Origin of the sequence: Bradyrhizobium sp. UFLA03-84, assembly GCF_002289535.1 — a bacterium.
In the GTDB taxonomy this organism is placed as follows: Bacteria; Pseudomonadota; Alphaproteobacteria; order Rhizobiales; family Xanthobacteraceae; genus Bradyrhizobium; species Bradyrhizobium viridifuturi.
Map to the genome: position 1 here is coordinate 850,152 of NZ_NSJY01000013.1, position 54,987 is coordinate 905,138.

Genomic DNA, 54,987 nt, shown 5'->3' on the forward strand with positions numbered 1-54,987 from the left:
CGAAGCGGCTCGAGGCAATCAAGCGGCTCACCGAGGCCGGCATCCCGACCACGGTGATGGTCGCGCCCGTGATCCCGGCGCTGAACGATTCCGAGATCGAGCGCATCCTCGATGCGGCAGCCCATGCCGGCGCCAAGGAGGCGAGCTACGTGCTGCTGCGGCTGCCGCTCGAGGTTCGCGATCTCTTTCGCGAATGGCTGATGGCGAACTATCCGGACCGTTATCGCCACGTCTTCACGCTGATCCGCGACATGCGCGGCGGCCGCGATTACGACTCGCAATGGGGCACGCGGATGAAGGGCACCGGCCCGATGGCCTGGATGATCGGCCGCCGCTTCGAGATCGCCTGCGAAAAGCTCGGCCTCAACAAGCGGCGCACCAAGCTGACCACCGATCATTTCGCCAAGCCGAAGCGAAGCGGCCAGCAGCTCAGCTTGTTCTGACGCGACAGGCGTCACTGCGAGGAGCGAAGCGACGAAGCAATCCATGCTTCGGCATATGCGGTACGATGGATTGCTTCGCGGAGCCTGTCATCCGGCGACGCTTCGCGCCGACCGGGTGTCTCGAAATGACGGAAAGAGGTAATAATGAGTAACGCCCCGACCGCACGTTTCACCGTCCTGACGCTCGGCGTCAGCGACATGCGCGCCAGCATCGCCTTCTACGAGTCGCTCGGCTTCGCGAGGAAGATGCGCGCGACCGGCGAGGAGGTGGCCTTCTTCGAGACCGGCGGCAGCGTGCTCGGGCTGTTCCCGTGGCACCTGCTCGCCGACGACGCCGGATTGCCCGATCAGCCGCGGCCGGCTGCATTCCACGGCGTCTCGATCGCCTGGAACTGCAACGACGATGCCGAGGTCGATCGCGTGATGGCGTTTGCGCTGTCGAAAGGCGCCAAGCTGCTGAAGCCGGCGCAGTCGACCAGCTATGGCGGTTATTGCGGCTATTTCGGCGATCCCGATGGGCACGCCTGGGAAGTGGTTCGCGCGCCGGGTTTTGAGGTGCTCGAGAGCGGACGGGTGTCGATTCCCGACTAGCGCGGGCTGGCGGGCTGGTCGAACTGAATAACGGGGAAGGGCGCCCGGTTCCCGGTTGCGCCGCGGGCTGCGCTTGATCACGATCCCCGCATGATTCGGGACAAGTCCAAGAACACGTCCAAAAAGGCGCCGGCAAAGTCAGGCAAGGCGGCTGCGCCGGCCAAGGCGGAGAAACGCGTCATCACCGTGACGCGGCCGAGCTTCCGGCGCGAGCGCGCGCTGATCAAGCGCGGTATCTGGCCGGTCGCCGGCTGCGACGAGGCCGGCCGCGGACCGCTGGCCGGCCCCGTGGTCGCTGCCGCCGTGGTGCTGGATCCGAATCGCGTTCCCAAGGGCCTCGATGATTCCAAGCGGCTGACCGCTGAGCGCCGCGAGGAGCTGTTCGAGGAAATCTGCGCCACCGCTGCATTCTCGGTCGCGGTGGCTTCGCCGGCGCGAATCGATCGCGACAACATCCTGCGCGCCTCGCTGTGGGCGCTGGCGCGCGCGGTACACGCGCTGCCGGAGATGCCGAAGCACGTCTTCGTCGACGGCCGCGACAAGCTCGCGACGCCCTGCGACTGCGACGCCGTGATCGGCGGCGACGGCATCGTGGCCTCGATCGCGGCGGCCTCGATCATCGCCAAGGTGACGCGCGACCGCCTGATGTGTGCGCTTGCGCTGGATTGTCCCGGCTACGGCTTCGAGCAGCACAAGGGCTACGGCGTCCCCGAACATCTCGAGGCGCTGGACCGGCTCGGGCCGAGCAGCCATCACCGCAGCTTCTTCGCCCCCGTCGTCGCCGCGCGGCTGAAGCATTTTCCGCTTCCCGTCGAGCCCGACCTGTTCAAGGTGGACGCCGAAAGCGACGCCGCGGCGGCGTCCGAAGCGGCGTAGGGGCGCGAGCCACAAGCTCGATGTCATCGCCCGGCTCGACCGGGTGATCCAGTATTCCAGAGGCAGGCGTTGTTGATCGAGGGGCCGCAGCGTACTGGATCACCCGCTTTCGCGGGTGATGACGAGGCGAACGGGTGGTGACAGGCGGATACTGATTTGGCGGTGCAGGCGGGGCCTACGCCGGTTGCCTCCACCGCCGCCGCCCGTTATCAAACCCTCGGGATCAGATGGCGCCGCTGACGAGGTGGCTGGGGCATTTCAGGCGTTTCATGCGGTTTACCTCCCTGGTTGTCGAACTGATCCGCGCCCGGCCACGCCTCGTGGTCTGGGTCGTGGTGCTGGTGCAGGCTGCGATCTGGCTGCTGCTGCCGCTGATCTTCTACGGCAGCCCGCCCGGCAATCTTGCCACCGTGCTCGCCTTCGGCCGCGAATATCAGGTCGGTACCGACATGGGGCCGCCGCTGGCGTTCTGGCTCGCCGACATCGCGTTCCGTGCCGTCGGCAATCACGTGTTCGGCGTCTATCTCCTGGCGCAAATCTGCGAGATCACCACCTTCATCGCCTTTTACCAGCTGGCCCGCGCCATTGTCGGCGGCCCGCAGGGCGTGCTGGCGGTGCTGCTGTCGATGACTGTCGTGGTGTTTTCCTCGCCGAGTGTCGAGTTCGGCCCGCTGATCCTGGCGCGTCCGCTGTGGGCGCTGCTGCTGCTGCATTCCTGGCAGTTGATCGGGCAGAACCGGCGCAGCGCCTGGTTCGCCTGGTCGATCGATTGCGGCCTGCTGCTGCTGACGACGCCGGCGGCGATCGGCATGATCCTGCTCGTGGTCGGCTTTGCGCTCGCGACCGAGCGCGGTCGGCGCACGCTGCGCGCGGTCGATCCGCTCTATGCGGTGCTGGTCGTCGTCGTGCTGGCGCTGCCCTATCTGATCTGGCTGGTCCGCGCCGACGTGCTGGCGTTGCCGGCCCTGCCGGCGCTCGCCGATCTCAAGGCGCGGGCGCTGCGCTGGGGCGTCGTGCTCGGCGGGCTGATCGTGGCGACGGGGGCGATCGTCGTGCTGACGGTCCTCAATTCGCGCTGGTTCGCCCGCGAAGGCGAGGATTCGCCGATCATCTATCGTCCGCCGGTCACTCCGCTGGCGCAGCAGTTCGTCTATTTCTTCGCGTTCGCGCCGGCGATCGTGAGCAGCTTCGTCTCCGGGCTGTTCGATCTGGATCGCGCCTTCGGCGGCGCCGGCGTGGCGCTGTTGATGTCGGGACTGGCGGTCGTCGTCGCGACCGGCGATCTGATCCATCTCCGGCGGCAACGGCTGTTGCGTTCGGTGTGGGCCCTCGCGGTCGCGGCGCCTGCTGCGGCGGCGCTGGCGGCGGCGCTGTTCCTGCCCTGGACCAGCACCAAGGAGATGCCGACCTCGCTGCCGGCGGCCGCGATGGGGCGCTTCTTCGACGACAGCTACGAGCGCCGCACCAACCAGCGCCTGCGCGCGGTCGCCGGCGATCCCGAGATCGCCAGCCTGATCGCGATGAACGGACGCCGCCCGCATCTCTTGCTCGACGCCGCGCCGCAGCGGACGCCCTGGCTGTCGGTCGCGAAATTCAACGAGACCGGCGGCGTCGTGGTCTGGCGCGCGCAGGACACCGCCGGCACGCCGCCGCCCGAACTCGCGCAGCGTTTCCCGGGTCTCGTGCCGGAAGTGCCGCGCTCGTTCGACCGCCTGGTCAACGGACGGCAGCCGGTGCTGCGGATCGGCTGGGCCATCGTGCGGCCGAAGGGGTAGGGATCTGCAGATCTGTCGGATGGGTAGAGCGAAGCGAAACCCATCGCTCGCATCCGCTACGCAAATGATGGGCTTCGCTGCGCGCGGCCCATCCTACGAAGCAAGTACCTTCGCGATCGCGCGCAGATCCTGCCACGACAGCCGCTTGTAGGACGGCGAGCGCAGCAGATAGGCCGGATGGAAGGTGGCGACGGCGCGGATCGTGCGGGTGCCGGTGTCGTAATCGATCCATTTGCCGCGCGTGCGCATGATGCCCTCGCGCGTGCCGAGCAGCGCCTGGGTCGAGGGATTGCCGAGCGTCACCAGCACGTCGGGATTCACCAGCTCGATATGGCGCTGGATGAAGGGCAGGCACACCTGCGTCTCCTGCGGCGTCGGCGTTCGGTTGCCCGGCGGCCGCCACGGGATCACGTTGGCGATATAGGCCTTGCTGCGATCGAGCCCGATCGCGGCGATCATGCGGTCGAGCAGTTTGCCGGAGCGGCCGACGAACGGCAGGCCCTCGATGTCCTCGTCGCGGCCCGGTGCCTCGCCGACGAACATCACCTTCGCCTGCGGATTGCCATCGGCGAACACCAGCCGGGTCGCGGTGTGCTTCAGCGCGCAGCCGTCGAACGTCTCCATCAGCGTGCGCAAGGTTTCAAGCGTCGGCGCGGTGCGCGCGGCCTCGCGCGCCGACGCAATCGCGGCGTCCGGCGCGACGGTGATTTCGCTGCGCGGAACGGCGGGCATCGGCGGAGGCCGCAGCGGATTGAGCGCCACCGGCCGCGGCGCGGCGGGGGCCGGAACTGCTTCTGGCTCTTCCAGCCGGTTGATCGGCTCCTCGCCAAGCGCGCAGTCGACCCCGGCTTCGAGGTAAAAGGCCAGCAATTGCTGCAACGTAGGGGTGGGCTCGGGCATCATGATGGGGTGCAATCTAGAGCATGAACGGGAAAATTGGAGGCTCGATTTCGGAAAAGATTATTCTCCTGCGGCATCGCGGCCGTGCAAATCCATGGAAGCGCAATTCCATGGTTGTCCTTCCGCCAAAAATCGGAAACAACGACTTTTGAAAAGCTTAGAAGCGTTCTCAATGGGCTGAGATCTGAATCATGAGTGCTGAAGACCTTCCTCCGCGCGAGTCTATGGAATTCGACGTCGTCATCGTCGGCGCCGGCCCGTCGGGCCTGTCGGCCGCGATCCGGCTGAAGCAGCTCAATCCGGAGCTCTCGGTCGTCGTGGTGGAGAAGGGCTCCGAGGTCGGTGCGCATATCCTGTCGGGTGCGGTGATCGATCCGGCCGGCCTCGACAGGCTGGTGCCCGACTGGCGCGAGGATGCCGACTGTCCGCTGAAGACGCAGGTCACGAGCGACCGATTCTACTGGGCGACGTCGCAGGGCTGGTTCCGCATCCCGAACTTCATCATGCCGCCGCTGATGCACAATCATCACAACTACATCGGCTCGCTCGGCAATGTCTGCCGCTGGCTGGCGCCGAAGGCGGAAGCGCTCGGCGTCGAGATCTATCCGGGCTTTGCCGCGGCCGAGGTGCTCTATGACGACAAGGGCGCGGTGCGCGGCATCGCGACCGGCGACATGGGCATCGCCAAGGACGGCAGCCACAAGGATTCCTATACCCGCGGCATGGAGCTGCTCGGCAAGTACACGCTGTTCGCCGAGGGCGCGCGCGGCTCGCTGTCCAAGCAGTTGATCGCGAAGTTCAAGCTCGACGCCAGCTCGGAGCCGCCGAAGTTCGGCATCGGCCTGAAGGAGGTCTGGCAGATCGATCCGGCGAAGCACAAGAAGGGCAGGGTGCAGCATACGCTCGGATGGCCGCTGAACGACAAGACCGGCGGCGGCTCGTTCCTCTATCACTACGACGACAACCGCGTCGCGGTCGGCTTCGTCGTGCACCTGAACTACACCGATCCGTATCTGTCGCCGTTCGACGAATTCCAGCGGATGAAGACGCATCCCGACATCCGCGAGCTGTTCGAGGGCGGCAAGCGCCTCGCCTATGGCGCGCGCGCCATCACCGAGGGCGGCTACCAGTCGGTGCCGCGGCTCTCCTTCCCGGGCGGCGCGCTGATCGGTTGCGCGGCGGGTTTCGTCAACGTCCCGCGCATCAAGGGCGTCCACAACGCGATGGGCTCCGGCATGCTCGCCGCCGAGCATGTCGCTGCCGCACTCGGCGCCGGGCGCGCCAATGATGAGCTCGTCGAGTATGAAAATGCCTGGCGTTCGTCGGCGATCGGCAAGGACCTGTTCAAGGTTCGCAACGCCAAGCCGCTGCTGTCGAAGTTCGGCAATTTGCTCGGCATGGCGCTGTCCGGCTTCGACATGTGGTGCAACACGCTCGGCTTCTCGCTGTTCGGCACCCAGTCGCACGCCAAGCCGGACCGCAAGACGCTCGATCCGTCCAAGCAGCACCAGCCGATCGCCTATCCGAAGCCGGACGGCAAGATCTCGTTCGACAAGCTGTCGTCGGTATTCCTGTCCAACACCAACCATGAGGAGGACCAGCCGGTCCATCTCAAGGTCGCCGACATGAACCTGCAGAAGACGTCGGAGCACGACGTGTTCGCCGGTCCGTCCAACCGCTATTGCCCGGCCGGCGTCTATGAGTGGGTCGAGGAATCGGCAGGCCCGCGCTTCCAGATCAACGCCCAGAACTGCGTCCACTGCAAAACCTGCGACGTGAAGGACCCCAACGGCAACATCACCTGGGTTCCTCCGGAGGGTGGCGGCGGACCGAACTACGAGGCGATGTAAGCCGACCACATTTGCGTGAGGCCACGGCGCAGCCGGCAGCAACCTCCGCTTGGCGTCCGCCTTGCGGAAGCGGCCGGATTGGCACCATCGGATATGTCCGGATACTCGGAACAGGGGGGCGCGGCGCCGGGATCCGGCGCTTTTTGCGTCTGCGCGCGAATATGCCCGGCCCGGTCACGATACCGCCATAGTGGGAGCGTCTTGCGGTGGGGCTGGCTGGATCGGCGGGCCTAAAGGCCTAATCTGCCAATTGATTCGCGATGGGCGATCCTTGCGGATAAACGCCAAAAGCGGCATTGTCGCTCGCCGTGATGCCGCCGCTTGGGTTCGCATTTTGAGACTGATCGCAAGATCTTGGCCGTAAATCCATCTTGGCTGTACATCCCTGGAGCAAGGCGACCGTGATGCTGTCCACCCGTTTCAACCGCTTGACGATTGCCCTTCTCGCTGCCGCGGCGCTTGCCGTGCCTGCGCAGCTGTCGGCGCAAACGCCCGACCATCCGACCGACAATGCCGCGCAATTCCCGTCCAAGAACGACCTGAAATCGCTGACCACGGCCGGCAGCTATCTCGCCGCCCGCCACGCCAGTGTCGAGCGCGATGCGGCCTCCGCCGCGGCGTTCTACCGCTCGGCGCTGCGCACCGATCCGAAGAATTCCGAGCTGCTCGACCGCGCCTTCATCTCCTCGCTCGCCGACGGCGACATCGACGAGGCGGTCAAGCTCGCCGACCGCATCCTGACCCAGGACAAGGCCAACCGCGTCGCCCGCCTCGTGGTCGGCGTGCGCGACCTCAAGCTGAAGAAATACGCCGCGGCGCAGTCCAATATCAACCAGTCGGTCCGCGGCCCGATCACCGATCTGGTGGCGACGCTGCTGTCGGCCTGGGCGGCCTATGGCGCCGGCGACAGCAAGGGCGCGGTCGCCTCGATCGACAAGCTGACCGGCCCTGAGTGGTATCCGATCTTCAAGGATCTGCATGCCGGCATGATCTATGAGCTCGCCGGCAAGGAGAAGGATGCCGGCGCCCGCTTCGAGAAGGTCTACAAGCTCGACGATTCGATGCTGCGCACGGTCGACGAATATGCGCGCTGGACCTCGCGCAACAAGGATGCCGCCGCCGCGACCGCGATGTACGAGGCGTTCGACAAGAAGCTGCCGCGCCATCCGCTGGTGCTGGAAGGCATCAAGGAAACCAAGGCCGGCAAGAAGCTGCCGCCGCTGGTCGATTCGCCGCAGGCCGGCGCTGCCGAAGCGCTGTACGGCATCGGCGCGACGCTGACCCGCCGCGGCGGCGAGGACCTCGCGCTGGTCTACCTGCAGCTCGCACTCTATCTGCAGCCCAACCATCCGCTGGCGCTGCTGTCGCTCGCCGATCTCTATGAATCGGTGAAGAAGCCGCAGATGGCGATCAAGGTCTATGAGCGGATGCCGGCGTCCTCGCCGCTGAAGCGCAACGCGCAGATCCAGCTCGCGACCAATCTCGACGCCGCCGACCGCAGCGACGAGGCGATCAAGATCCTCAAGGAAGTCACCGCGGATCAGCCGAAGGACATCGAGGCGATCCTGGCGCTCGGCAATATCGAGCGCGGCCGCAAGAAGTTCGCCGACTGCGCCACCACCTATTCGCAGGCGATCGACGCGCTGCCGGCCGGCAGCGGCGACAAGAATGCCTGGGTCACCTATTACTACCGCGGCATCTGCGAGGAGCGCTCCAAGCAGTGGAACAAGGCCGAGGCCGACATGCGCAAGGCGCTCGAGCTGCAGCCCGAGCAGCCACACGTGCTGAACTATCTCGGCTATTCCTGGATCGACCAGGGCATCAACCTCGACGAAGGCATGAAGATGATCAAGCGTGCCGTCGATCAGCGCCCTGACGACGGCTACATCGTCGACTCCCTCGGCTGGGCCTATTACCGGATCGGCAATTACGACGAAGCGGTGAAGAACCTCGAGCGCGCGATCGATCTCAAGCCGGAAGATCCGACCATCAACGACCATCTCGGCGATGCCTACTGGCGCGTCGGCCGCACGCTGGAAGCCAAGTTCCAGTGGGCGCATGCCCGCGACCTCAAGCCCGAGCCGGAAGAGCTGCCGAAGATCCAGGCCAAGATCGACAACGGCCTGCCGGATGACACCTCCAACGCCGCCGCCGCCGACAAGAAGAAGGACGAGGACGGCAAGGGCGACGGTAAGGGCGGCTAGGGCCAGCGGGTGCGGCAAACTCGGTGTCGTCCCTGCGAACGCAGGGACCCATAACCACCGACGGTTATTGCTGCAGACTGCCTGAACGGCGAATCCCCCTCAAAACATTCGCCGCGGAGCACGGGTCCGTGATCCCGTGCGCAATTGCGCACGGGGCAGGGACGACGGTGGCGGATACCCCCGGAATTTCTGTCCAAACAAAGGGATAGGATCGTACGGCGATTTACGCTAATCGCTCACAATCGTTGCTTTTAGGGGTTTATCGCCGTGCCGGCGCTAATTGAAGAAGGGCGTGCCAAGGTCAACCTGACGCTGAAGGTGATCGGACGGCGCGTCGATGGGTTTCACGACCTCGAGAGCGTGGTCGCATTTGCCGATTGCGCCGATCGTCTCACGCTCGAGCCGGGGCCCGAGCTGTCGCTGACGATGGCGGGACCGCTCGCCGATGCCTGCGGCGATACTTCGGACAATCTGGTGCTCAAGGCCGCGCGGTTGCTCGGCGAACGCGTCGTGGACCTCGAGGTCGGCCACTTCACGCTGGAGAAGGTGCTGCCGGTCGCGGCCGGAATCGGCGGCGGCTCGGCGGATGCCGCGGCCGCGCTGCGGCTCCTGGCGCGGCTCAACGAACTCTCGCTCGACGACAGCAGGATCATGGAGGTCGCGCTGCAGACCGGCGCCGACGTGCCGGTGTGCGTCGCCTCGCGCGCCTGCGACATGACCGGCGTCGGCGAAGGCCTGCTGCCGCTCGATCTGCCGAAGATGCCGGCCGTGCTGGTCAATCCGCGCGTGCCGGTTGCGACCAAGGATGTCTTCAACGCGCTCGGCCTGCGCCATGGCGAACTCCTGATCGGCGCCACCGATGTCGTGATGCAGGCACCGGCCTGGCCGGAGGCCGGCCGCGCGCTCGACGACTGGATCGCGGCGCTCGGGCGCGGCGCCAACGATCTCGAAGCCCCCGCGGCGCGCATCGAGCCCGTCATCAGCGGCGTGCTGTCGGCGCTGCGCGCGACCAGGGGCGTTCGTCTCGTGCGCATGTCGGGCTCCGGCGCGACCTGCTTTGCGGTGTTCGCGACCGACGCCGACGCAGAGGCCGCCGGCGAACAGCTCCGCGCCGCGCATCCCGGCTGGTGGGTGCACGCGGGCACGCTGAGCTGAACTTTCTCCTCTCGTCATTCCCCGGTGCGCAATTGCGCACCTGAGGGCTCGCCGAAGGCGATAGACCGGAATCCATTCATCCACGCGTGATGTGGCCCAATGGATTCCGGGCTCGTGCTTCGCACGCCCCGGAATGACGGCGTGGAGAGAGGTGCGACAAATCACCCCGACGGGCAAAATTTTGACCCACCCTCGGACAGTTCGTGTCGCGAGAACGCAGATGCATGTTTCATCGGCGGCGCAACAAACTCGCTGTCGTCCCTGCGAAAGCAGGGACCCATAACCACAAACGCGAATTGCCGCGCGATGCTGGAACGACGAGTCCCATCAGCAACACCCGCCGCGGAGTATGGGTCCCGGCCTTCGCCGGGACGACACCTGTGGATGTGGCGACATCGCGACTTCGCCGGGGCGACATCCTCTGCCGCACCATCCCACCGCAGCGCCGGGCAGCCCTGCACCCCCGGTTGCTTGGCAAGCCAAACCCCGTTTGCCATAACAGGATGAAACAACAACGTTGCGCGTGCGGGGCCGTTCGGAGACCGCCGGCAGCCAAAGAGCCGGGAGGATGCCATGGCCAATATCCGAGTACTCGCCACTGATCTCGAGTTTCCCGAAGGTCCCGTCGTGATGCCTGACGGCTCCGTCGTGCTGGTCGAAATCCGCGGCCAGCGGCTGACCAGGGTCTATCCCGACGGGCGCAAGGAGATCGTCGCCAAGGTGCCGGGCGGCCCGAACGGCGCCGCGCTCGGCCCCGACGGCAAGATGTACATCTGCAACAATGGCGGCTTCTCCTGGATCCCGACCAAGAACATGATCATGCCGGGACCGCAGCCGGAGGATTATCTCGGCGGCTCGATCCAGCGCGTCGATCTGCAGTCCGGCAAGGTCGAGACCGTGGTGACGAAGTGCGGCGAGCACGAGCTGCGCGGGCCGAACGACCTGGTGTTCGACAGACAGGGCGGCCTGTGGTTCTCCGATCTCGGCAAGCGCCGTGCCCGCGACATGGACGTCGGCGCGTTCTACTATCTGAAGCCCGGCATGAACGAGATCGTCGAGGCCGTGCACGGCATCCTGCCCGCCAACGGCATCGGCCTGTCGCCGGACGAGAAGACCGTCTACATCGCCGAGACGCCGACGGCGCGGCTGTGGGCCTATGAGGTCTCCGAGCCCGGCACCATCAAGCCGCGCGACGTGATCTATCGCGGCGAGCGCGGCAAGCCGATCGCGGGGCTCGGCGGCTACCAGATGTTCGACTCGCTCGCGGTCGAAGCCAATGGCAATGTCTGCGTCGCGACGCTGATCTCGGGCTGCATCTCGGTGATCGCGCCCGATGGCACCGTGGTCGAGCAGGTGCCGACCGGCGACCGCGTCACCACCAACATCGCCTTCGGCGGCCCCGATCTGAAGACCGCCTACATCACCCTGTCCGGCAAGGGTGAACTGATCGCGATGGACTGGTCGCGGCCCGGATTGCCGCTGAATTTTCTGAACAAGTGACGATTGCGCTTCGCGAAGCGCAATCGTCATCCCGGGATGGTGCGAAGCATCAGACCCCGGATCTCGAGATTCCGGGTTCGATGCTATGCATCGTCCCGGAATGACAACAACGGAGAGATCTCGAATGCCCTGGCTTGAACCGGTCACCCTTCGCGGCGCGCATGCGCGGCTCGAACCGCTGTCGCATGATCACCTCGCAGGATTGACGGAAGCGGTGAAGGACGGTGGCCTCTCGAACCTGTGGTACACCGCCATCCCTCAGCCGGAGAACATGGCGAAAGAGATCGACCGCAGGCTCGGCTTGCAGAAGGCCGGATCGATGCTGCCGTTCACGGTGTTCGACGCCGACGGCCGGATTTCCGGCATGACGACCTACATGAACGTCGACACGCCGAACCGCCGCGTCGAGATCGGCTCGACTTGGTACGCTAAGCGCGTGCAGCGCAGCGCGGTCAACACGCAGTGCAAACTGCTGTTGCTGCAACATGCCTTCGAGAAGCTCGATTGCATCGCGGTTGAGTTCCGCACGCATTTCTTCAATCATCAGAGCCGGCGCGGCATCGAGCGATTGGGCGCCAAGCAGGACGGCATTTTGCGCAGCCACCAGATCGCGCCCAACGGCACGTTGCGCGACACCGTGGTTTACAGCATCATCGCCAGCGAATGGCCGACGGTGAAGGCGCATCTCAACTATCAACTCCACGAAAAGGTGCGTTGACGCTCACGTCATCGCCAGAAACGAGACGATGGAAACGTTCGATTATGTGATCATCGGCGCAGGCTCCGCCGGGAGCGTGCTGACCAACCGGTTGAGCGAAGATGCGGGCACGCGGGTGTGCGTGCTCGAGGCGGGGCCGAGCGACTGGCATCCCTACATCCATCTGCCGGCCGGCTTCATCAAGACCTTCCACATGAAGAGCGTGAACTGGGCTTACCAGCAGGAGCCTGGTCCCTACACCGGCGGGCGCAGCATCTATGCGCCGCGCGGCAAGACGCTCGGCGGCTCGTCCTCGATCAACGGTCACATCTACAACCGCGGCCAGCGCCAGGATTTCGACACCTGGGCGCAGCTTGGCAATCGCGGCTGGGGCTATCCGGACGTGCTGCCGTATTTCCGGCGCATGGAGAAGCGGATCGGCGAGGGCGACGACACCTATCGCGGCCGCGACGGCAATCTCACCGTGACCACGATGGACTGGCAGGATCCGCTCTGCGAGGCCTTCATGGCGGGTGCGGTCTCGCTCGGCATTCCGCGCAACCCTGATTACAACGGCCAGATCCAGGAAGGCGTCTCCTACTGCCAGCGCACCATCCTGAACGGACGCCGGGTCAGCGCTGCGACTGCCTTCCTGCATCCGGCGCGAAAGCGGCCGAATGTCGACGTGCGCACGCATGCCCACGTCACTGGCATCATCTTCGAGGGCAAGCGCGCGGTCGGCGTCCGCTATAACCGCGGCGGCAAGCACGGTGATCCCCTGGAGATCCGCGCCACCAAGGAAGTCATCCTCTCCGGCGGCGCTTACAACTCGCCGCAGCTGTTGCAGCTCTCCGGCGTCGGCTCGCCTGATCTGTTGCAGTCGCACGGCATCGAGGTGCGCCACGCGCTGCCGGGTGTCGGCGAAGGCCTGCAGGATCACTACGCGCCGCGTTCGGTGGCGCGGGTCAAGAACATCCGGACCATCAACGAACTGCGCCGCGGCTTCAGCCTGTGGGGCGAGGCGATCAAATGGGCGACGACGCGGCGCGGGCTGCTGTCGCTGTCGCCGACCATGGTCTACTGCTTCTGGCATTCTGGCGAGACCACCGAGAGCTCCGATTTGCAGCTCACCTTCACGCCGGCGAGCTACAAGGAAGGCGTGCAGGGCCAGCTCGAGGACGAGCCCGGCATGACGGTGGCCTCATGGCAGCAGCGGCCGGAGAGCCGCGGCTATGTCCGGATCCGCTCGGCCGATCCGTTCGCGCCGCCGATCATCCAGACCAACTATCTCGCCGAGGAGATCGACCGCCGCGTCGTCGTCGCCGGCATGAAGCTGGCGCGCCGGCTGCTCGCCTCCGAGCCGCTCAAGCCGTATTTCGCCTATGAGGACTTTCCCGGTCCGAAGGTCACGAGCGACGAGGAACTGCTCGCGGCCGCGACCCAGCGCGGCACCACCACCTTCCATCCCGGCTGCACCTGCCGGATGGGACCGGCCGACGCGCCGTGGGCGGTGGTCGACGACCAGCTTCGGGTCCATGGCATGGAGGGCCTGCGCGTGATCGACGCCTCGATCATGCCGCGGATGATCTCCGCCAACCTCAACGCCTCGACCCTGATGATCGCCGACAAGGCCTCCGACATGATCCGCGGCAAGGCGCCCGAAGCGGCTGCCAAGCTGCCGGAGTATGCGTGAGGGGATCTGGTTACCTCGCCCCGCTTGCGGGGAGAGGTCGAAATTCGCGGGACGCGAATTTCGGGTGAGGGGGACTCTCCGCCCACCGAACTCGTGGAGAGTCCCCCTCATCCCGACCTTCTCCCCGCAAGCGGGGAGAAGGAGAAGAGAAAGCGCTCAGCCGTAGACGAACGCCTTGTCCTTGAGGTCGATGGCCGGGAATTCGTCCTTCTCGGCCCAGTAGTCCTGGTTGTGCTGCCACTCCGGCTTGTCGCCGCGCTTCGGCAGCAGGTGCATGCCGCGCATCATGTAGCCGGGATTGAAGTTCTCCGGATCGATCCACGGCAGCAGCGGCATGTTGTGGTCTTCGGGGCGCAGTGCCGGTGTCACCTTGCTCACGCCGGTCGCCTTCATGTGCTTGAGCATGCGGCAGACGAAGTCGGCGACGAGGTCGACGCGCAGGGTCCAGCTGGCGCGGAAATAGCCGAACACCCAGACGAGGTTCGGCACGCCGGTGAACATCATGCCGCGATAGGTCACGGTGTCCTTGAAGTCGAGCGGCTTGCCGTCGATCTCGAAGTCGATGCCGCCATTGGCGGAGAGGTGGAAGCCGGTCGCGGTGATGATGATGTCGGCCTCGAGCTCCTTGCCGGACTTGAGCAGGATGCCCTTCTCGGTGAAGCGGTCGATCTCGTCGGTGACGACCGATGCCTTGCCGCTCTTGATGGCCTGGAACAGGTCGGCATCCGGAACGAAGGCGATGCGCTGCCGCCACGGCCGGTAGCTCGGCGTGAAATGCGTGGCGATATCGTAGTCCTTGCCGAGAACCGCCTCGACCGCAGCCAGCAGATCCTTCTTGGCGCCCTCGGGATCGGCGAAGGTCCGCTTGGTGAAAGCGTCCTGCTCGAACAGGATCTTGCGCCTGACGATCTCGTGGATCCAATGCTCGTCGACCTGCAGCCTGCGCAGCTCCTCGGCGATCTCGATCGCGTTGCGGCCGGTGCGGAAATAGGTCGGCGACCGCTGCAGCATGGTGACGTGGCCGGCATCATTGGCCATCGCCGGGATCAGGGTCGCGGCGGTGGCGCCGGAACCGATCACGATCACCCGCTTGCCCTTGTAGTCGAGGTCGTCGGGCCAGGTCTGCGGATGCACGATCGTGCCCTTGAACTTTGCCATGTCGGTCCATTCGGGCGTGTAGCCGGCGTCGTGGCGGTAGTAGCCCTGGCACATCCAGAAGAAGTTGGTGGTGAAGCGCAGCCGCTCGCCGGTGTCGATGCGCGTGGCATCGATGGTCCACAGATTGGTCTCGTTCGACCACTTCGCCGCGGTGATGGTGTGGCGATAACGGATGTGGCGTGCGAGGTCGTTCTCCTCGATCACTTCGCCCATGTATTTCAGGATCTCTTCGGCACTTGCGATCGGCGCGCTGGTCCACGGCTTGAAGCGATAGCCGAAGGTGTGCAGGTCGCTGTCGGAGCGGATGCCGGGATAGCGATGGGTGGACCAGGTGCCGCCGAAGGTCTTCTGCGTCTCCAGCACCACGAAGCTGGTGCCCGGGGATTGCGTGGTGAGGTGGTAGGCGGCGCCGACGCCGGAGATGCCGGCGCCTGCGATCAGGACGTCGAAATGCTCTGTGGTGACGGGCTCGGCGGCGCGGATCTGGGTCTGGACGTTCATCTTCCCTGGGTCTTCTTGCTTGTTGGCTTGTTCGTTGGGCGCTGGAAGCAAAACGCCGGAGCCATCGCCCCGGCGTCTGCCGATATCGAAACTAGACTTCGCGGCGGCTGAGGAACGCCAGCCGCTCGAACAGATGCACGTCCTGCTCGTTCTTGAGCAGCGCGCCGTGCAGCGGCGGGATCAGCTTGCGCGGGTCGCGCTCCCTCAGCATCTCGGGCGTGATGTCCTCGTTCATCAGCAGCTTAAGCCAGTCGAGCAGCTCGGAGGTCGAGGGCTTCTTCTTCAGGCCCGGCACCTCGCGCACCTCGAAGAAGATCCGCAGCGCCTCTTCGACCAGCCGCTTCTTGATACCGGGGAAGTGCACGTCGACGATCCGGCCCATCGTGTCGGCATCGGGGAACTTGATGTAGTGGAAGAAGCAGCGGCGCAGGAAGGCGTCCGGCAGCTCCTTCTCGTTGTTCGACGTGATCATCACGATCGGGCGCAGCTTCGCCTTGATGGTCTCGCCGGTCTCGTAGACGTGGAACTCCATGCGGTCGAGTTCGAGCAGCAGGTCGTTCGGGAATTCGATGTCGGCCTTGTCGATCTCGTCGATCAGGAGCACCGGGCGCTTCTCGTGGGTGAAGGCCTCCCACAGCTTGCCGCGCTTGATGTAGTTCTTGATGTCGGAGACGCGGGCGTCGCCGAGTTGGCTGTCGCGCAGCCGCGACACCGCGTCGTATTCGTAGAGGCCCTGCTGCGCCTTGGTGGTCGACTTGATGTGCCAGGTCAAAAGCGGCGCATCGATCGCCTTGGCGACTTCCTCGGCCAGCACGGTCTTGCCGGTGCCGGGCTCGCCCTTCACCAGCAGCGGGCGCTCGAGCACGATGGCGGCGTTGACGGCGACCTTGAGGTCATCGGTGGCGACGTAGTCCTTGGTACCCGTGAATTTCATCTATCTCTTTGCCTTGCTTCGTTCGTTGGCCGGTTCGGCCTCAACATCAAACGACCGCTCTCGCAGCGGCCGTGGGAAATGCAAATTGTTCGATCAGGCCCGCCTGATCAGCGACAGGATCACCAGCACGACCACGGCGCCGATCGTCGCGTTGACGATGTCGCGGATCGTGCCGCTGCCGAGGCTGACGCCGAGTTGCGGCAACAGCCAGCCCGCCACCAGCGCGCCGATGATGCCGACGACGATGTTGCCGATCAGCCCGAAGCCCGCGCCGCGCACGATTTGTCCAGCGAGCCAGCCGGCAATCGCACCGATCACCAGTGCCGCAATGATGCCCATTCAAACGTCCTGCCCAATGTCTTGTCAGGCGCAATTGTAATTGAAAAAGCCGGGCGGTCTAGGGCGGATTCCGCAGCGCAGCGGTACCCTGAACGGCAATTGGCGCTTAGTATGTCAGGCGTACTGTTTCCGCCCTGCGGAATGATCGTCACCAGCGAGCGACGAGGCCAGCACCGTGCGGTCGCGTCCCCTGCGTTTTGCCTCGTAGAGCGCGAGGTCGGCCTGGCCGAGCAATTCGCTCTCGTTCGTGGTCGCAGCGGTTCGGCCGGCGATGCCGAGGCTGATCGAGATCACGCCGCGCCGCGCGGCCGGGTTGGCGATCGCCAGCGATCGCACCGTGAGCCGCATCGCTTCGGCGACCTTCATCGCGTCCTGCTCACCGATGCCGGGCAGGATGATCGCGAATTCCTCACCGCCATAGCGCGCCGCCAGCGCGGTCGTGTTGCTGGTGGCGTCGGCGATCACGCGCGCCACGCGCTTCAGGCATTCGTCGCCGGCCTGATGGCCCTGGCTGTCGTTGAAGCCCTTGAAGTGATCGATATCGAGCATGATCAGGGAGATCAGCTCGCGGTCGCGGAACTCGCGCGGCAGCGCGCTGTCGAAGCTGCGGCGGTTGGCGAGCGCGGTCAGGCCGTCGGTGGTCGCAAGCTCGGACAGGCGGACGTTCAGCGCGTTGAGCTCGTCCTCCATCTTGCGGCGTTCGGTCACGTCGCGCAGCACGCCGACCACTTCGATGGCATGGTGATCTTCGGCGTGCCCGGCAAGCTTGAAATTGATCTCGACCCAGACCTCGCTGCCGTCGGCGCGGAAGGTCCTGAATTCGACTGTTTTGGTGGTGGTCCAATTGGTCAGCTCCGATGTCGCCTTGGCGACGTCGGCGAGGTGATCGGGATGCACGAACTCGAAACAGGATTTGCCGATCAGATCGTCCGGCTTGCGGCCGAGGATGGTCTCGACCGATTGCGATACGAACAGGAAACGGCCGTCGCGGTCGAGCAGGATCACGACATCGGCGATGTTGTCGGCCAGCAGCCGGTAGCGCGCCTCGCGTTCCCTGAGCATCCGCGCGACCTTGGTCCGCTTGGCGAACTCCTTGCCGAGCAGGATGGCGAACAGGATGACGCTTCCCATCAGGACGACGGCAACGAACAGGTCGTTGCGCAGATCCTGATGCCAGGCGGCGAGCACCTGCGCTTCCGGCAGGGCGACGGTGACCACGATCGGATACTGCGACGCGCGCTCGAAGCCGAGAAACTTGACGCGTCCGTCAAACGGCGATGTGGTCTTGGTATAGCCCGCGCGGTCCTGCTGGATCTGCGCCTTGAAGGCCGCGGAAACCTCCTTGCTCCATTTGCCCGCCGGCCAGTGCGCCAGGACGATGCCGTCGAGGCGGAGCAGGGTAATTCCGGCATGCGGGCCGAATTCGAAGGCCTGGTAGAACTTGTCGAAGAAGCTGCTTTCGATGGTCGCAAACAGCACGCCGCCGAAGCTGCCGTCTTCCCTGGTGACGCGCCGCGACAGCACGATGGTGGGCTGCCCGGTCAGCCGCGACTGCAACGGCTCGCTGATATGCAGCGTCGCGTCCGGCGAGTCGCGATGGCCGATGAAATAGCCGCGATCGGCGTTGTTGTGGGCCGGCAGCTCCGCAGCCGAGGAGTAGATCCGGTTGCCGTCGGGGTCGATGACGCCGATCTCCCTGATCTGCGGCAGCGCATCCGCGGTCTTGCGCAGGGCGGCGTTGAAGCGGTCGACGCGGGGCTTCTGGTATTTCAGCAGGTCGACCATCGCGTTCATCGCCACATCGATCGCCTGCACCGAATGCGAGGCGTGCTCCGCCAGCGAATGGGTGAGGTTGCGGATGTCGCGTTCGCCCTGCGACAGCGCTGTGGTGCGCGCCTCGACCGCCTTCCAGATCAACAGGCCCAGCACGAATATGCTCATCGCCGTCACCACGGCGGCGACGATCGCCGTCGGCGAGAACAGTTTCGGCAGCTTGGCGGTGCTGTTGGGCAAGTCGATCGGGTCCACTGGCGTCGTGCCGCCTCCAGTGATCAACGCCCCATCTTAACGCCGCGTTTCGGCGCCGGGAGCCGAAGCCGGCCGGGGTGGTTAAGTGAAAGTGAATGGCTGATCCGCCGGAACGGGCGGGGCAGGGGCCCTTGACGGCACCGGCAGGGCGGGCGATTTAAGTAACCATGTTCCTTCAGTTCTTCACATCGCTGCGCGACGCCCAGGTCCCCGTGACGCTACGGGAATATCTGACCTTGATGGAAGCGCTCGACGCCGACCTCGCCGAACAGACGGTCGAGAACTTCTATTATTTGTCGCGCGCCGCCCTGGTGAAGGACGAGCGCAATCTCGACAAGTTCGACCGCGTGTTCGGCACTGTTTTCAAGGGGCTCGAGAGCCTGCTCGACGCCATGGGCAAGGCGGAGATCCCCGAGGAGTGGCTGAAGAAGCTCGCCGAGAAATATCTCACCGAGGAAGAGAAGAAGCAGATCGAGGCCATGGGCTGGGACAAGCTCATGGAGACCCTGAAGAAGCGGCTCGAGGAACAGAAAGGCCGCCACCAGGGCGGCAGCAAGTGGATCGGCACCGCCGGCACCTCGCCGTTCGGCGCCCACGGCTACAATCCCGAGGGCGTGCGGATCGGGCAGGAGAAGAACCGCAACAACCGCGCCGTGAAGGTGTGGGACAAGCGCGAGTTCAAGGATCTCGACGGCAATGTCGAGCTCGGCATCCGCAACATCAAGGTCGCGCTGCGGCGGCTGCGCAAGTTCGCGCGCACCGGCGCGCCCGACGAGCTCGACCTCGACACCACGATCAAGGAGACCGCCAACCACGGCTATCTCGATGTGCATATGCGCCCCGAGCGGCGCAACGCGGTCAAGGTGCTGGTGTTCTTCGATATCGGCGGCTCGATGGATTCGCATATCGAGCAGGTCGAGGAACTGTTCTCGGCCGCCAAGAGCGAATTCAAGCACATGGAATATTTCTACTTCCACAACTGCCTTTATGAAGGCGTATGGAAGCAGAACAAGCGGCGCTTCACCGACCGCACGCCGACCTGGGACGTGCTGCACAAATACCCGCACGACTACAAGGTGGTGTTCGTCGGCGACGCCTCGATGAGCCCTTACGAGATCATGGTGCCCGGCGGCTCGGTCGAGCACGTCAATGAAGAGGCCGGCTCGGTCTGGCTCGACCGCATCACCCGCACCTATCCGCACGCGGTGTGGCTCAACCCGGTGGCGCAGAAGCACTGGGACTATTCGGAATCGACCACCATCATCCGCCGCCTGTTCTCCGAGCGCATGTATCCGATCACGATCGAGGGCCTGGAGAACGCGATGCGGGAGCTGGTGCGCTAAACGCTACATGCGTCGCGCGCCGACAGGCGCGCCAACAACAACATCCAGGGAGAGCCCCATGCCCCAGAACATCCACCGCGGCATCAAGGTGATGATCGACGAGGCCAATGCCGAGATCGAAACCATCAGCGCGGCCGACGCGATCACGATGATCGGCAAGAACGACGTCGTCATCGTCGACATCCGCGATCCCCGTGAGATCGAGCGCGACGGCAAAATCCCGGGCGCGTTTTCCTGCACCCGCGGCATGCTGGAGTTCTGGATCGATCCGAACAGCCCCTATGCCAAGCCGATCTTCCAGGAAGACAAGAAGTTCATCTTCCACTGCGCCGGCGGCCTGCGCTCGGCGCTCGCCGCCAAGACCGCCAAGGACATGGGCCTGAAGCCGGTCGCGCATATGGGCGGCGGCTTTGCCGCCTGGCGCGAGGCCGGCGGTCCGATCGAGGCGTGGGAGCCGAAGAAGAAGGGCTGAGACAATCGTATCTCTGTCGTCATTCCGGGGCGCGACGCAGTCGCGAACCCGGAATCCAGAGGTTGCTTCGCGAGCTTCCCCGATGCGCAATTGCGCATCTGAGGCTCACGCTTCGCGTGTCCCCCGGAATGACATGAAGGAATGATGATGACCGCCACCGACGATCCGCTCGTTTCGACCGAATGGCTGGCCGCGCATCTCGGCGATGCCAACGTCAAGCTGCTCGACGCGACCTTCAAGCTGCCCGGCGTGCTGCCGCTGCCGAAGGATGATTACCTTGCCGCGCATCTGCCCGGCGCGGTGTTCTTCGACGTCGACGCGGTGTCCGATCACTCCAACCCGCTGCCGCACATGTTTCCGAGCGCCGAGCAGTTCGGCCGCGACATCGGCGCCCTCGGCATCAGCAATGCCGACACCGTCGTGATCTATGATGCCGGCGGCTGGGTTGCCGCACCCCGCGCCTGGTGGATGTTCCTGTCGTATGGTCATCGCAACGTGCGCATCCTCAACGGCGGACTGAAGAAGTGGCGCGCCGAGGGCAGGGCGGTCGAGAGCGGCGAGGTGAAGCCGAAGCCTGCGACGTTCAAGGCGAGCTACGATCCGAAGCGGGTGCGCGGCATCGAGCAGATGATCGCCAATGTCGAAAGCCGCAAGGAGCAGGTGATCGATGCGCGCGCCGCCGATCGCTTCGAGGGCCGCGCGCCGGAGCCGCGGCCGGGCATCCGCGCCGGCCACATCCCGGGTGCCCGCAACGTGCCGTACAATCAGCTGTTCGATGCCGCGACCGGCGAGATGAAGCCGCTCGACGATCTGCGCAAGTCGTTCACGGGTGCCGGCGTGAAGCTCGATGCGCCTGTTGTCACGAGCTGCGGCTCGGGCGTTTCGGCCGGCGTGCTGACGCTCGCGCTCTACCGGATCGGCGTCACCGACACCGCGCTCTATGACGGCTCGTGGTCGGAATGGGGGCAGGCGAGCGGCCCGCCGATCGCAACGGGGCCAGCCTGATCAATATCTCCTAGCGTCGCGTCAGCGGCACCGGCACCGGGATCGGGTTGCCGAACGGATCGAGCTGCTGCTGAACGGCCTGCCGGATCACCGGCCGCGCGCGGACAATCCGCCGCCGCTCCTTGCGATGCGCCGGCTTGCTGGTCGCACTGCGTTCCGGCTTCTTCGCCTCGGCGGCCTTCGGCGCTGCCGGCGTCTTCACGACAACTTCTGGTCCGCCCAGTGTCGCGATCTTCGTCTCGGCCGCGATGGTCTCGGGTGACGGCGGCGGTGCGGGCTCCGGCACAACCATTGCTGGTACGGGTGCTGCGGGCGCGGGCTCGCCGGTTGCGGCGGGCGGATCAACCACAGCGGCGACCTTGGGGTCGGCAGCCGCCGGCGCTGCTTCGGCCGCGGCCGGTGTCGGCTGCGATGCCGGCGACGGATCCGGGGTCGAAGGCTGCGGAACGATCTCGGTGGATTGCGCCGCTGCGGGCGTCGCGACGGCTTGAGGTTCGGCCATGGGGGAGGCGGCCGGCGGCGCATCATCTGCCTTGACCGCGGCGAGCTTCTCCGGCTCGGCGGCAGGCGGAGCCTCCGCGGCAGCGGCCGGCTCGGACACTGCCGGTTCGGCGGTGGTCGAGGGCGCGGAAACATCCGTCGTCGCCTTGTCCGCAGCGGGCTGATCGACCCGCACCATGGCGAGCACCGGCGGAGCCTCCGGCTGCTGTGCGAATTGCGGCTCGGGCGGCGCGCGGCGGACCGGAATGCTGGCGAATTCCTCATGTGCCGCGCGAAACAGCGCGGCGGCCCCTAACCCGAACACCAGGAGCGATATCGCCAGCACGATCGCGGCGAACAGGAATCGAAGGCCGGGGAGCATGGGCGCGGGTTCCCCCTTCTGCGGGAGGGTCTCTGATGTCGAGGGAACGCGGTGACCACACAAGAAAGCCGGTGTCGCGAACGCGAATCAGGCCGATTCGAAGATATCGCAACCCTCGGAGACTGTTTGTTACAAAATGCGGGTGATTGATGACTTTGGGCACGTGGACAAACAATCCCGACCCATGAGACATCTTTGCCGCAGCGTTGACGGCAAATCACAAATGCCCGAAATAGCCCGGATTTCGCGGATTTGTCTTGAATGCGCCGCTATCTTCCTGCATTGGGCCGTTAACAGTCCGGTGTGGCTTGGGGACTATAATAGAGCAATGATGATCAACCGCATTCTGACGATTTGCGCTGCCACGGCTCTCGGCCTGGCGGGAACCTCGCTTGCGCGTGCGCAGCAGGGTTATCCGGCTCCCCAGGGCCCGGCCTATTCGGCCGCGCCGCAGCCCTACTCGCAGGGCAACATGCCGGATTTCGATGCCATCAACGACGATGACGATGCGCCGCGCAATTCGGCCGCGCTGCCGCCGCCCGGCCCGGTGATGTCGCCGGACGACCCGCGCTATGGCCGCCCGATGAATGCACCCGTCTATTCCGATCGTGGTGCGCCGACTGGTCCCGTGATGTCGCCGGACGATCCGCGCTACGGCCGTCCGATGAACGCTCCGGCGGTTTATTCCGATCGCGGTGCGCCAACCGGTCCCGTGATGTCGCCCGATGATCCGCGCTATGGCCGTCCGATGGGGCCGCCGCCGGTGATCTATGGTGATCGTCCGGGCGCGCAGCAGGCCAATCGCGACAATGGCGTTCCAGCCGCTGGCGTGTCCTATGGCGACGACCGCGGTGGCATGCGTCCGCCCGAGGGTGTCACCGGAGCCGTGCCGCAGCAGCAGGCGCCGGTCGATGCCAATGGCAAGCCGGTGCAGATCGCGGCGCTGCCGCCGGACGAGCAGCCGGAAGACGGCCCCGCGCAACTGGCCCCGAATCTGCGCCGCCAGGAAGTGGCGTTCGCGACCAAGGAGCCGGCCGGCACGATCGTTGTCGATACGCCGAACACCTACCTTTATTACATCCTGGGCAATGGCCGGGCGATCCGCTACGGCGTCCGCGTCGGCCGCGACGGCTTCACCTGGACCGGCGTGCAGAAGATCACCCGCAAGGCCGAGTGGCCGGATTGGCATCCGCCGCCGGAGATGATCGAGCGTCAGCCCTATCTGCCGCGCTTCATGGCCGGCGGACCCGGCAACCCGCTCGGCGCCCGCGCGATGTATCTCGGCTCGACGGTGTACCGTATTCACGGCACCAACCAGCCGTCGACCATCGGCAAGTTCGTCTCGTCGGGCTGCATCGGCATGCTGAACGAGGACGTCTCGGATCTGTTTGAACGCGCCAAGGTCGGCACCCGCGTGGTTGTGCTGCCCGGCGGCGCAGCCCCGGGAACGACGACGGCGTCCGCCGCGCCGCCGCCCAATCCGATGGCCCCCGCGCCGACCCAGGCGCAGGCCGCACCGCTGCCCGGCACGCAGCCGACCGCGGTGCAGCCGCTGCCCGCGCCGGTCACGGTGCGCTAGGGCAATCGGAGAACTCATCATTGAAAAAGGCGCGCGAACAGCGCGCCTTTTTTGTTTGCCGATCGATGTCCGGCCTCAGGCCAGCCGGCGCGGCGGCTCGCCACCCTTGGTGAAGGCGTCGATACAGGCGACCATCTGCTGATAGTGCGCCTGCAGGCTCTCGCGCGTCGCGTAGCCGAGATGCGGCGTGATCACGACGTTGTCGAGCTTGCGGAGCGGATGATCTGTCGGCAGCGGCTCGACCGAGAACACGTCGATGCCGGCCCCGGCGATCTTCTTCTCGCGCAGCGCCGCGAGCAGCGCGTCCTCGTCGACTATCGGCCCGCGCGCGGTGTTGACGAGATAGGATGACGGCTTCATCCGGGCGAGGTCGGCGGCGCCGACCAGTCCGCGCGAGCGCGGGCTCAGCACGACATGGATGGTGATGATGTCTGATGTCGCGAACAGCTCGTCTTTGCTGGCGTAGCCGACGCCGGCCTCCTTGCATTTCTCGGGCGTGAGGTTGGGGCTCCAGGCGATCACGTTCATGCCGAACACCTTGGCCATGCCGGCGACCTTGCTGCCGAGCTTGCCGAGGCCGATGACGCCGAGCGTCTTGCCCTCGATCTCGGTGCCGGCAAAGGTCTGCCACGCCTCGCCGGCATGCATGCGCGCGTTCTCGCGACCGATGCCGCGGGTCAATTCCAGGATCAGGCCCATGGTCAGGGGCGCGGTGGGGTCGCGGCTGTACTGGGTGCCGCACAGCACCACGTTGCGCGCCTTGGCCGCCTCCATGTCGATCGCGGCGTTGCGCATGCCCGACGTGATCAGGAGCTTCAGCTTGGGCAACGCGTCGAACAGGCTCTTCGGGAACGGGGTGCGCTCGCGCATCGCGCAGATGATCTCGAAATCCCTGAGCTTCGCCGCGGCCTCTGCCTCGCTCGCGAACGGCTTGTCGAACACCGTGACGTCGATCCGATCCTTGAGCGTCGGCCAGTCGGCCAGCGAAAGCGCGATGTCGAAATAGTCGTCGAGGATTGCACAGCGGAGCCGCGTCATCGGAAAGGTCCATTCAGGGTGAGGGCAACGGCAAAAATCACCGTCGGGATCCCCTGATGGTCGCGCGCAATCGGGGGGCGCGCAAGCGGCCGCAGTTTCAAAAGGCGGCGACCGTCACACGGTTCAGGACTGCTTGCGCGTCTTCGCGGTCCGGATATCGGCGAGCATCGATCGGACCGCCGGCGACAGCGCCATCTGCTTGGCGCGGCAGGCCGGGCCCGGGCCGCGCATATAGTGCAGTTCCGGCCGGTAGGGATTGAAAGCCTTGGCGACGAAGGCGCTCCAGAAGGCGCGGAATTCGGCGAACAGCGTCGCCTCGCCCTTGGTCGCCGGGCGCGAAAGAGGAGCTGAAATGATGGTAGCCATGACGTGGCCTCAACTGTTTTGGTCGCGGTTCTGCCGCAAAAATCGCCGTTTTCCGGCGTTGCAGACGAGTTTTGGCCTGATTTATTAAAAGATGGTTTCAATTGTCGTGATTCCGCGCGCACATCGCCGCGAACCCGTAGTCACCCGTGGTGAGCGCACGAAACGTGGTGAACGGATGGAAAACGCACGCCCCGCGGTTGCGCTTTCGGGGGCCGGCCGTTACATCGGCGGCAGCAAAATTTCCACAAATCGGATCAATTCCAGGGACAGCGGATGGCTCGCCAGTTCATCTATTTCATGCAGGGTCTGACCAAGGCGTACCCGACCCGCAAGGTGCTCGATAACATCCATCTGAGCTTCTACCCCGACGCCAAGATCGGCGTGCTCGGCGTCAACGGCTCGGGCAAGTCGACCCTGCTCAAGATCATGGCCGGTCTCGACAAGGAATATAACGGCGAGGCCTGGGTCGCCGAGGGCGCCCGCGTCGGCTATCTCGAGCAGGAGCCGCAGCTCGATGCCTCGCTCTCGGTCCGCGAAAACGTCATGCAGGGCGTCGCCAAGCAGAAGGCGATCCTCGACCGCTACAATGAGCTGGCCGTCAACTACTCGGACGAGACCGCCGACGAGATGACCAAGTTGCAGGACGAGATCGAGGCGCAGGGCCTGTGGGATCTCGACAGCAAGGTCGACCAGGCGATGGACGCGCTGCGCTGCCCGCCCGACGACGCCGATGTCACGAAACTGTCGGGCGGTGAACGCCGCCGCGTCGCGCTGTGCCGCCTGCTGCTCGACCAGCCGGAACTGCTGCTGCTCGACGAACCGACCAACCATCTCGACGCCGAGTCGGTGTCGTGGCTGGAAGGCCATCTGCGCAACTATCCCGGCGCGATCCTGATCGTGACCCACGACCGCTACTTCCTCGACAACGTCACCGGGTGGATCCTCGAACTCGACCGCGGCCGCGGCATTCCCTACGAGGGCAATTACTCGTCCTGGCTGGTGCAGAAGCAGAAGCGGCTCGAGCAGGAAGGCCGCGAGGACGCCGCGCATCAGAAGACGCTGGCCCGCGAGCAGGAATGGGTGGCGTCGTCGCCGAAGGCCCGCCAGGCCAAGTCGAAGGCGCGCTACCAGCGCTATGAGGAACTGCTCAAGCAGGCCAGCGAGAAGCAGACCCAGACCGCGCAGATCATCATTCCGGTGGCCGAGCGGCTCGGCGCCAACGTCGTCGACTTCGAGGGCCTCAGCAAGGGCTTCGCCGATCGGCTGCTGATCGACGATCTCAGCTTCAAGCTGCCGCCCGGCGGCATCGTCGGCGTGATCGGAGCCAACGGCGCCGGCAAGACCACGCTGTTCAAGATGATCACCAAGCAGGAGACGCCCGACAAGGGCAGCATCACGGTCGGCGAGACCGTGCATCTCGGCTATGTCGACCAGTCGCGCGATGCGCTCGACGGCAAGAAGACGGTGTGGGAAGAAATCTCCGGCGGCAACGAGCTGATCCTGCTCGGCAAGAAGGAAGTCAACTCGCGCGGCTACTGTTCGTCGTTCAACTTCAAGGGCGCCGACCAGCAGAAGAAGGTCGGCGCGCTGTCCGGCGGTGAGCGCAACCGCGTGCATCTCGCCAAGATGCTGAAGTCGGGCGCCAACGTGCTGCTGCTCGACGAACCGACCAACGACCTCGACGTCGACACGCTGCGCGCGCTGGAAGAGGCGCTGGAGGATTTCGCCGGCTGCGCCGTCATCATCAGCCACGATCGCTGGTTCCTCGACCGCATCGCGACCCACATCCTGGCCTTCGAGGGCGACAGCCATGTCGAATGGTTCGAGGGCAACTTCCAGGATTACGAAAAGGACAAGATGCGCCGGCTCGGCCAGGACAGCATCATTCCGCACCGCGTGAAGTACAAGAAGCTGACGCGCTGATCAGGCCTCGCAGGTCGCCAAACCGGTCGAGGAAGGCCCGTGCGCGGGGCAGCGCGTCGTGAAGGAATTTCTTTGGCTCGCGCAGCCAAAGCCCTTCGATCTGGCGCGAGCGCCGTTCCGAGATCAGGATTTCGGCCGGCAGATCGACGAGCGTCGCGTCCCAGCCTGGAAAAAACCGGCGTGCGCGCCGGAAGCCGAGCGACAAAAGCTGCGCTTCGGTGGTCAGCCCATGGTAGTCGAACGCGGCCTTGCCGTCCGTGACGTAGATGTGGTTGCCGGTGTAGCCGGGCGCCGGCTTGATCCATCGGGCGTGAAAGCCGAGATCGGCGTATCTCTCAAGGAACGCGTAGGCGAGCACCTGGCAGGCACCATTCGCAAAGAAATGGCGATCAGGCCGATGCCATCGACGTTCCGGATCGTCCTTGACGTTGAGCTTCGGAAAGAACATCGGCGCGCGCTCGCGCTGGGCGGACAATATGGCGAGACTATCCCTTGTCGGCGGCGGGGAAAGGGTCGAATTTCGGATACTTGCGGAATCGTGACGGCATCGCGGCGCAATCTGCGGCCAGTTGTCGCTTTTCAAGCGCGCGGGATTGCGTAGATAGAGCGCTCCGCAATTTCAATTCCGCGAGCAATCCAACATGTCCGCTGTTTCCGACGCGCGCGCCCCTTTGAAGGGCCGCTCGCTGCGTCCCGTTCCCATGCTGATCTTCGGATCGCGCTGGCTGCAATTGCCGCTCTATGTCGGCCTCATCATCGCCCAGGGCGTCTATGTCGTGCTGTTCCTCAAGGAGCTGTGGCACCTGTTCGCGCACGCGTTCGATTTCAGCGAGCAGCAGATCATGCTGGCCGTCCTCGGCCTGATCGACGTCGTCATGATCTCGAACCTCCTCGTGATGGTGATCGTCGGCGGCTACGAGACCTTCGTCTCGCGCCTCAATCTGCAGGGCCACCCGGACGAGCCGGAATGGCTCAGCCACGTCAATGCCAGCGTGCTGAAGATCAAGCTCGCGATGGCGATCATCGGCATTTCCTCGATCCATCTGCTGCGCACCTTCATCGAGGCCGGCGCGCTGTCGTCGGGCAAGGGCAACTACACCGAGACCGGCGTGATGTGGCAGACCATCATCCACTGCGTCTTCATCCTGTCGGCGATCGGCATCGCCATCGTCGACAAATTGTCGAACGACTCGATCGAGGGCGCCAAGCAGCAATCCGGGCATTAGGCCGCCAACGGTTCACAGCAATCCGGTGTCGTGATAAGCCTCACGACACTGGATATCGCGGGTGTTCGCCGGATGGCGCGCCCATTGGACCGCTGTCTGAACAGGTTGTTGCATTTGGCATTGCTCCGCGCGCTTGCCTTCGGGCTTCTGCTTGCATCCGTCGTCTCGCCCGCGCGTGCGGCCGACGCCGCGTTCAGCCAGTTCATCGCCTCGCTGTGGCCTGAGGCCAAGGCGGCCGGCGTATCGCGTGAAACCTTCGATCGCGAGACGCGTTCCCTCGAGCCCGACTACAAGCTGCCCGACCTGATCCTGCCCGGGCGTCCCAAGACCGGCGCGCCGGCGCAGGCCGAGTTCGTGCAGGTGCCGGCCGACTACATCAAGGAAGCCTCGATCGCACGGCTCGCTGCGGAGGGACAGCGGCTGTTGCAGAAGTATCGGCCGTCGCTCGACGCGATCGAGAAGCGGTTCGGCGTTCCTCCAACGATCGTGCTGGCGATCTGGGGCCGCGAGACCGACTACGGCCGCTATTCGCTGCCCTACGACACGCTCCGCGTGGTGGCGACGCAGGCCTATGTCGGCCGTCGCAAGGATCAGTATCGCACCGAGTTCATCCTCGCGCTGAAGATCCTCGGCGAGGGCGTGGTGACACGCAAGGAACTGCGCTCGTCCTGGGCGGGGGCGACCGGCTACACCCAGTTCCTGCCGTCCGAGTACTACAAGCACGGCGTCGATCTCGACGGCGACGGCAAGGTCGACATCTGGCACTCGGTGCCGGACGCGCTCGCCTCCGCCGCGCAGCAGCTCGTCAACAAGGGCTGGCAGCCCGGCGTGCGCTGGGCCTACGAAGTCACGGCGCCGGCCAATGCCGACTGCACGATGGGCGTGCCTGAAGTGACAAGGCCGATCAGCCAGTGGCTGCGGGCGGGCTTCGTGCCGGTGCGCGGGCAGAAGCTCAGCGCCACCGAGCAGGCGCAATCGGCCTCGCTGCTGCAGCCGGAAGGCATCTACGGTCCGGCCTTCCTGACCACGCCGAACTACTTCGTGATCAAGGAGTACAATTTCTCCGACCTCTACGTGCTGTTCGTCGGTCATCTCGCCGACCGCATGACCAGCCCGCAGCCGTTTGCGACGCCATGGTCGGCGTCGAAGCAGCTGCGCTCCGCTGATGTCGAGGCGATGCAGCAGCAGCTGACCAAGATCGGGCTCTACAAGGACAAGCTCGACGGCAAGGCCGGGATGCAGACCCGCGCGGCGCTCGGCGCCTACCAGAAGCAGGCCGGGCTCAAGGTTGACTGCTGGCCGAGCGAGGCGGTGCTGCGCGCGATGCACGGGCAGCGCTAGAGCATGATCCGGAAAAGTGCGAAGCGGTTTTCCGATAAGATTATGCGCAAACGAAGGGCTGCAAGGACAATCGCCAAGACTGTTTCGGAGCGGAAAAACAAAAACCCGGCCGCAAGGCCGGGTTTTCGAGTGTGATGCTGAAACCGTGTCGGTCGATCAGTCGCAAACCTGGATGCGACGGAAGCGCCAGCCGTAGCCGTCCCAGAAGCGCTCACGAACCCAGCGGCACGGAGCTTCTTCGACGTAGGTCGGGGCCGGTGCAACATAGACCGGGGCCGGACGAGCGCCTGCGATCGCGCCTCCGAGCAGGGCGCCGCCGATCAGGCCGCCGGCAACGCCGGCCGCAACGGCGCCTCCGTCACCTGCCTTGGCAGCCGGAGCAACGGCCAGCGAACCGGCAATCGTGGTAACGGCAACGAGGGCAGCTAAAGTCTTCTTCATGTCTTTGGCTCTCCTGGAAGGTGGTGGCGTCATGGTCCGACGCCGGGTTTTAGGTGACTCGCACGCTGATCTCGAACTGCTGTCTTGCTAAACAGCGCAGAACAGTCAACCGAAAGTAAACGTCCGCAGGCTCATCGCGCAGAAAAGCGGTTTTTTCTGGCCATCTACAGCCGATGTCCCGGACAAACAGTCGGTTTTCCGGGACATCAGGTTCGAATTAATCGAGATGAACGGCGATCAATCGCAAACGCGGACGCGGCGAACGCGCCAGGTGTAGCCGTCCCAGAACCGCTGGCGCTGCCAGAAGCAGTCGGGGCCGTAGCCGGGCTCGGCGACATAGGCCGGACCGGGCGCGTAGTAGCCGTAGCCGGGACCGTAATAGCCGTTTTGCGAAGCGATCGCGCCACCGACGATGGCGCCACCGATCAATCCCGCAGCGACGCCGGCGGCGACACCGCGTTGTGCCTGGGCGGGGGCGGGCACCGCCACAGCCGAAACCGCCAGAGTGGCGGCGGCGCAAAGCGCCAGCAATGTCTTCTTCATGACCTCACCTTTCTCACGGGAGCGGGGACAGCGTGCGTTGGCGATCTGTCTCGCGCTAAGGGTTCCATATTCCGCTTGAATGTTCAATGAACGACGCTGCCGTATTCGCGACCAAATGCTTGCAGCTTTTGAAATATTTCGCAATGCACAGACTAGAGCGCCGTCGGGGCAGCGGGTGTCCCCGGCGCATTGAGAATGGTCAAAAAACCGGCGTCCCCCGATTTAGATTCATTCCAATATGAATCCCGCATCAGTTTGGAATTGCTACAAAAACGGCTTTTTCCTTTTGCATCCGGCCGGGGCCGACAATATCCATATTGCCAAGCATCACCCGTTGGACCTGCCTCCTCTGATGATTGTCTGTTCCTGTAACGTCCTGAGCGACCACGATGTCCGCAATGCCGTGAACGGTGGCGGGTCCGTGACACGAAATGCCAAGCAGGTGTATGGCTGCCTCGGCTGTAGCGCCGAATGCGGCCGCTGCGCGCGCACCATCAAGGCGATCATCGACGAGGCGCTCGGTCCCTGCGCCAAGGCCTGCTGCTCCGGCTGTCCGCACAGCGGCCATCCGCACGCCGCCAACGACGAAGACGCCGAGCCGGCCGAATTCGCGCTCGCGGCCTGCTGAGGCATTTTCCGGCCCGGAGCCGAAGCTCCAGCTTCCTGTCTTGACGCGTTTTCCGCCCGCGTACCGGCCTTCACACCGCGGGCATGCGCTCTGTCTCCACCAAATTCATCGAATCCGGTTATCCACGCGCTGCTTCCGCGATGGGTTGCTCTCTCCGGTAATCTGATTTAGAAGCGTTCTAAATTCAGACCGGCCAACGGTGGCCGCGACAGGTGGAGTGGATCATGCAAGGCGACCCGAAGGTCATCGATTATCTGAACAAGGGGCTGCGCAGCGAACTGACCGCCATCAATCAGTACTGGCTGCACTACCGGATGCTCAACAATTGGGGCCTCCTGGAGATGGCCAAGGTCTGGCGCAAGGAATCCATCGAGGAGATGGAGCACGCCGACAAATTCGTCGATCGCATCCTGTTCCTCGACGGCTTCCCGAACCTGCAGGTGCTCGATCCGCTGAAGATCGGCCAGGACGTCAAGGAGATCATCGAGTGCGACCTGGCCGCCGAGATCGGCGCCCGCACGCTCTACCAGGAGGCGGCGACCTACTGCCACGGCGTCAAGGATTACGTCAGCCGCGACCTGTTCGAGCAGTTGATGAAGGACGAGGAACACCACATCGACTTCCTCGAGACCCAGCTCGACCTGATCAAGCGCATCGGTCTTGAGCTCTACACCCAGAAGCACGTCGGGCATCTGCAAGGCGAGGATCACTGAGCGGCGTTTCGCCCTCGGAGAGAGTGCCGCAAAGAAACGAGAGGCCGTCCTTGCGGGCGGCCTCTTTTGTTTTCGCGATCCGGGTGAAGCTCTCGCTCAGTAGCACCGCGTGATGTTGATCGTACGGTCACCGCCGCGTCCCGGCACCGTCACGGTCTCCGTGGGGCAGCTCGACACATAGGGGCGATCGGACGGCGCCACCGCCGGCGGATAGCGGTGCGCCCAATCCCAGGGCACGTCCTGGGTGTAGGTGTAGCGGACGTCGTTCGAGACCGGCGCCGGGACCTCGGCGGCGAGGGGAGCCGCGGCCAGCGCGTCGTCATAATATCCGCTCGTCCCGGGCAACACGATGCCGGGCACCCGCACATGGTGGCGGAAGGCCGGATGGTGCGAGGAGAACGTGCCGCGCGGCGCGGCTCCGGATCTCGCATCGGTCTCGGTCGAGGAAGCAAGCAGCAGCGCTGCAATGCCGAGGGACGCCAGCAGCGCCCCGGATGTTCGATAGCTCATGGCACGCACCAACCCGCGGTTACGGAGCAGTGTGCGGACGCTAGGCCGGGCCGCGTTGCGCCCGCAAACGTATCCTTAATTATTGGTTAAAAAGTAAGGTTAACAGAAGGTGGATGTTTCAAATTGGCGCGATCGGCCCGGGGCTGGCGCGCACCGCACGTCCGATGCAGAGCCGTCAGACCGCGTCCGCCGGCACGAAGCAGCTGATGATGATGCTGCCGCGGTGATGCACGTACCACACCACGGCCTCGCCGACCGGATTGCCGCGATCGCGGATCACGGCGCGCTCCGGCACCATCATCCATTCGCCCTCGATCGGCACCCAATAGGCGCCGCCCCGAACATCGTAGCTGGTGCGATGGCCATCGGAGATGTCGCAGCACGGCACGCCGTTCGGCGCGATCACGCTCTTGAACCAGGCGCGGATATCGGGCGGCACATTTTCGTATTGGCCGTTGTCGAACGCCAGCGCAGCGCCCGCCATGATGACGAGCCACGCGAGCACCGCGCCATGCGTCAGCCTTCGCATTGCATTCCTCCGCGAAAACCTTGTGCGTGATCCGCGCAACGCCCGCGCGCGAATCCGGTGTTTGCGCGATTAGGCACGAACCGCGTGCGGGATGCATGCTCAAAGAATGAGCGAAGCGGTGCGGTCTCCGTGATGCAGTGCGGGATCGCGCCGTTCAGGCTGGCTTCTTCGTGCGTGCCTTCTTCGCGGGCTTCGCTGCGATGTTGTCCCGCGCCATCGTCAGCGCGCTGCGCAGCGTGAGCTGGTCGGCTTTGGCGAGACGGACATTGGTGCTGCCGCCCTTGCCCCAGCCGCCCGGCACCGGCCGGAAGATTTCCGGCTCAGCCTCGACCACGACAGCCTGCTGCTCCGGCGTCAGCTTCACCATGCCCCAATCCTTGTCGGGATAGCCGAGCGTCGCGAAGATGCGCTTGCCGACGCGGAAGTCGGCTGTGCCGTGATGCGCGCCTTCAATCACGTCGGGTAGGCTCAGCGCTGTACGACGAAAGCGAGTTGCGGACATCGTCCTGACCTCGATCGCTACATCGTCCGTTGCGGCGCGGTCTGCAACAGCTCCTGCAATTGCCTGGCGTAGAATTTGGCGTCGCCGGTCGTGAGGTGGCCGCGCGTTTCGCTGCTTGCCGGGATCAGATAGATCTTGCCGTTCTTGATCCGCTTCACCGCAGCTTCAGTCACGCCGGTCTCCGGCGGATTGCGCTCATCGTCGGCGGCGTTGATCGCGAGCAGGGTGGCCTCGATCTTCTCCATCTCGGCGGACGGATCGTAGTCGTGCGAGGCCTCCCATTGATAGATGTAGTCGTTGGCATCCGCGGTGGCCGGCAACGCCAGCTGGTCATCGACCATCTTGTCGGCCTGCGGCGCCGACGGCGCCAGCGTCTGGTAGCCGAGCGTGCCGCCGGCGCTGGCGAAGCGATAGGCTGCGATGGCGTATTTCATCATGCGCGGCTGGCTGGTGTAATTGCCGCCGTTGTAATCGGGGTCGTTGCGGATTGTTTCCAGCATGGTCCGGCGCAGAATCCAGTTGCGCGCGGCCATCGCAGTCGGCTGCGAGGCCATCGGCACCACCACGTCCATCATCTGCGGATACCGCACGCCCCAGATCCAGCTGTGCATGCCGCCCATCGAGTTGCCGATCACGAGCCGCAGATGCTTGATGCCGAGCCCTTCGGTGACGAGCCGGTACTGCGCGTCGACCATGTCGTTGTAGTCGTATTTCGGAAAGCTGGTGCGCATCGCATCCGACGGCTTCGACGATTTGCCGTGCCCGATGCCGTCGGGGATGATGATGAAGTATTTCGCTGCGTCGAGCGGCTGGCCCGGGCCGAACAGTTGGCCGGCAAACGCCGGCGTCAGCATGCTGGCGGCCGAGCCGCCGGAACCGTGCAGCACCAGCACCGGCTGTCCGGTCGGCGCGCCAACCGTGGTGTAGTGCAGCCGCAGTTCCGGCATCACCTCGCCGCTGTGGAACTTGAAGTCCTTTGCGATCCACTCGCCATCCTGCGGCGCGGGATAATCTGCAGCCATGGCCGGTACCGACATCGAGACGAGGGCGGCCAGAAGTGCCGCGCACAAACGGATCATGGTGCTTCTCCCCACGCGCGGCGCGTTTGTCCAGCCGCTTCGGTGCAAGCCTAGCATGAGGGAAAGCGTTGTCCGAGAGGTACGCCGGCGCGGCTGGCGAAGACGTCTTGGGGCTAGCCTGCCTTCAGGACGTTCAGCGCATACCATCCCCAATAGACGCGGTGGCGCTGGATCAGGCCATCCTCGATCTCCATGACCTCGACGAGATCCATTTGATCGCCGTCCGGGGACTGGCGCGGATATTCCCAGGTCAGGATCCGGCCGTCGCTGAAGAAGCCTTGCTTGAAGCGCCGCCGCTGCGGCGGGTTGGTGCGGAACACGCGCGCGATGAATTCGCGCAGCGCCTCGCGGCCCCTTACGATCCCGTCCTTGGTCTGCATCAAATGCTGAACCAGCGGACTCTCGATCGAGGCGTCGGGCGCGTAGAGCGCGAGCGCCGCCTCGAGGTCCTTGTGGCCGAGGGCCTCGTCCCAGAGCCTGTAGATGCGTTCCGCGTCGGTGTTGCCGGCTGTCATGATTGTTCCCATCTGTTGCGTTGACCGCGCCGATTTGACCGGAAGCGGCCGTCGCGACGTTTCAGGAAAATCTGAAATGAGTTTCGCGGCAGGGCGAATGTGGCTAGGACGTTCTTGCGCGACCTGGAGGAGGATGCGGTGGGATCATCCCAATCCGTGCAGACGGGATTTTCGCGGATCGCCGAGGCATTGGGCGATCCGGTGCGCGAGGCCATGGTCAGCGCGCTGGCCGACGGCAAGGCGTTGCCGGCAGGCGAGCTTGCCGTGGTCGCCGGCATTTCGCCGCAAGGCGCCAGCGCGCATCTGCAGAAGCTGGTCGATGCGCGCGTGCTGTCGGTGTGGGCGCAGGGCAGGTTCAGATACTACCGGATCAGGGACGACGACGTCGCAGCGCTGATCGAGAATCTGGTCGATCTGGCGGCGAAGACCGCTGCCGCGCCGAGGCGTGCGATGCCGGCCGAGCAGCTCAGGCAATCGCGCACCTGCTATCATCATCTTGCCGGCCAGCTCGGCGTGCTGTTGGCGAATGCGCTGATCCGCCGCCGCCTCGTCATCATCGATGGCCGCGAGGGGCACGTCACCGAGCAGGGGTTGGCGTGGTGCCGCGCTGAGCAGATCGATTTCGATCCGGTGCGGCAGCCGCATCTGCGGCTTTGCAACGACTGGACCGAGCGCGTGCCGCACCTCGCCGGTCCGTTTGCCAATGCCGTGCTGGCGCGGCTGGTCGAGATGCGCGGCGTTGCGCCGCATCGGATTCCGCGCGCGCTGCGAATCACCGACCGGGGGCGCGCGTTCTTCGACCGGCTCGGCGTACAGGTTCCGTTCTGAAGCTGCGCGACGGAACTAGCGGCCGTCCTCGACTTCGGTTTCCGGGCGGTCGCTGCCGGAGGCGGTCTCGGTCAGCCATTTGCCGTCCGAGGTCTCGTACTGGATCGCCTCGGTGCGCCCGGGCACGCGCTGTTCGTTGGCCGCGCGCCGGGCGGCGGCAAGCGCCGCGGCATGGGTTGGAAACGGTTCGGAGAACACCCCGTCGACGGTATAGGCCCAGCCGCCATCGTGCTGGACCACCTTGTAGATCACGTGGCTCATCCGGAACCTCGTTTCCATCGTGGACCATGGGGCTGCCAGAATAGACCACGATGTCGTATTTTGCAGCAGCCGATCGTCTTTGAGACGCAAGCCCCCAAAATGCGGGCGAGGGAGACCGACATGTGCCGCAATATCAAGACGCTGTTCAACTTCGAGCCGCCCGCCACCGAAGACGAGATCCATGCCTCGGCGCTGCAATTCGTGCGCAAATTGAGTGGCTTCAACAAGCCGTCGCAGTCCAATGACGCCGCCTTCAACCTCGCCGTGGCCGAGGTCTCCGCTGCTGCGCGAAAACTCCTGATCTCGTTGCAGACCACGGCGCCGGCCCGCGATCGCGAGATCGAGGCGGAGAAGGCGAGGGAGCGTTCACGCCTGCGGTTCGGCTGAGGCCAGCGCATTCCGTGATGCAGGTCACGGTAACGCGTCAGGCCACCGGGCATCGTTGCCGCTCATTCCCGGCCCCGGAGCCACGCCATGAAGCCTGCCGCCCTGCTCACTCTCTGCTCGATTGCGTTCGCCGTGCTCTGGACCTGCGGCATGCTGTGGTCGAGCGGTACGATCGACCTCGCCAACGTCGTCATCCTGTCGGCGTGCGGGGCGTTCGCGGGTGTTGCCTGGTACTACGCGATGCGCTGGGTGTTTCAGCTGATGCAGCTCGCCCGGCCGTCCGATCCTCCGGCCAATCCCGGGACCGAGCGGTGAACGTCGCGCGCGACACGCATCTCGTGGGTCGTGTCGCCGCGCGGTGACAGAAAGGGTTACTTCCTGTCCTTCTTGCGGTGCTTCTTCTTTTTCTTGTGACCGTCGTCTTCGTCGTCATCTTCAGCGAAATCGATCGCGTCGACGTCAAGCGCGATCGCCTCCGCAGCCGCGCGCTCGGCGGCATCGCGCTCGGCGAACTCGGCAGCTTCTCGCTCCTTGGTGCGCTTGTAGTCTTCCCAGGCGTCGAAGATCATGTGCAGCCACGGCATCACCTGCTCGATCGACGGCAATTGGCCGGGCGGGCCGGCTTCACCGCGCGGACCGGCCGGTCCCTGCGGGCCCTGAGGACCAGCTTCGCCGCGCGGACCCTGCACGCCTGCCTTGCCCTGCGCCCCCGGCTTGCCCTGAGGGCCGGCCTTTCCAACCACACCCGCCTTGCCCTGCGGACCCGGCTTGCCGCGCGCACCTTCCGGCCCCGGCCGCCCGGGATGTCCCTGCGGTCCGGGCTTTCCCGGTTCGCCCTGACGGCCCTGCGGCCCCTGCGCTCCTCGTGCCCCCTGGCGGGAAGTTGTCTCGTCAGCCACTGGTATGCTCCGTCGCGATTTGAAGCCGCTTGTAACAGAGGTTGGACGACGGCTTCAATTCTGCCTCGCGGCACCGATGCGAGCGATCAACAGTCATAATTCCATGGGCATTATGACAACGGAGGACGCATTGCGGGTTCTGGACGGCAGCTACGGCGACGAGCCGCAACCGCTCGACATCGTCGTGACGCGGCAGGATGTGCTTGACGAAGCAAGCTTTCGCAGCACGGGCGTGCTCGAGCTCTACGAGCACTTGTTTCCCGCGATCGAGCGCGACAGTCCTGACGACATCCTGCGCTGGCTGTTGTCGGATGATGTCGGCGGGATCAGGCATTTCAGCGTCGGCGGCCAGGAGATGTCCTATCGGCTCGACTCGCGCTGCTTCATCCTGCGCGCCACCGGGCGCGCGATCGGGCTCGGCTTCTTCACCTACGATCACGCAAGCGATATGATCTTTTGCAACCATGTCGGCATCGGTAAGACGTGGCGTGGCAATGGCCTGGCGCGCGCATTCTATCGCGAGCTGGTCGACATGCTCGATGCGCTGTTCCCGCGCAATGTCGGGGTGGTGCTCGAAGTCGAGCCGTTCGATCGCGATCGCGTGGCCGCGATCACCGCCGATCTCGAGCAAACGGGCCGGCGGCCACTCGCGGCGGCTGAGCAGGATCAGATCGGCCGCTTGCTGCGTGTGAGCTGGTACGACAGGCTCGGCTACTCCGTGTTCTGCGACGCGCGCACGATGCGGCCGCTCGCGTGCCGCTCGCCGTGTCTCGATCCGTCGTTGCCGTCATCAGCATGGGCAGCTGGAGAAGAAGACTACTGGCTGATGTGGCAGCCGCGGACTGGCGCGCCTGATGCGGAGGCGCGTGCAGGTCCGCTCTGGCGCAAGGTCGCCACCGCGATCTATGTCGAGATTCTCGCAAAATCCCTGGTCGCGCTGGATCCGGACGGCCGGCGCGGCTATTGGGACTACGCGACCGCGTTGGTCGCCGGGACGCTGCAACGGAGTGCAGCGAGCGACGTGCATCTCGCTCGCTGCCTCCATGACGATGATCGCGCGTTGTTGACGCGCTGGCGGCGCCTTGCGATCGACCTGCCGATCTAGCATCGGAGGCCGCTAGGCCGCAGCGTGCTCGCTATGCGGCACGTCGATGCCGTCGGCTGAATATTCGCGAATCTTGTTCCGCAAGGTTCGGACCGACAGTCCCAGCACGCGCGCGGCGCGGGTGCGGTTGCCGTCGCAGCGCGCGAGCGTCTGCAGCACCAGTTCCCGCTCGACTTCATCGACGGTCGCGCCGATCAGCAATGGGACAATTTCATTTGGAGCCAGCGACGGCAGCAGTGCTTCCGGCGACGGTACGGTGGACGCGTATGACATGAACTCCTCCCGATCAACGCCCGCCTCGTCGATGAGGCGCAGACATCGAGAACCAACTACCCCGTAGATCCACGGTGTGCCGGTTTGGTTAACAAGTCCTTAACGCCTCGCTAACTCCCTGCTTTGTAAGCAAAATACCCAGAAATCGCCACGATTGCGGTTCCATCCGTCACAGTGTCCGGTAGCCGCCATCGACCATCACGATCGATCCGGAGACATAGGCCGCGAGGTCCGAGGCGAGGAAGATCGCCGGGCCGACAATGTCCTCCGGCTTGCCGGCGCGGCCCAGCGGGGTGTGGTCCATGAACACTTTCACGAGATCGGGATTGGTGGCGCGCACCTTCTCGTTCAGCGGCGTCTCGATGAAGCCGGGGCCGATCGCATTGACGCGCACGCCGTCCTTGCCGAGCTCGGCGGCCAGCGCCTTGGTGAAGCCGAGCACGCCGTGCTTGGAGGCGGTGTAGGCCGGCGAACTCGGCGTGCGCAGATGCACGAAGGACTGGATCGAGCCGATATTGACGATGCGTCCCTTGTTCTTGCGTAGCGGCGCGAGGAAGGAATGCGTGACGTTGAAGACGCCGGTGAGATTGATCGAGATGATGTCTTCCCAATCCTTGATCACGGCTTCGTCGGCCCCGAGCATGCCGTTACGGCGCGCGATGCCGGCATTGTTGACCAGGATCGAGACCGGCCCCACCTTGTCGGCGATCTGCCTTGCGATCGCGACGCAGGCGTTCCGATCGGTCACGTCGAGCGCAAAGCTGTCCGCCTTGCCGCCGGCGCCTTTGATCTCCTTGGCCGCTTCCGCCACCGCATCGCCGTTCATGTCGAGCAGCACCACGCGCGCACCCTCGCGGCCGTAGCCCAATGCGATGGCGCGCCCGATGCCCGAGCCTGCACCGGTGATGACGGCGATGTGATTGTCGAGAAGGGCCATGGCGTTTCCTCGTTCTGATTTGTTGGTGTTGTCGACAACACTATTCAAAACTGCGCCAACCGAAACGCCAAGCCGCGTTTGTGCGTTGCTGTCATCCATATTCGGATGACAGTACGGACCGATCATGGACCCGCAAATCAGACACTGGAAAGTTGCGATCGAGCGCTTCTGCGCGGCGCCTGATCCGGACTATCGCGAGATCGCCAGATTGATCGCCGAGATCGCCACCACCGACATCGACGAGACGCTGCGACATGCGGCCGCACAGGTGCTGCCGATCCTGCGCCAGGCGGCGCTGAAGTCAGCCGACCGCAGGACCAAGTCGATGGCACTGCGCCGTCTCGGCATCGTCGCCGATGCGCTGCACACATTGTCCGCGCCGCAGTTCGGCCGCCGTGGCTTGACGCCGAAGGCGCTGACGCAGGAGGAGCGCTACCGGCAATTGCTCGGCCTGCCGTTCGGCCGCCATCTCGCGGCGACCGAAATCCAGCAGGCGTTCAAGCGCGCCGCCAAGACGGTGCATCCCGACGGCGGCGGCAATGGCGCGGCGTTCCTCGAGCTTGCCGCCGCGCGCGACGCCTTGATCAAGCATCACTGATGTATCAAGCATCATTGATGCGCGATCGCGTGATGCCCGACAGCACAAGGGCGGACGCCCCGCTGTTGCCGCGTGTCCGCCCTGCGCGTGATCGGTGATCGCTCAGAACGAGCAGGTGCCGTTGTTGAGAAGCCCGGTCTTGTAGGTGAAAGCGGCGTCGAAGGTCGGCAGCTCCTCGCTGACGACGGCGAAGTTCGCGGGCCACGGCGTGGTCGGGATGCTCTGGTCCCAGATCTGGCAGAAGCCGGTGTCCTGCCAGCGGATCAGATGATACGGGTTGGCGCTGGCGGGGCTGGCAGCGGCAAGCACGGACACAGTGGCGGCAATGGTGGCGCAGGCGATCGCAAGACGACGCATGGGAAATCTCCGGTTTGAATATGTGAATGCTCCGCGGGGCAATCCTGGAGCTCAGGGGCCGATCGCCCCGGACATGCAGTGAGTGTTGCAATCCCGGGAACAGGTTCAATGCCGGTTGCGCGGACAAACCGGCCGACGCTGTGTCAAATTGCGCAGGATTGTACGCTTGCTACAGTCGGCGCGTTGCGATTCGTGCCCGCGTCGCGACGCGCGCAGATCGACGTGGGTAAACCTTGGGGAGACCGTACATGAAACTTTCATCCACCCTTCGCGCCGCGCTGGTCGCGCTGCTGGCGTTCACGGGTCTGGCTTTCTCCACCGCCGCCCGTGCCGACAGCGGCTTCGTGACGCTGACGATCTACAAGGCCGGCTGGATCATCGGCGGCTCCGGCGGCAGCGGCGTTTTGACGTTCCGCGGTCGCTCTTATCGGCTGTCCACCGGCGGTCTCGATTATGGCCTGGTGTTCGGCGGCTCCAAGACCGTGCTGCGCGGCCGCGTCAGCAACATCAACCGTCCGTCGGATGTCGCCGGCGTTTACGGCGCAGCGGGTGCGGGGCTTGCCGTCGGCCGCGGCGCGCGTGCGATCGTGCTGACCAATCAGAAGGGCGCGGTGCTGGAGCTGACCGGCCACCAGGTCGGCCTGATGGCCAACGCCGATCTGAGCGGACTTGCGATCACGATGCAGTAGGACGCTTGCGTGATTTCGGAATATTAGAAGCGTATCCGTGAGTTGCCCGACGTGTCAAGTGGCCTGGTCGAACGGCCGGCTGGCCACTGGCTGCTTTGCATGGGGTTGTTTTCGATATTTTGGCAACGTCCCCCGCGATTGCCCTGCCCGCAGGCGCGAGAGCGGGCGCACCGTCTCTTGCGAGTGCCACTCAGCCTGGTCACGCGTTCGGGCCTAAGCCGGAACGCGACGGGACCTACCTGAACAGATGCAGCGCTGCGTATTGCAGCAGCATGATGGTCTTGGCGTCGACGATGCGGCCGTCGTTGATCATGGCGAGTGCGTCGTCGATCGCAAGCTCCAGCACCTCGATGTCCTCGCCCTCGTCGGCAAGCCCGCCGCCGTCGCCGACGCGCATTGCAGCGTCGTATTCGGCGACGAAGAAATGCAGCTTCTCGGTGACTGCGCCGGGCGTCATGAAGGCTTCGAACACCTTGCGCACGTGATCGAGGCGGTAGCCGATCTCTTCCTCCGCCTCGGCGCGAATGCGCTCTTCCGGCGCGGCATCGTCGAGCAGGCCGGCGGCGGCCTCGATCAGGAGATCATCATAGCCGTTGGCGAAGGCGGGATAGCGGAACTGGCGCACCAGCACCACGCTGCGGGCCTTCAGATTGTAGGGCAGCAGCACCGCGCCGTTGCCGCGGTCGTAGACCTCGCGCACCTGGGTCTGCCATTCGCCATTGCTGCGGCGGTAGTCGAAGGTCGCGCTCGTCAGCTCGTAGCGGCGCTTCGACAGCAGCTCGACGTGCTTGACGCGGACGCGGTCGGCGATGCTCATGCGTCAATCCTCAATCTGTCACGGCGTCGGTTCGCGGCCGTCGAGCCATTTGGCCAGCATTACCGAGGTCGATTCCTCATAGCCGAGCGTCTGGTAGAACGCGCTCGCCTTGGCGTTCTCCCGCCGCACCAGCAATTGCAGCTTCGGCACGCCGGCCGCGCGCAGCCAGTCCTCGACTGCGGCCATCATCGTCCGGCCAAGGCCCTTGCCCTGGCGGTTGGGGTCGACCGCGACGTAATAGACCCAGCCGCGATGGCCGTCATGACCGACCATCGCGGTCGCCACGATCACGCCGGCGTCGCGGCCGATCAGCACGGCCGAGCTCGGTCCGCGCCGCGCCAGCGCAATATCGGAAGCGGGATCGTTCCACGGCCGCGTCAGGCCGCAGGCCTGCCACAGCGCGACGACTTCGGCGACGTCGGCGTCGGTGATTGGTGCGATGGCGAGGGAGGGGGATGGCATTTTCGCCTGTACGGTCACAGCACCTTGCCCGGGTTCATGATGCCGAGCGGATCGAGCATCGCCTTGACCTGCCGCATCAGCTCGATCGCGACCTTGTCCTTGACGTCGGGCAGTTCGTCGCGCTTGAGCACGCCGATGCCGTGCTCGGCCGAGATCGAGCCGCCCATCCGCAGCACGATCTCGAACACCACGGCGTTGACGTCGTGCCAGCGCGCCAGGAAGTCGGCCGCATTGGCGCCGACCGGCTGGCTGACATTGTAGTGGATGTTGCCGTCGCCGAGATGGCCGAACGGCACCGGCCGCGCGCCCGGGATCAGCTTCACGACCGCCGCATTGGCCTCCGCGATGAAGGCGGGCACCGCTGCAACCGGCACCGAGATGTCGTGCTTGATCGAGCCGCCTTCCGGCTTCTGCGCCGCAGACATCTCGTCGCGCAGTTTCCAGAACGCCTGGCGCTGGCTCAGATTGGCCGCGATGACGGCGTCATCGACGATGCCGTCCTCCATGCCCTCGGCGAGGATCGCCTCCAGCGTGTCGCGCGCGTCGTCGCGCGACGACGACAATTCCATCAGCACGTACCAGGGGTGCTTGCTCTCGAGCGGATCGCGGATGTCGATGCCGTGGCGGATCGAGAAGTCGACCGCGATGTCGGCGAGCAGCTCGAAGCTCGTCAGGCTGCCGGCCGCCTGATTGCGCGAGATCGACAGCAGCTTGAGCGCCGCCGCGGGCGAGTTCAGGCCGACATAGGCGGTCTCGACCGCGCGCGGCCGCGGAAACAGCTTCAAGGTCGCCGCGGTGATGATGCCGAGCGTGCCTTCGGCGCCGATGAACAGGTTGCGCAAATCGTAGCCGGTGTTGTCCTTCTTCAGCTTCGACAGCGCGTTCAGCACGCGGCCGTCGGCCAGCACGACCTCGAGCCCGATCGCCATTTCGCGCGCCACGCCGTAGGCAAGCGCGCCGGTGCCGCCGGCATTGGTCGACAGGTTGCCGCCGATGGTGCAGCTGCCTTCGGCGCCGAGCGACAGCGGGAACAGCCGGTCGACATCGGCCGCCTTCTGCTGCGCGATCTGCAGCACCACGCCGGCCTCGCAGGTCATGGTGTTGGATTCGACGTCGATGTCGCGGATCTTGTCGAGGCGCCGCAGCGACACCACGACCTCGCCGTTGTGCGGCGTCTGCCCGCCGACCAGGCCGGTGTTGCCGCCTTGCGGCACCAGCGCGATCCTGTGCTCGGTCGCAAGCTTGCAGATCGCGGCGACCTCGGCGGTCGAGCCCGGGCGCAGCACCAGCGGCGAGCGGCCGTGGAACAGGTCGCGCTCCTCGGTGACGTAGGGCTCGATGTCGGCGGCATCGGTTACCGCATATTTCGCGCCGACGATGGCGCGGAATTTTTCCAGCAATTCGGGCGGAAGCGGCGGCACCGCTGATTGGACGATGTTCATTTTTTCTTGGTCTTTCACTCAGCCGGGGTTCTTAGTCTACGCATGACCTCCGCGCAAACGCGTCGCGTTTGTCGCGAGGGAAAACCGGTTTCCACTGGTCCGGGTCATGCTCGTTATCGCCCAACCGCTGCACGGCGCAGCCGGTCATTGATGGCTTCGCCCAGCCCGTCCTCGGGAATGGGCATCACCGCGATAGCATCCGCGTTTCTTTTGTCGAGCGTGCGAAGGTAGCCGAACAGGTTGGCGGCGGCCTCGGCGAGATCGCCGCGCTCGGACAGGTTCATCTCCACCGAGGCGCATTCGCGCCGCGCGACCTTGGCCGGCCCGAACGACAGCAAGGCTTCACCGACATGGACGTCGATGGCATTGAGCCGGACCGGTGTCCGCGGCGCGTAGTGCGAGGCGAGCATGCCCGGGGCGATCGGCTGACTGTCGGTCTCGGCATCCTGCGGCGGCGACTGCAGGGGATGACCGAGCACGCGCTCGATCTCGGCGCGCGTCAGGCCGCCCGGCCGCAGCAGCACCGGATCGGAGAAGCAGCCGACGATGGTCGATTCGACCCCGACCTCGACCGGGCCGCCGTCGACGATCATGTCGATGCGGCCAGCCAGATCGGCGTTCACATGCTCGGCGGTGGTGGGCGAGACATGGCCGGAGAGATTGGCTGACGGCGCTACCACAGCACCGCCGAACGCCTTGATGATGTCGCGCGCGACCTTGTGCGCCGGGATGCGGATCGCGACCGTATCGAGCCCGGCGGTCGCGAGTTCCGCGACCGGGCAGGAGAGCGCCTTCGGCAGCACCAGCGTCAGTGGGCCGGGCCAGAACGCCTCCGCGAGCCGCAGGGCCTGGCCGTCGAACAGGGCGATGCGGCGGGCGGCGCCGAGATCGGCGACATGCGCGATCAGCGGATTGAAGGCCGGCCGGCCCTTGGCCTGGTAGAGCCGGGCGATCGCAGCCGCATTGCCGGCATCGGCGCCGAGGCCGTAGACCGTCTCGGTCGGAAACGCCACCAGGCCGCCCTCGGCCAGAACCCCGGCGGCGGTGGCCGTGGCGGCGGCGCCGGCGGGCAAAACGTGCGTTTTCAGACCTGTATCCACTGTGACTAGATTCCTCAATTGGGTGCCCTGTGGTCCCTTGCAGTCCCCGAAACCCGACGCTATAAGCCCGGCTCTCAGTCGGAGTGTGGCTCAGCCCGGTAGAGCACTGCGTTCGGGACGCAGGGGTCGCAGGTTCGAATCCTGCCACTCCGACCAGATTTCCTTAGGTTTTTCGTTCTCATCGGTGGCTGTTCCCGAGTCAACCACCGATTTGACAGCCGAAACATACCGCGCTTTTTGGCCAATGGCTGCCGCCGCCCCGTGCAAATGATTGGGATGGTGATGGTCAGGTGCTGGCCATAGGTATCCTGCAGGACCTCCGGCGACATGCCGAGGAACTCGGCAGCCTCTCGGATCGGCACGCCGCGCTGCATCAGCCAGGTTGCCGCCGTGTGACGCAACGTGTGCGGAGTGACTTTCCCGGGCAGCTTGGCCAGAATCCACGGCAGATTTTAAGCCCTTCTTCACGGAAGCGACCGGCTTGCCATTGAACTCGACGAAGCAGGTGCCGATCAGCTTGCGGTTTTTCCAACGACGCAAATGAGAAAGTAGCCGGCGCGGAAGTGGAGATGGCGTCTGACGCCCTGGTCGCCCGCTTCCCGATCGGCCTCCGGTAGAAGATACCACGCTCAAGATCAACGTACGAGTACCCAAGCTCGGGGCATGGCGATGCCGCCGCGTAACCAGCACAGGTTTGCGCGTTGACCGCCGACAGGCTCTTGCCACCCCAATAGTCATTGAGGCGGTCAATCCCGGCTTCGATTTCAAACTGATCACCCGGCTCGCCGATATCGGTCAGATGGATCGACGCACATCGGCGCGATCGATGTCCTCGATATCTCTTCGACTGCGTTCCGGTTGATATTTTTGCGCGACGTAGCCTGCTAGCGCTTGCTGGCATTCTGCGGTGGCCTTGTTTCAGACGCGCTCGCAATGCACCCGGAGGCGATATGTCGGTCGCCGTCCTTGATGACTTAGACGGAGGATGATCAAGTTTTGCACGAAGTGATCGATCTCAAGTAGCAGGCCTATTGCCTACACTACATGATTTCGCGGCTGGTTCTCGGATGCATCGGTCAGCGCTCGTTGCCATGGCCAGCGGCCCTCGATCTCGAGCGTAAGCGTCCAGCTCAGGAAGGTGCGGACGACGACCAATCCGGCAAGCAGGCCCAGACTCGCAAACGTCAGCTCAATAGCTATCGTTTTGACGATGTCGGCTGCGACCAATACTTCCAGACCGAGCAGCAGCGATCGCCCGATACTGATCTTGTAGCTGTCATAGCGGGGTGCTGCGCCGCGCCGATAGATGAACCGGCTCGACCAGACGATTCCCATCACGATGATGAAAACCCCAAAGATCTCGATGCCGACGCCGACGAGATGAATCCAATGGCTGGTAGCCGTCTCGAAGGAGGGCGAGGGATCGAGGCCGGAGTTCATGATCCAGATTCACGCGGCATCTTGGTGGTTAGCGCTGACAGGCATGGAGCACCAGCGGGAAGTTATCGTCCCGCTGATGCCGGATGCACTGACGATGCTCAGCGGCACACATAAGTGCCATTGACCAGCACGCGAACGCACGCCGTGCCGGCAGCCGCGGCGCCGGCAGCCGCTCCGACAGCGGCGCCGCCGACGACCGCACGCCTCGTGGTTCGCCGCGCGACGCCGGCGGCTGATACAGGAGTCAAGGGACGCCCGACCCGCGCCTCCGCCCTGTCGAAGGATAGAGAAAGACCTTGGCTGTGCTGCCAGCCTGGTGACACCGACATTCCGATCCCGAATACTGCTGCCGCCAGAACCAGCTTACCCAGCATGCTGCGCTTCATGATTGCTCCTCCGTCCTGTGAAAGTGAGCAATCAGTCCATGCCGCGGGACAGAGATCGTTGATCGAGATCAAACAACGACAATTGATCGGGCCGATGCTGATTAAGGAGCCGGATAGGGAAAGATCGTGGAATGCCGCTTTGGCTGATACCCACATTCTACGCGGTGGCGAGCATTGCGGCGGGGTTTCTGCTGCCCCGCCTTGAGATCAATTTGCTGACCGCTCGCCTTGAAATGTCAATTTCCTCTGCCCAGGCTTATTTGTCGGCGGTAGCTTCGGGAATGATGGCGCTGACCGGCATTGTGTTTTCGATCGCCTTCGTCCTGGTTCAGTTCAATGCGGTGGTCTACTCGCCGCGTCTTGTCATTTGGTTTGCGCGCGATCGGCTGTTGTTTCACTCGCTGGGAATGTTCGTTGCGACATTCATGTACAGTCTCGCCACGCTGGCCTGGGTCGATCGCCAAGATGGACAAGGGGTACCTTTTCTGTCCGCGGCGATAGTAGCGGCAATGCTGGTGGCGAGCGTTCTGATGCTCGCACAACTGGTTCAGCGGTTGAACAACCTCCAGATCATGCGGGTACTGCAGGAACTAGGGGATACTGGCAGAAGCGTCATAGCAAGCACGTATGCCGGGCTGCCATGGTCGACTTCGGAGCAGGCTGCTCCAAGGCAGCAGCAGTTCGAAGAATACGCGCTGACCGTCAAACACATTGGAAATCCGCAGTCGGTGATCGCGATCGATATCGCTAAGCTGGTCGAGCATGCTCGACAGGTAAACGGGCTTGTTGTCATGGAATGCGCCGTCGGCGACACGTTGCTGGAGGATACCGCGATCCTGCACGCAAACGTCGCAAATTCTGTCGCGTTCAAGCGACGCCTGGTCTCGTGCATTCATATGGGCGACCAGCGGACCTTCGAACAAGATCCAAAATATGCAATTCGGCTATTGGTCGACGTCGCGATCAAGGCTCTGTCGCCTGCGATCAACGATCCCACCACGGCAGTGCAGGCGATCGATCAGATCGAGGATCTGTTGCGGCGATTGGCGAAACACGATCTGGACGCCTGCCGCGCATTCGATCGTGACGGCGTGTTGCGGGTGATCTATCAGATGCCGACCTGGGAAGATTACCTGGCGCTGGCCTTTGACGAAATCCGGCAATTCGGGTCGACCTCCATTCAGGTGATGCGACGCCTGCGTTCCGCGCTGGTCGAGCTTGCCGGGTGCATCAGCAGCGAGCGCGCAAAGGGGGTGCACACCTACCTGGAGCATCTCGATTCCGGAATTGAACGCTCCAGCTTTGATCCCGAGGATCGCGCTGCCGCTCGTATCGAGGACCGGCAAGGTCTGGGTCTATCGCATCGCTTGGAGGGCGACGCAGAGGCTTCCACTCGTCCAGCTGAGCCCGCGCGATGGCTCGGATCGTGAGCGTCGAGCCCCTGGAACCATCGTCTTCGCGGCTGCGGGCACCGCGGGTCGCCGCAGCCGCCGGCGTTCTGTTCTCATTGCTGCTGCTTGCCGTGTTCTGGCTGATGCGTCGTTCCGTGCCGGCTGACCCGCTCGAGCCGGGGGCTTGGCTTGCGAGCGGAACGGCAACCGTGGCTCTGGCGCTGAATCTCGTGCCGTTCGCCGGAGTTGCGTTCCTTTGGTTTGTCGGCTTCCTGCGCGAGCGTCTTGGCGCGCAAGAAGACCAGTTCTTCGCGACCCTCTTCCTGGGCAGCGCAGTGCTGTTGCTCGCAATGCTGTTCACCGCCGCAGCGGTGATCGGCGCAATCATTCTTTCATTTCACGCCGCTCCGGATGTCCTGATCAACTCGGCGACCTTTCATTTCGGTCGCGGACTGGCCTACGGAATGGTCAATATCTATCTCGTCAAGACGTCGTCCGTCTTCATGATCACCACTTCGACCATCGCTCTCTACACGGGGCTGACGTCTCGCTGGCTTGCCTATGGTGGATACGCTGTCGCGGGACTTCTTTTGCTGGGCAGCTATTACATCGACTGGAGCCTTGTGGTGTTTCCGATCTGGGTCCTTCTGGTCAGTATCAGCATATGGATCGATCCGGGCACCAAGCCGACAGGCCTGCGCGCGTCAGGGTGAGCCGCCCGGCGTTTTTCTCGGCGACGGATGCCGGGCCCGTGGGCGGCTGGAGCGGATCGCCCACATGATCGATTGATCTGGATCAAGATCGCGGTGCCAGCATGCTGGCTACCCTCGCTTTCCAACGGTGTTTGACGGTAGCGGAAGGCGTAACCTTGAAGACGGTTCGACAGCTACTCACCGGCGAAGAGATCATCCAGCTTCTGCTCCGACTGGGATTGCTGGCGCTGTTGATCATCTGGAGCGTCGTCTTGCTCCGCCCGTTTGCGACGATTCTGGTCTGGGCCGCCGTGCTGGCGGTCGCGCTGAATCCGGTCTTTATCCGACTTGCCAAGGTTCTCGGCGGTCGGCCGAAAGCCGCTGCGGTTATCCTCACTGCAATCAATTTCGCGATTGTTCTCGGACCAGCAGGTTGGCTCGGCGTCGGCGCCGCGGAAGGAATCAAGGACTTTGCCGGGCACCTAACGGCCGGTGAGTTCGTGCTTCCATCGCCACCAGCCGCAATCAAGAGCTGGCCATGGATCGGACCGCAAATCTACCAGTATTGGGATCAGGCGACGACTAATCTCCGCCCGTTCCTCAGCCACCTTGCGCCATACCTCAAGACATTGGCGGGTACGTTGCTCGGCCTCGCCAGTGATGCCGGTGTCGGTGCGATCAAGTTCCTCTTGTCGGTCGCGGTTGCCGGATTGATGTTTCCATACGGCCAGCAGCTCGTGGCGGCGGGCCGAGGCTTCCTGTCGCGGATCGTGCCGGAACAAAGCGAGCATTTCCTGGATCTGGCGGGCGCAACAATCCGTGCGGTCGCACAGGGTGTAATCGGCGTGGCAGTCATCCAATCGCTGCTGGCCGGCATCGGATTCAAGTTGGCGGATATCCCGATCGCCGGCCTTCTGGCGTTCCTGGTGCTGTTACTTTCTATCGTCCAGATCGGCGCGACAATCGTCATCCTGCCCGTGATTATCTGGATCTGGACTGACAAGGATACAACCGTGGCGCTGTTGCTGACGCTATTCTTGAGCATCGTCAGCGTGCTCGACAACATCCTGAAGCCGCTGGTGATGGGGCGGGGCCTGAGCACGCCAACGCTGGTGATTCTGATCGGTGTGATTGGCGGTACGCTCGCTCATGGGGTTGTCGGCCTCTTCATCGGACCGATTGTCCTGTCTGTGGCGTGGGAGCTGACGTTGGCTTGGATCGGGGACAGGCGGCGTCAAAGTGATCGGTCAACCTTGACCTAGATCAACTGAGGCGATGCGCACACCGCGTCCAATGGAGCCACATGCGAGGTCGCCACATGTCGATTGATTTGCCAAAGCTGCCAGATAGCCCGATGTCAGGACTGATCGCGTCAGCGGTCGAATATCTGGTCGACGCCGGTCAACGGAGCGTGCTGTTCCTGGATGTCATGCGTCGACGTGGCGACCAATACAAGGAGCACATCGCGCAAACTGCGCCGCATGTCCTGCAATATGCTGCCGAATTGATCATTGATGGCCGCACGCTGAGAGAACCCGTCAACTACGCGCTCGTTCGGATCATTCCGCCCAAGGACGTCCAGATTAATTCCGAGCGGCGGCCGTTTATCGTCGTCGATCCGCGTGCCGGTCATGGTCCCGGTATCGGCGGTTTCAAGGCGGACAGCGAAATTGGCGTTGCGATGAAAGCAGGCCATCCCTGCTACTTCGTCGGCTTCCTGCCGGAGCCGATGCCCGGACAAACGATCGAGCGTATCGCGCGGGCTGAAGCGATCTTCATCGAAAAGGTCATCAGCCTGCATCCGAAGGCCGACGGCAAGCCCTGCGTGATCGGAAACTGTCAGGCCGGCTGGGCTGTCATGATCCTCGCTTCGTTGCGGCCGGAGCTATTCGGGCCGTTGATCATCGCCGGCGCGCCGCTGGCCTACTGGGCCGGAGTGCACGGCAGGTATCCCATGCGATACTCGGGCGGTCTGCTGGGGGGGAGCTGGTTGACCGCGCTCGCCAGCGACCTTGGCGCTGGCAAATTCGACGGCGCGTGGTTGGTTCAAAACTTCGAGAACCAGAATCCCTCGAACACGCTGTGGACCAAGCAGTACAACGTCTATTCCAAGGTCGATACCGAGGCCGATCGCTACCTCGAATTCGAGCGTTGGTGGGGTGGGCACGTCAATCTGAATGCCGAGGAGATTCAGTTCATCGTCGACGAGTTGTTCATCGGCAACAACCTCGCGGCCGGCGAGATCGAGATGTCGGACGGCCAGCGGGTGGATCTGCGCAATATCCGGTCGCCGATTGTGGTGTTCTGCTCGGAAGGCGACAACATCACACCGCCGCAGCAGGCTCTGGACTGGATCCTCGATTGCTATGCCGACGTCGACGAAATCAGGGCATATGGGCAGACCATCGTCTACACGGTCCATCAGAGCGTCGGCCATCTCGGTATTTTTGTTTCCGGTGGCGTCGCAAAGAAGGAGCATGCCGAGCTCTCCAGCAATATCGACTTGATCGACGTACTGCCACCGGGGCTCTATGAGGCGACGTTCGAAGCCAGGGCCGATACGACCGCGAGTTCCGATTTGGTGATCGGCAATTGGGTCATGCGCTGTGAGGCGCGCACGCTCGACGATATCCGGGCCATGGGAGGCAATTCGGCCGAAGACGAACGGCGCTTTGCGGCCGCCAAGCGTGTCTCGGAGATCAATCTCGCGGCTTACCGGAAGTTCGTTCAACCCTTGATCAAGGGAGTGATGACGCCGCAAGTGGCGGACATCATGCGCAATCTGCATCCGCTGCGGCTTCAATATGAGCTCCTCAGCAGTCAGAGTCCGCTTTCGTCAGCGGTGAAATCGGGCGCCGAGAAAGTGGCGGAAGACCGCCGGCCGGCGTCCGAGAATAATCCATTCCTGATGCTGCAGGAGCATATATCCCGGCAGATCGTCCACACGCTGGATAGTTGGCGCGACGCCCAGGAAGCCCTGAGCGAAACGCTTTTTCTCAACCTCTATGGCAGTCCTGCGTTGCAGGCGGCGCTCGGTATCGATCCGAGGTCCGAACCATCGCGGCGGCGCGAGATGTCGATGGAGCATCGCGCGATGCTTGAGAAACGGATTGCAGAGCTGAAGTCCCGGATCGGCGAGGGCGGAATCCGCGAAGCGGCCCTTCGAGGGTTGTTGTACATCGGATCGGCGCGCGGAATGATCGATGAACGCAGCATCGAGGCGCTGCGGCGGGTTCGTCGGGATTACAGCGGTCCACGGCTGACCTTGCCCGAGTTCAAGATGCTGGTGCGCGAGCAGTTTTTCATGCTGCAACTCGATCAGGAGGGGGCGCTCGCCGCGATCCCCAGGTTGCTGCCGGAGGATATCGGCCAGCGCCGCGCGGCGCTTGCCGCTATGCGCGAGGTGCTGTCCGCCGTCGGCGAGATCTCAGGCGAGCGTGCACGACGTTTGCAGCGGGTTGCAGCGCTGTTCGGCATCGATGTCGGGGAGCAGGGAGATGTCATCGCTTCCTTCGAGTCCAAAGCCAAGGCGTCGTAGCAGTCACTGAACGAACGGGGAGCATCAGATGTCGACCGAGAAAAGGCAGGCGGAGTCTCCCAGCAAATACGATCGTCTCATCGCGGCAGCGAGAGCCGTGCCGCCAGTCCCGACGGTTGTGGTGTATCCCTGCGACGAGACTTCCCTACGCGGAGCGTTCGAGAGTGCTCGAACTGGCATTATCCAGCCGGTCTTGGTCGGACCGCGGGGCAAGATCACGGATATCGCGCGGAAGTTCGATATCGACATATCGGGATTCGAAATCGCCGAAGCGGAGGATGGCGAAGCCGCGGCCACCAGGGGCGTTGAGCTGATCCACGCGGCCAAGGGCGAAATGCTGATGAAAGGCAGCCTTCACACCGATGAACTCATGCGTGCCATCACGGCAAAGTCCGGTGGCCTGCGTACCGAACGACGTATCAGCCACGTATTTGTGATGGATGTTCCGGCCTATGCTGAAACGATCTTTGTGACCGACGCGGCCATCAACATCTTCCCTGATCTTGATGCCAAGCGCGATATCATCCAGAACGCCATTGACCTCTACACCCAAACCGGCTTCGGTAAGCTGCCGCGTGTGGCGATCCTATCGGCGGTCGAGACGGTGACGTCGAAGATCCCGTCGACGATCGAGGCGGCCGCCCTCTGCAAGATGGCCGACCGTGGTCAGATAACCGGCGGTCTCCTTGACGGGCCGCTTGCCTTCGACAATGCCGTCGATCCGGACGCTGCCCGGATCAAGGGCATCAAATCGGAAGTAGCCGGGCAGGCTCAGATCCTGGTCGTTCCTGACCTCGAAGCCGGGAACATGCTTGCGAAGAATCTTGCGTATTTCGCCAAGGCCGACGGCGCGGGCATCGTGCTCGGAGCGCGAGTACCGGTGGTGCTGACGTCGCGGGCGGACACGCCGCGGGCTCGCATGGCCTCGTGCGCAGTGGCATCGCTCTATGCTCACGCACGACGACAGCATGCTCCCACCGTTGCCGCGTGAACACGATGGACACAATTCTTGTGGTCAACGCTGGCTCCTCCAGCGTCAAGTTCCAGATCTTCTCGGTCGAGGGGGAGGGGAGGCTTCGCCGGCAGATCAAGGGACAGATGGACGGCATCGGCAGCCGTCCGCGGTTGCGGGCGAGCGGTGCCATTGGCGAAAGTCTGGCGGAGCGGGCCTATCCGATAGAAGCGGTGCCGGATGTTCCCGCCGCCATGGCGATCGCCGCTGACTGGCTGAGGGACGAACATCGGATTCAACCGATTGCGGTCGGACATCGGGTTGTGCACGGCGGCTCCGAATATGAGGGACCGGTGCTGATCGATCACGGCGTGCTCGCGCGGCTGGAGCGGTTCATGGGCCTCGCGCCGCTGCATCAGCCGCATAATCTGGCGCCGATCCGCTCCATCCTCGTCAAGTTCCCCACATTGCCCCAGGTCGCGTGTTTCGACACGGCCTTTCATCGCACACACGCTGCAGTGGCCGACCATTACGCGATCCCGCACCAGCTTCACGCCGAGGGTGTGCGACGCTACGGCTTTCACGGCTTGTCCTATGAGTATATTGCGAAGACGCTCCGGCAGGTTGCTCCCAAGATTGCCCCGCGCAGGGTGATCGTTGCTCATCTCGGCAGCGGCGCATCCATGTGTGCTCTCAAAGATGGACGGAGCGTCGAAAGCACGATGGGTTTCACGGCGCTCGACGGGTTGCCGATGGGCACACGACCCGGTCAGTTGGATCCTGGCGTCGTGCTTTATCTCATCTCAGAGAAGGGAATGTCGGCGTCCAACGTGCAGAAATTGCTCTATCACGATTGCGGATTGAAGGGACTTTCCGGCATCAGCAACGACATGCGCGAACTGCAAGCAAGCGAGAATCCCAGGGCTAAGCTGGCGATCGACTATTTTGTCTATCGGATCGGCCTCAGTGCGGGGATGCTCGCGGCCGCGATGCAGGGTCTGGACGCTTTCGTCTTCACTGCCGGCATCGGCGAGAACGCCGTCAACATTCGCGGGCGCGTGGTCGAACAGCTTGGCTGGTTGGGCGCTACGTTGGACCCGGACCTAAACGGCCGCAACGCGCAGGTCATCTCGCGATCTGATAGCCGGATCCCGGTCTACGTCCTGCCGACCGA

Annotated in this window: 58 protein-coding genes and 1 tRNA gene (2 of these 59 running past the window's edge); 32 read left to right on the forward strand and 27 right to left on the reverse strand. The window is 64.4% G+C overall.

Features of this window, described 5'->3' with window-relative positions; genetic code table 11:
- From CK489_RS18115 to CK489_RS18130, 4 genes are all read left to right on the forward strand, one after another.
- Window positions 1–443, forward strand: the end of a protein-coding gene (locus CK489_RS18115; protein ID WP_095733191.1) for a PA0069 family radical SAM protein. The gene continues 724 nt to the left of window position 1, outside the view; only the last 443 of its 1,167 coding nucleotides appear in the window; the start codon falls outside the window, past its left edge; the stop codon is at window positions 441–443.
- A gap of 144 nt (window positions 444–587) precedes the next feature.
- Window positions 588–1,034 (forward strand): VOC family protein, encoded by a 447-nt coding sequence (locus tag CK489_RS18120; RefSeq protein ID WP_095733192.1) that lies wholly within the window; start codon window positions 588–590, stop codon window positions 1,032–1,034.
- 90 nt (window positions 1,035–1,124) lie between these two features.
- The gene (rnhB, locus tag CK489_RS18125) at window positions 1,125–1,910 is read left to right on the forward strand and encodes a ribonuclease HII (protein WP_095733193.1); all 786 of its coding nucleotides are present in this window, start codon (window positions 1,125–1,127) and stop codon (window positions 1,908–1,910) included.
- A gap of 269 nt (window positions 1,911–2,179) precedes the next feature.
- Entirely contained in the window at window positions 2,180–3,685 is a 1,506-nt protein-coding gene (locus CK489_RS18130; protein ID WP_095733695.1) for a glycosyltransferase family 39 protein, read from the forward strand.
- A gap of 93 nt (window positions 3,686–3,778) precedes the next feature.
- On the opposite strand, the gene CK489_RS18135 is transcribed toward CK489_RS18130, so the two are convergent.
- On the reverse strand, window positions 3,779–4,588 hold the full coding sequence (locus CK489_RS18135) for a uracil-DNA glycosylase (RefSeq protein ID WP_095733194.1): 810 nt from the start codon (window positions 4,586–4,588) through the stop codon (window positions 3,779–3,781).
- Between the two features lie 188 nt (window positions 4,589–4,776).
- Between CK489_RS18135 and CK489_RS18140 the strand changes: the two genes are divergently transcribed.
- From CK489_RS18140 to CK489_RS18165, 6 genes are all read left to right on the forward strand, one after another.
- The gene (locus CK489_RS18140; RefSeq protein WP_095733195.1) at window positions 4,777–6,435 is read left to right on the forward strand and encodes an electron transfer flavoprotein-ubiquinone oxidoreductase; all 1,659 of its coding nucleotides are present in this window, start codon (window positions 4,777–4,779) and stop codon (window positions 6,433–6,435) included.
- Between the two features lie 404 nt (window positions 6,436–6,839).
- The gene (locus CK489_RS18145; RefSeq protein ID WP_050631948.1) at window positions 6,840–8,639 is read left to right on the forward strand and encodes a tetratricopeptide repeat protein; all 1,800 of its coding nucleotides are present in this window, start codon (window positions 6,840–6,842) and stop codon (window positions 8,637–8,639) included.
- Between the two features lie 267 nt (window positions 8,640–8,906).
- Entirely contained in the window at window positions 8,907–9,794 is an 888-nt protein-coding gene (locus CK489_RS18150; protein WP_095733196.1) for a 4-(cytidine 5'-diphospho)-2-C-methyl-D-erythritol kinase, read from the forward strand.
- Between the two features lie 573 nt (window positions 9,795–10,367).
- Window positions 10,368–11,294, forward strand: coding sequence for an SMP-30/gluconolactonase/LRE family protein (locus CK489_RS18155; RefSeq protein WP_050631946.1), 927 nt, complete (start codon window positions 10,368–10,370; stop codon window positions 11,292–11,294).
- A gap of 124 nt (window positions 11,295–11,418) precedes the next feature.
- Complete coding sequence (locus tag CK489_RS18160) at window positions 11,419–12,012, forward strand: GNAT family N-acetyltransferase (RefSeq protein WP_050631945.1); 594 nt, start codon at window positions 11,419–11,421, stop codon at window positions 12,010–12,012.
- Window positions 12,013–12,040: 28 nt separating this feature from the next.
- Window positions 12,041–13,684 (forward strand): GMC family oxidoreductase, encoded by a 1,644-nt coding sequence (locus tag CK489_RS18165; RefSeq protein WP_050631944.1) that lies wholly within the window; start codon window positions 12,041–12,043, stop codon window positions 13,682–13,684.
- A gap of 156 nt (window positions 13,685–13,840) precedes the next feature.
- Here the strand turns inward: CK489_RS18165 and CK489_RS18170 are convergent, their stop codons facing one another.
- The 4 genes from CK489_RS18170 to CK489_RS18185 all read right to left on the reverse strand — a co-directional run bounded on the left by CK489_RS18170 (window position 13,841) and on the right by CK489_RS18185 (window position 18,629).
- Window positions 13,841–15,343, reverse strand: a complete 1,503-nt coding sequence (locus tag CK489_RS18170) for a flavin-containing monooxygenase (RefSeq protein ID WP_095733197.1) — start codon at window positions 15,341–15,343, stop codon at window positions 13,841–13,843.
- 91 nt (window positions 15,344–15,434) lie between these two features.
- Window positions 15,435–16,277 (reverse strand): AAA family ATPase, encoded by an 843-nt coding sequence (locus tag CK489_RS18175; RefSeq protein WP_024580492.1) that lies wholly within the window; start codon window positions 16,275–16,277, stop codon window positions 15,435–15,437.
- A gap of 93 nt (window positions 16,278–16,370) precedes the next feature.
- Entirely contained in the window at window positions 16,371–16,616 is a 246-nt protein-coding gene (locus CK489_RS18180) for a GlsB/YeaQ/YmgE family stress response membrane protein (RefSeq protein WP_050632067.1), read from the reverse strand.
- Between the two features lie 114 nt (window positions 16,617–16,730).
- Window positions 16,731–18,629, reverse strand: a complete 1,899-nt coding sequence (locus CK489_RS18185; protein WP_245350407.1) for a diguanylate cyclase — start codon at window positions 18,627–18,629, stop codon at window positions 16,731–16,733.
- Window positions 18,630–18,811: 182 nt separating this feature from the next.
- On the opposite strand from CK489_RS18185, the gene CK489_RS18190 reads away from it, so the two are divergent.
- The 3 genes from CK489_RS18190 (at window position 18,812) to sseA (ending at window position 21,464) form a co-directional block, all read left to right on the forward strand.
- Window positions 18,812–19,987 (forward strand): vWA domain-containing protein, encoded by a 1,176-nt coding sequence (locus CK489_RS18190; RefSeq protein ID WP_050632069.1) that lies wholly within the window; start codon window positions 18,812–18,814, stop codon window positions 19,985–19,987.
- Window positions 19,988–20,045: 58 nt separating this feature from the next.
- Complete coding sequence (locus CK489_RS18195; RefSeq protein WP_050422006.1) at window positions 20,046–20,459, forward strand: rhodanese-like domain-containing protein; 414 nt, start codon at window positions 20,046–20,048, stop codon at window positions 20,457–20,459.
- Between the two features lie 147 nt (window positions 20,460–20,606).
- Window positions 20,607–21,464: a 3-mercaptopyruvate sulfurtransferase gene (sseA, locus tag CK489_RS18200; protein ID WP_095733696.1), complete on the forward strand. Its 858-nt coding sequence runs from the start codon at window positions 20,607–20,609 to the stop codon at window positions 21,462–21,464.
- Window positions 21,465–21,474: 10 nt separating this feature from the next.
- Here sseA and CK489_RS18205 read toward each other — a convergent pair whose 3' ends face one another.
- Window positions 21,475–22,326: a hypothetical protein gene (locus CK489_RS18205; RefSeq protein ID WP_095733199.1), complete on the reverse strand. Its 852-nt coding sequence runs from the start codon at window positions 22,324–22,326 to the stop codon at window positions 21,475–21,477.
- Between the two features lie 328 nt (window positions 22,327–22,654).
- Between CK489_RS18205 and CK489_RS18210 the strand changes: the two genes are divergently transcribed.
- On the forward strand, window positions 22,655–23,905 hold the full coding sequence (locus CK489_RS18210; protein WP_095733200.1) for a L,D-transpeptidase: 1,251 nt from the start codon (window positions 22,655–22,657) through the stop codon (window positions 23,903–23,905).
- 75 nt (window positions 23,906–23,980) lie between these two features.
- Here the strand turns inward: CK489_RS18210 and CK489_RS18215 are convergent, their stop codons facing one another.
- Together CK489_RS18215 and CK489_RS18220 are read right to left on the reverse strand one after the other, a co-directional pair.
- Entirely contained in the window at window positions 23,981–24,943 is a 963-nt protein-coding gene (locus CK489_RS18215) for a D-2-hydroxyacid dehydrogenase family protein (protein ID WP_050627766.1), read from the reverse strand.
- A 123-nt stretch (window positions 24,944–25,066) separates the two neighbouring features.
- Window positions 25,067–25,309 carry a hypothetical protein gene (locus CK489_RS18220; protein ID WP_050627765.1) on the reverse strand — a complete coding sequence of 81 codons (243 nt, stop codon included), beginning with the start codon at window positions 25,307–25,309 and terminating at the stop codon, window positions 25,067–25,069.
- 273 nt (window positions 25,310–25,582) lie between these two features.
- Between CK489_RS18220 and ettA the strand changes: the two genes are divergently transcribed.
- Window positions 25,583–27,232: an energy-dependent translational throttle protein EttA gene (gene ettA / locus CK489_RS18225; protein ID WP_050627764.1), complete on the forward strand. Its 1,650-nt coding sequence runs from the start codon at window positions 25,583–25,585 to the stop codon at window positions 27,230–27,232.
- Here the strand turns inward: ettA and CK489_RS18230 are convergent.
- Window positions 27,192–27,707 (reverse strand): hypothetical protein, encoded by a 516-nt coding sequence (locus CK489_RS18230; RefSeq protein WP_245350408.1) that lies wholly within the window; start codon window positions 27,705–27,707, stop codon window positions 27,192–27,194. The genes ettA and CK489_RS18230 overlap by 41 nt on opposite strands.
- 166 nt (window positions 27,708–27,873) lie before the next feature.
- On the opposite strand from CK489_RS18230, the gene CK489_RS18235 reads away from it, so the two are divergent.
- Window positions 27,874–28,458, forward strand: coding sequence for a TIGR00645 family protein (locus CK489_RS18235; protein ID WP_074128031.1), 585 nt, complete (start codon window positions 27,874–27,876; stop codon window positions 28,456–28,458).
- Between the two features lie 120 nt (window positions 28,459–28,578).
- Window positions 28,579–29,799, forward strand: coding sequence for a lytic murein transglycosylase (locus CK489_RS18240; protein ID WP_502694132.1), 1,221 nt, complete (start codon window positions 28,579–28,581; stop codon window positions 29,797–29,799).
- A 156-nt stretch (window positions 29,800–29,955) separates the two neighbouring features.
- Here the strand turns inward: CK489_RS18240 and CK489_RS18245 are convergent, their stop codons facing one another.
- On the reverse strand, window positions 29,956–30,240 hold the full coding sequence (locus CK489_RS18245) for a hypothetical protein (protein ID WP_029084043.1): 285 nt from the start codon (window positions 30,238–30,240) through the stop codon (window positions 29,956–29,958).
- A 237-nt stretch (window positions 30,241–30,477) separates the two neighbouring features.
- Window positions 30,478–30,783 carry a hypothetical protein gene (locus tag CK489_RS18250; RefSeq protein WP_050422015.1) on the reverse strand — a complete coding sequence of 102 codons (306 nt, stop codon included), beginning with the start codon at window positions 30,781–30,783 and terminating at the stop codon, window positions 30,478–30,480.
- A gap of 352 nt (window positions 30,784–31,135) precedes the next feature.
- Here CK489_RS18250 and CK489_RS18255 point away from each other — a divergent pair, with 352 nt between their 5' ends.
- Both CK489_RS18255 and bfr read left to right on the forward strand, forming a co-directional pair.
- A complete protein-coding gene (locus tag CK489_RS18255; protein WP_050422037.1) occupies window positions 31,136–31,411 on the forward strand; it encodes a (2Fe-2S)-binding protein in 276 nt (91 codons plus the stop codon).
- Between the two features lie 224 nt (window positions 31,412–31,635).
- Window positions 31,636–32,124, forward strand: coding sequence for a bacterioferritin (gene bfr, locus CK489_RS18260; RefSeq protein ID WP_095733698.1), 489 nt, complete (start codon window positions 31,636–31,638; stop codon window positions 32,122–32,124).
- A 96-nt stretch (window positions 32,125–32,220) separates the two neighbouring features.
- Here bfr and CK489_RS18265 read toward each other — a convergent pair whose 3' ends face one another.
- From CK489_RS18265 to CK489_RS18285, 5 genes are all read right to left on the reverse strand, one after another.
- Entirely contained in the window at window positions 32,221–32,634 is a 414-nt protein-coding gene (locus tag CK489_RS18265; RefSeq protein ID WP_050627761.1) for a hypothetical protein, read from the reverse strand.
- A gap of 175 nt (window positions 32,635–32,809) precedes the next feature.
- Window positions 32,810–33,163 carry a hypothetical protein gene (locus CK489_RS18270; protein WP_050627760.1) on the reverse strand — a complete coding sequence of 118 codons (354 nt, stop codon included), beginning with the start codon at window positions 33,161–33,163 and terminating at the stop codon, window positions 32,810–32,812.
- Window positions 33,164–33,317: 154 nt separating this feature from the next.
- The gene (locus CK489_RS18275; protein WP_050627759.1) at window positions 33,318–33,665 is read right to left on the reverse strand and encodes an MmcQ/YjbR family DNA-binding protein; all 348 of its coding nucleotides are present in this window, start codon (window positions 33,663–33,665) and stop codon (window positions 33,318–33,320) included.
- A gap of 17 nt (window positions 33,666–33,682) precedes the next feature.
- On the reverse strand, window positions 33,683–34,744 hold the full coding sequence (locus tag CK489_RS18280) for an alpha/beta fold hydrolase (protein ID WP_095733202.1): 1,062 nt from the start codon (window positions 34,742–34,744) through the stop codon (window positions 33,683–33,685).
- Window positions 34,745–34,857: 113 nt separating this feature from the next.
- Window positions 34,858–35,259: a nuclear transport factor 2 family protein gene (locus CK489_RS18285; protein ID WP_245350409.1), complete on the reverse strand. Its 402-nt coding sequence runs from the start codon at window positions 35,257–35,259 to the stop codon at window positions 34,858–34,860.
- Between the two features lie 138 nt (window positions 35,260–35,397).
- Between CK489_RS18285 and CK489_RS18290 the strand changes: the two genes are divergently transcribed.
- Entirely contained in the window at window positions 35,398–36,087 is a 690-nt protein-coding gene (locus tag CK489_RS18290; RefSeq protein WP_245350410.1) for an ArsR/SmtB family transcription factor, read from the forward strand.
- A 15-nt stretch (window positions 36,088–36,102) separates the two neighbouring features.
- Here the strand turns inward: CK489_RS18290 and CK489_RS18295 are convergent, their stop codons facing one another.
- On the reverse strand, window positions 36,103–36,348 hold the full coding sequence (locus CK489_RS18295) for a DUF2188 domain-containing protein (RefSeq protein ID WP_050627794.1): 246 nt from the start codon (window positions 36,346–36,348) through the stop codon (window positions 36,103–36,105).
- A 120-nt stretch (window positions 36,349–36,468) separates the two neighbouring features.
- Here CK489_RS18295 and CK489_RS18300 point away from each other — a divergent pair, with 120 nt between their 5' ends.
- Window positions 36,469–36,735, forward strand: a complete 267-nt coding sequence (locus CK489_RS18300) for a DUF2277 domain-containing protein (RefSeq protein ID WP_050627793.1) — start codon at window positions 36,469–36,471, stop codon at window positions 36,733–36,735.
- Window positions 36,736–36,822: 87 nt separating this feature from the next.
- Entirely contained in the window at window positions 36,823–37,050 is a 228-nt protein-coding gene (locus CK489_RS18305) for a hypothetical protein (RefSeq protein ID WP_050627756.1), read from the forward strand.
- Window positions 37,051–37,106: 56 nt separating this feature from the next.
- Here CK489_RS18305 and CK489_RS18310 read toward each other — a convergent pair whose 3' ends face one another.
- On the reverse strand, window positions 37,107–37,634 hold the full coding sequence (locus CK489_RS18310; RefSeq protein WP_095733204.1) for a collagen-like domain-containing protein: 528 nt from the start codon (window positions 37,632–37,634) through the stop codon (window positions 37,107–37,109).
- 130 nt (window positions 37,635–37,764) lie between these two features.
- Between CK489_RS18310 and CK489_RS18315 the strand changes: the two genes are divergently transcribed.
- Window positions 37,765–38,739, forward strand: coding sequence for a hypothetical protein (locus CK489_RS18315; RefSeq protein ID WP_198960953.1), 975 nt, complete (start codon window positions 37,765–37,767; stop codon window positions 38,737–38,739).
- A 12-nt stretch (window positions 38,740–38,751) separates the two neighbouring features.
- Here CK489_RS18315 and CK489_RS18320 read toward each other — a convergent pair whose 3' ends face one another.
- Both CK489_RS18320 and CK489_RS18325 read right to left on the reverse strand, forming a co-directional pair.
- A complete protein-coding gene (locus tag CK489_RS18320) occupies window positions 38,752–39,012 on the reverse strand; it encodes a helix-turn-helix domain-containing protein (RefSeq protein WP_021076090.1) in 261 nt (86 codons plus the stop codon).
- 169 nt (window positions 39,013–39,181) lie between these two features.
- Window positions 39,182–39,949: an SDR family NAD(P)-dependent oxidoreductase gene (locus CK489_RS18325; protein WP_050627754.1), complete on the reverse strand. Its 768-nt coding sequence runs from the start codon at window positions 39,947–39,949 to the stop codon at window positions 39,182–39,184.
- A gap of 124 nt (window positions 39,950–40,073) precedes the next feature.
- Between CK489_RS18325 and CK489_RS18330 the strand changes: the two genes are divergently transcribed.
- Window positions 40,074–40,547 (forward strand): hypothetical protein, encoded by a 474-nt coding sequence (locus tag CK489_RS18330; protein ID WP_095733205.1) that lies wholly within the window; start codon window positions 40,074–40,076, stop codon window positions 40,545–40,547.
- Window positions 40,548–40,649: 102 nt separating this feature from the next.
- On the opposite strand, the gene CK489_RS18335 is transcribed toward CK489_RS18330, so the two are convergent.
- A complete protein-coding gene (locus CK489_RS18335; RefSeq protein WP_050627752.1) occupies window positions 40,650–40,904 on the reverse strand; it encodes a hypothetical protein in 255 nt (84 codons plus the stop codon).
- Between the two features lie 248 nt (window positions 40,905–41,152).
- On the opposite strand from CK489_RS18335, the gene CK489_RS18340 reads away from it, so the two are divergent.
- Window positions 41,153–41,593 (forward strand): hypothetical protein, encoded by a 441-nt coding sequence (locus tag CK489_RS18340; RefSeq protein WP_050627751.1) that lies wholly within the window; start codon window positions 41,153–41,155, stop codon window positions 41,591–41,593.
- Window positions 41,594–41,828: 235 nt separating this feature from the next.
- On the opposite strand, the gene CK489_RS18345 is transcribed toward CK489_RS18340, so the two are convergent.
- From CK489_RS18345 to CK489_RS18360, 4 genes are all read right to left on the reverse strand, one after another.
- Window positions 41,829–42,410 carry an NUDIX hydrolase gene (locus CK489_RS18345; RefSeq protein WP_050627750.1) on the reverse strand — a complete coding sequence of 194 codons (582 nt, stop codon included), beginning with the start codon at window positions 42,408–42,410 and terminating at the stop codon, window positions 41,829–41,831.
- 18 nt (window positions 42,411–42,428) lie between these two features.
- Window positions 42,429–42,872, reverse strand: coding sequence for a GNAT family acetyltransferase (locus CK489_RS18350; protein WP_198960954.1), 444 nt, complete (start codon window positions 42,870–42,872; stop codon window positions 42,429–42,431).
- A 14-nt stretch (window positions 42,873–42,886) separates the two neighbouring features.
- A complete protein-coding gene (locus CK489_RS18355) occupies window positions 42,887–44,314 on the reverse strand; it encodes an FAD-binding oxidoreductase (protein ID WP_095733207.1) in 1,428 nt (475 codons plus the stop codon).
- A 113-nt stretch (window positions 44,315–44,427) separates the two neighbouring features.
- Complete coding sequence (locus CK489_RS18360) at window positions 44,428–45,414, reverse strand: L-threonylcarbamoyladenylate synthase (RefSeq protein ID WP_095733208.1); 987 nt, start codon at window positions 45,412–45,414, stop codon at window positions 44,428–44,430.
- A 79-nt stretch (window positions 45,415–45,493) separates the two neighbouring features.
- Between CK489_RS18360 and CK489_RS18365 the strand changes: the two genes are divergently transcribed.
- Window positions 45,494–45,570 (forward strand) — tRNA-Pro (locus tag CK489_RS18365).
- A gap of 879 nt (window positions 45,571–46,449) precedes the next feature.
- Here the strand turns inward: CK489_RS18365 and CK489_RS18375 are convergent.
- Window positions 46,450–46,854 (reverse strand): DUF1622 domain-containing protein, encoded by a 405-nt coding sequence (locus tag CK489_RS18375; RefSeq protein ID WP_094193881.1) that lies wholly within the window; start codon window positions 46,852–46,854, stop codon window positions 46,450–46,452.
- Window positions 46,855–46,952: 98 nt separating this feature from the next.
- Entirely contained in the window at window positions 46,953–47,240 is a 288-nt protein-coding gene (locus CK489_RS18380; protein ID WP_095733209.1) for a hypothetical protein, read from the reverse strand.
- 131 nt (window positions 47,241–47,371) lie between these two features.
- Between CK489_RS18380 and CK489_RS18385 the strand changes: the two genes are divergently transcribed.
- From CK489_RS18385 to CK489_RS18410, 6 genes are all read left to right on the forward strand, one after another.
- The gene (locus tag CK489_RS18385) at window positions 47,372–48,670 is read left to right on the forward strand and encodes a DUF2254 domain-containing protein (RefSeq protein WP_095733210.1); all 1,299 of its coding nucleotides are present in this window, start codon (window positions 47,372–47,374) and stop codon (window positions 48,668–48,670) included.
- Entirely contained in the window at window positions 48,655–49,344 is a 690-nt protein-coding gene (locus CK489_RS18390; protein WP_095733211.1) for a hypothetical protein, read from the forward strand. Before CK489_RS18385 ends, CK489_RS18390 begins: the two co-directional genes overlap by 16 nt.
- A 155-nt stretch (window positions 49,345–49,499) precedes the next feature.
- The gene (locus CK489_RS18395) at window positions 49,500–50,585 is read left to right on the forward strand and encodes an AI-2E family transporter (RefSeq protein ID WP_245350411.1); all 1,086 of its coding nucleotides are present in this window, start codon (window positions 49,500–49,502) and stop codon (window positions 50,583–50,585) included.
- A 56-nt stretch (window positions 50,586–50,641) separates the two neighbouring features.
- Window positions 50,642–52,861, forward strand: coding sequence for a DUF3141 domain-containing protein (locus tag CK489_RS18400; protein ID WP_095733212.1), 2,220 nt, complete (start codon window positions 50,642–50,644; stop codon window positions 52,859–52,861).
- 28 nt (window positions 52,862–52,889) lie between these two features.
- Window positions 52,890–53,852, forward strand: coding sequence for a phosphate acetyltransferase (locus CK489_RS18405; RefSeq protein ID WP_050627744.1), 963 nt, complete (start codon window positions 52,890–52,892; stop codon window positions 53,850–53,852).
- Between the two features lie 5 nt (window positions 53,853–53,857).
- Window positions 53,858–54,987 carry the 5' portion of an acetate/propionate family kinase gene (locus CK489_RS18410; RefSeq protein ID WP_095733213.1) on the forward strand. Its footprint extends 85 nt past the window's final position, so only the first 1,130 of its 1,215 coding nucleotides appear in the window; it begins with the start codon at window positions 53,858–53,860; its stop codon lies off the right edge, out of view.

Bases quoted from the DNA above. Each gene is read 5' to 3' on its own strand.
- CK489_RS18235 (WP_074128031.1), top strand. From the start codon at position 27,874: ATGTCCGCTGTTTCCGACGCGCGCGCCCCTTTGAAGGGCCGCTCGCTG.
- CK489_RS18280 (WP_095733202.1), bottom strand. From the start codon at position 34,744: ATGATCCGTTTGTGCGCGGCACTTCTGGCCGCCCTCGTCTCGATGTCG.
- CK489_RS18375 (WP_094193881.1), bottom strand. From the start codon at position 46,854: ATGAACTCCGGCCTCGATCCCTCGCCCTCCTTCGAGACGGCTACCAGC.
- CK489_RS18285 (WP_245350409.1), bottom strand. From the start codon at position 35,259: ATGACAGCCGGCAACACCGACGCGGAACGCATCTACAGGCTCTGGGAC.
- CK489_RS18335 (WP_050627752.1), bottom strand. From the start codon at position 40,904: ATGCGTCGTCTTGCGATCGCCTGCGCCACCATTGCCGCCACTGTGTCC.
- bfr (WP_095733698.1), top strand. From the start codon at position 31,636: ATGCAAGGCGACCCGAAGGTCATCGATTATCTGAACAAGGGGCTGCGC.
- CK489_RS18140 (WP_095733195.1), top strand. From the start codon at position 4,777: ATGAGTGCTGAAGACCTTCCTCCGCGCGAGTCTATGGAATTCGACGTC.
- CK489_RS18380 (WP_095733209.1), bottom strand. From the start codon at position 47,240: ATGAAGCGCAGCATGCTGGGTAAGCTGGTTCTGGCGGCAGCAGTATTC.
- CK489_RS18155 (WP_050631946.1), top strand. From the start codon at position 10,368: ATGGCCAATATCCGAGTACTCGCCACTGATCTCGAGTTTCCCGAAGGT.
- CK489_RS18160 (WP_050631945.1), top strand. From the start codon at position 11,419: ATGCCCTGGCTTGAACCGGTCACCCTTCGCGGCGCGCATGCGCGGCTC.
- CK489_RS18305 (WP_050627756.1), top strand. From the start codon at position 36,823: ATGAAGCCTGCCGCCCTGCTCACTCTCTGCTCGATTGCGTTCGCCGTG.
- CK489_RS18295 (WP_050627794.1), bottom strand. From the start codon at position 36,348: ATGAGCCACGTGATCTACAAGGTGGTCCAGCACGATGGCGGCTGGGCC.
- CK489_RS18400 (WP_095733212.1), top strand. From the start codon at position 50,642: ATGTCGATTGATTTGCCAAAGCTGCCAGATAGCCCGATGTCAGGACTG.
- CK489_RS18175 (WP_024580492.1), bottom strand. From the start codon at position 16,277: ATGAAATTCACGGGTACCAAGGACTACGTCGCCACCGATGACCTCAAG.
- CK489_RS18355 (WP_095733207.1), bottom strand. From the start codon at position 44,314: ATGAACATCGTCCAATCAGCGGTGCCGCCGCTTCCGCCCGAATTGCTG.
- CK489_RS18245 (WP_029084043.1), bottom strand. From the start codon at position 30,240: ATGAAGAAGACTTTAGCTGCCCTCGTTGCCGTTACCACGATTGCCGGT.
- CK489_RS18120 (WP_095733192.1), top strand. From the start codon at position 588: ATGAGTAACGCCCCGACCGCACGTTTCACCGTCCTGACGCTCGGCGTC.
- CK489_RS18350 (WP_198960954.1), bottom strand. From the start codon at position 42,872: ATGCCATCCCCCTCCCTCGCCATCGCACCAATCACCGACGCCGACGTC.
- CK489_RS18210 (WP_095733200.1), top strand. From the start codon at position 22,655: ATGATGATCAACCGCATTCTGACGATTTGCGCTGCCACGGCTCTCGGC.
- CK489_RS18340 (WP_050627751.1), top strand. From the start codon at position 41,153: ATGAAACTTTCATCCACCCTTCGCGCCGCGCTGGTCGCGCTGCTGGCG.
- CK489_RS18135 (WP_095733194.1), bottom strand. From the start codon at position 4,588: ATGATGCCCGAGCCCACCCCTACGTTGCAGCAATTGCTGGCCTTTTAC.
- CK489_RS18405 (WP_050627744.1), top strand. From the start codon at position 52,890: ATGTCGACCGAGAAAAGGCAGGCGGAGTCTCCCAGCAAATACGATCGT.
- CK489_RS18215 (WP_050627766.1), bottom strand. From the start codon at position 24,943: ATGACGCGGCTCCGCTGTGCAATCCTCGACGACTATTTCGACATCGCG.
- CK489_RS18255 (WP_050422037.1), top strand. From the start codon at position 31,136: ATGATTGTCTGTTCCTGTAACGTCCTGAGCGACCACGATGTCCGCAAT.
- CK489_RS18130 (WP_095733695.1), top strand. From the start codon at position 2,180: ATGCGGTTTACCTCCCTGGTTGTCGAACTGATCCGCGCCCGGCCACGC.
- sseA (WP_095733696.1), top strand. From the start codon at position 20,607: ATGACCGCCACCGACGATCCGCTCGTTTCGACCGAATGGCTGGCCGCG.
- CK489_RS18205 (WP_095733199.1), bottom strand. From the start codon at position 22,326: ATGCTCCCCGGCCTTCGATTCCTGTTCGCCGCGATCGTGCTGGCGATA.
- CK489_RS18265 (WP_050627761.1), bottom strand. From the start codon at position 32,634: ATGAGCTATCGAACATCCGGGGCGCTGCTGGCGTCCCTCGGCATTGCA.
- rnhB (WP_095733193.1), top strand. From the start codon at position 1,125: ATGATTCGGGACAAGTCCAAGAACACGTCCAAAAAGGCGCCGGCAAAG.
- CK489_RS18250 (WP_050422015.1), bottom strand. From the start codon at position 30,783: ATGAAGAAGACATTGCTGGCGCTTTGCGCCGCCGCCACTCTGGCGGTT.
- CK489_RS18145 (WP_050631948.1), top strand. From the start codon at position 6,840: ATGCTGTCCACCCGTTTCAACCGCTTGACGATTGCCCTTCTCGCTGCC.
- CK489_RS18195 (WP_050422006.1), top strand. From the start codon at position 20,046: ATGCCCCAGAACATCCACCGCGGCATCAAGGTGATGATCGACGAGGCC.
- CK489_RS18220 (WP_050627765.1), bottom strand. From the start codon at position 25,309: ATGGCTACCATCATTTCAGCTCCTCTTTCGCGCCCGGCGACCAAGGGC.
- CK489_RS18385 (WP_095733210.1), top strand. From the start codon at position 47,372: ATGCCGCTTTGGCTGATACCCACATTCTACGCGGTGGCGAGCATTGCG.
- CK489_RS18330 (WP_095733205.1), top strand. From the start codon at position 40,074: ATGGACCCGCAAATCAGACACTGGAAAGTTGCGATCGAGCGCTTCTGC.
- CK489_RS18170 (WP_095733197.1), bottom strand. From the start codon at position 15,343: ATGAACGTCCAGACCCAGATCCGCGCCGCCGAGCCCGTCACCACAGAG.
- CK489_RS18270 (WP_050627760.1), bottom strand. From the start codon at position 33,163: ATGCGAAGGCTGACGCATGGCGCGGTGCTCGCGTGGCTCGTCATCATG.
- CK489_RS18180 (WP_050632067.1), bottom strand. From the start codon at position 16,616: ATGGGCATCATTGCGGCACTGGTGATCGGTGCGATTGCCGGCTGGCTC.
- CK489_RS18300 (WP_050627793.1), top strand. From the start codon at position 36,469: ATGTGCCGCAATATCAAGACGCTGTTCAACTTCGAGCCGCCCGCCACC.
- CK489_RS18275 (WP_050627759.1), bottom strand. From the start codon at position 33,665: ATGTCCGCAACTCGCTTTCGTCGTACAGCGCTGAGCCTACCCGACGTG.
- CK489_RS18320 (WP_021076090.1), bottom strand. From the start codon at position 39,012: ATGTCATACGCGTCCACCGTACCGTCGCCGGAAGCACTGCTGCCGTCG.
- ettA (WP_050627764.1), top strand. From the start codon at position 25,583: ATGGCTCGCCAGTTCATCTATTTCATGCAGGGTCTGACCAAGGCGTAC.
- CK489_RS18345 (WP_050627750.1), bottom strand. From the start codon at position 42,410: ATGAGCATCGCCGACCGCGTCCGCGTCAAGCACGTCGAGCTGCTGTCG.
- CK489_RS18390 (WP_095733211.1), top strand. From the start codon at position 48,655: ATGGCTCGGATCGTGAGCGTCGAGCCCCTGGAACCATCGTCTTCGCGG.
- CK489_RS18325 (WP_050627754.1), bottom strand. From the start codon at position 39,949: ATGGCCCTTCTCGACAATCACATCGCCGTCATCACCGGTGCAGGCTCG.
- CK489_RS18190 (WP_050632069.1), top strand. From the start codon at position 18,812: ATGTTCCTTCAGTTCTTCACATCGCTGCGCGACGCCCAGGTCCCCGTG.
- CK489_RS18165 (WP_050631944.1), top strand. From the start codon at position 12,041: ATGGAAACGTTCGATTATGTGATCATCGGCGCAGGCTCCGCCGGGAGC.